40 protein-coding genes and 3 tRNA genes are annotated in these 43070 nt (G+C 40.8%); 21 read left to right on the forward strand and 22 right to left on the reverse strand.

Going from position 1 to position 43070, the window contains the following annotated elements; all coding sequences use genetic code 11:
* Positions 1-173 precede the first annotated feature (173 nt).
* The 5 genes from KK060_RS18260 to KK060_RS18280 all read left to right on the forward strand — a co-directional run bounded on the left by KK060_RS18260 (position 174) and on the right by KK060_RS18280 (position 4590).
* On the forward strand, positions 174-488 hold the full coding sequence (locus KK060_RS18260; RefSeq protein WP_254155219.1) for a 2Fe-2S iron-sulfur cluster-binding protein: 315 nt from the start codon (positions 174-176) through the stop codon (positions 486-488).
* A gap of 253 nt (positions 489-741) precedes the next feature.
* On the forward strand, positions 742-1482 hold the full coding sequence (locus KK060_RS18265; RefSeq protein ID WP_254155220.1) for a helix-turn-helix domain-containing protein: 741 nt from the start codon (positions 742-744) through the stop codon (positions 1480-1482).
* Between the two features lie 55 nt (positions 1483-1537).
* Positions 1538-2482, forward strand: coding sequence for an NAD(P)-dependent alcohol dehydrogenase (locus tag KK060_RS18270; protein WP_254155221.1), 945 nt, complete (start codon positions 1538-1540; stop codon positions 2480-2482).
* A gap of 137 nt (positions 2483-2619) precedes the next feature.
* Positions 2620-3504 (forward strand): SDR family oxidoreductase, encoded by an 885-nt coding sequence (locus tag KK060_RS18275; RefSeq protein ID WP_254155222.1) that lies wholly within the window; start codon positions 2620-2622, stop codon positions 3502-3504.
* A gap of 6 nt (positions 3505-3510) precedes the next feature.
* Positions 3511-4590, forward strand: coding sequence for an alkene reductase (locus KK060_RS18280; protein ID WP_254155223.1), 1080 nt, complete (start codon positions 3511-3513; stop codon positions 4588-4590).
* A gap of 346 nt (positions 4591-4936) precedes the next feature.
* Here the strand turns inward: KK060_RS18280 and KK060_RS18285 are convergent, their stop codons facing one another.
* Both KK060_RS18285 and KK060_RS18290 read right to left on the reverse strand, forming a co-directional pair.
* Positions 4937-6130: a PAS domain-containing sensor histidine kinase gene (locus tag KK060_RS18285; RefSeq protein WP_254155224.1), complete on the reverse strand. Its 1194-nt coding sequence runs from the start codon at positions 6128-6130 to the stop codon at positions 4937-4939.
* Between the two features lie 799 nt (positions 6131-6929).
* Entirely contained in the window at positions 6930-7790 is an 861-nt protein-coding gene (locus tag KK060_RS18290) for an SDR family oxidoreductase (RefSeq protein WP_254155225.1), read from the reverse strand.
* A 154-nt stretch (positions 7791-7944) separates the two neighbouring features.
* On the opposite strand from KK060_RS18290, the gene KK060_RS18295 reads away from it, so the two are divergent.
* The gene (locus KK060_RS18295) at positions 7945-8298 is read left to right on the forward strand and encodes a winged helix-turn-helix transcriptional regulator (protein WP_254155226.1); all 354 of its coding nucleotides are present in this window, start codon (positions 7945-7947) and stop codon (positions 8296-8298) included.
* An 898-nt stretch (positions 8299-9196) separates the two neighbouring features.
* Here KK060_RS18295 and KK060_RS18300 read toward each other — a convergent pair.
* The 13 genes from KK060_RS18300 to KK060_RS18360 all read right to left on the reverse strand — a co-directional run bounded on the left by KK060_RS18300 (position 9197) and on the right by KK060_RS18360 (position 21297).
* A complete protein-coding gene (locus KK060_RS18300) occupies positions 9197-10099 on the reverse strand; it encodes a hypothetical protein (RefSeq protein WP_254155227.1) in 903 nt (300 codons plus the stop codon).
* A gap of 2 nt (positions 10100-10101) precedes the next feature.
* Entirely contained in the window at positions 10102-10698 is a 597-nt protein-coding gene (locus tag KK060_RS18305) for a TauD/TfdA family dioxygenase (RefSeq protein WP_254155228.1), read from the reverse strand.
* 12 nt (positions 10699-10710) lie between these two features.
* Positions 10711-11427 carry a hypothetical protein gene (locus KK060_RS18310; RefSeq protein WP_254155229.1) on the reverse strand — a complete coding sequence of 239 codons (717 nt, stop codon included), beginning with the start codon at positions 11425-11427 and terminating at the stop codon, positions 10711-10713.
* Positions 11428-11442: 15 nt separating this feature from the next.
* On the reverse strand, positions 11443-12285 hold the full coding sequence (locus KK060_RS18315; RefSeq protein WP_302180117.1) for a GIY-YIG nuclease family protein: 843 nt from the start codon (positions 12283-12285) through the stop codon (positions 11443-11445).
* A gap of 10 nt (positions 12286-12295) precedes the next feature.
* Positions 12296-13051, reverse strand: a complete 756-nt coding sequence (locus KK060_RS18320; protein WP_254155231.1) for a metallophosphoesterase — start codon at positions 13049-13051, stop codon at positions 12296-12298.
* Positions 13048-14025 carry a nucleotidyl transferase AbiEii/AbiGii toxin family protein gene (locus KK060_RS18325; protein WP_254155232.1) on the reverse strand — a complete coding sequence of 326 codons (978 nt, stop codon included), beginning with the start codon at positions 14023-14025 and terminating at the stop codon, positions 13048-13050. Before KK060_RS18325 ends, KK060_RS18320 begins: the two co-directional genes overlap by 4 nt.
* Entirely contained in the window at positions 14022-14828 is an 807-nt protein-coding gene (locus KK060_RS18330; RefSeq protein ID WP_254155233.1) for a DUF6088 family protein, read from the reverse strand. The genes KK060_RS18325 and KK060_RS18330 overlap by 4 nt, the downstream gene beginning before the upstream one ends.
* 209 nt (positions 14829-15037) lie before the next feature.
* Positions 15038-18178, reverse strand: coding sequence for a DEAD/DEAH box helicase (locus tag KK060_RS18335; protein WP_254155234.1), 3141 nt, complete (start codon positions 18176-18178; stop codon positions 15038-15040).
* Positions 18156-18560, reverse strand: a complete 405-nt coding sequence (locus KK060_RS18340) for a (deoxy)nucleoside triphosphate pyrophosphohydrolase (protein WP_254155235.1) — start codon at positions 18558-18560, stop codon at positions 18156-18158. The genes KK060_RS18335 and KK060_RS18340 overlap by 23 nt, the downstream gene beginning before the upstream one ends.
* A 167-nt stretch (positions 18561-18727) precedes the next feature.
* Positions 18728-19888 carry a relaxase/mobilization nuclease domain-containing protein gene (locus tag KK060_RS18345; protein WP_254155236.1) on the reverse strand — a complete coding sequence of 387 codons (1161 nt, stop codon included), beginning with the start codon at positions 19886-19888 and terminating at the stop codon, positions 18728-18730.
* The gene (locus KK060_RS18350; RefSeq protein ID WP_367397505.1) at positions 19869-20294 is read right to left on the reverse strand and encodes a plasmid mobilization protein; all 426 of its coding nucleotides are present in this window, start codon (positions 20292-20294) and stop codon (positions 19869-19871) included. Before KK060_RS18350 ends, KK060_RS18345 begins: the two co-directional genes overlap by 20 nt.
* 405 nt (positions 20295-20699) lie before the next feature.
* Positions 20700-21017 (reverse strand): hypothetical protein, encoded by a 318-nt coding sequence (locus KK060_RS18355; protein WP_254155238.1) that lies wholly within the window; start codon positions 21015-21017, stop codon positions 20700-20702.
* Positions 21001-21297 carry a helix-turn-helix domain-containing protein gene (locus tag KK060_RS18360; RefSeq protein WP_254155239.1) on the reverse strand — a complete coding sequence of 99 codons (297 nt, stop codon included), beginning with the start codon at positions 21295-21297 and terminating at the stop codon, positions 21001-21003. The genes KK060_RS18355 and KK060_RS18360 overlap by 17 nt, the downstream gene beginning before the upstream one ends.
* Before the next feature lie 471 nt (positions 21298-21768).
* Here KK060_RS18360 and KK060_RS18365 point away from each other — a divergent pair, with 471 nt between their 5' ends.
* The 3 genes from KK060_RS18365 (at position 21769) to KK060_RS18375 (ending at position 23565) form a co-directional block, all read left to right on the forward strand.
* Positions 21769-22515 (forward strand): metallophosphoesterase, encoded by a 747-nt coding sequence (locus KK060_RS18365; protein WP_254155240.1) that lies wholly within the window; start codon positions 21769-21771, stop codon positions 22513-22515.
* A 25-nt stretch (positions 22516-22540) separates the two neighbouring features.
* Positions 22541-23038 (forward strand): hypothetical protein, encoded by a 498-nt coding sequence (locus KK060_RS18370; protein WP_254155241.1) that lies wholly within the window; start codon positions 22541-22543, stop codon positions 23036-23038.
* An 80-nt stretch (positions 23039-23118) separates the two neighbouring features.
* Entirely contained in the window at positions 23119-23565 is a 447-nt protein-coding gene (locus KK060_RS18375) for a hypothetical protein (RefSeq protein ID WP_254155242.1), read from the forward strand.
* 3 nt (positions 23566-23568) lie between these two features.
* Here the strand turns inward: KK060_RS18375 and KK060_RS18380 are convergent, their stop codons facing one another.
* Positions 23569-24279, reverse strand: coding sequence for a protein NO VEIN domain-containing protein (locus KK060_RS18380; protein ID WP_254155243.1), 711 nt, complete (start codon positions 24277-24279; stop codon positions 23569-23571).
* 330 nt (positions 24280-24609) lie between these two features.
* Between KK060_RS18380 and KK060_RS18385 the strand changes: the two genes are divergently transcribed.
* From KK060_RS18385 to KK060_RS18395, 3 genes are read left to right on the forward strand one after another with little or no spacing between them, the layout of a single operon-like run.
* Positions 24610-25557 carry a hypothetical protein gene (locus tag KK060_RS18385; RefSeq protein WP_254155244.1) on the forward strand — a complete coding sequence of 316 codons (948 nt, stop codon included), beginning with the start codon at positions 24610-24612 and terminating at the stop codon, positions 25555-25557.
* A 22-nt stretch (positions 25558-25579) separates the two neighbouring features.
* The gene (locus KK060_RS18390) at positions 25580-26338 is read left to right on the forward strand and encodes a Hachiman antiphage defense system protein HamA (protein WP_254155245.1); all 759 of its coding nucleotides are present in this window, start codon (positions 25580-25582) and stop codon (positions 26336-26338) included.
* Positions 26339-26341: 3 nt separating this feature from the next.
* Entirely contained in the window at positions 26342-28783 is a 2442-nt protein-coding gene (locus tag KK060_RS18395) for a DEAD/DEAH box helicase (protein WP_254155246.1), read from the forward strand.
* Between the two features lie 60 nt (positions 28784-28843).
* Here KK060_RS18395 and KK060_RS18400 read toward each other — a convergent pair whose 3' ends face one another.
* Together KK060_RS18400 and KK060_RS18405 are read right to left on the reverse strand one after the other, a co-directional pair.
* The gene (locus tag KK060_RS18400) at positions 28844-30079 is read right to left on the reverse strand and encodes a site-specific integrase (protein ID WP_254155247.1); all 1236 of its coding nucleotides are present in this window, start codon (positions 30077-30079) and stop codon (positions 28844-28846) included.
* Between the two features lie 250 nt (positions 30080-30329).
* Positions 30330-30402 (reverse strand) — tRNA-Lys (locus tag KK060_RS18405).
* A gap of 118 nt (positions 30403-30520) precedes the next feature.
* Between KK060_RS18405 and KK060_RS18410 the strand changes: the two genes are divergently transcribed.
* Positions 30521-31267, forward strand: coding sequence for an SH3 domain-containing protein (locus tag KK060_RS18410; RefSeq protein ID WP_254155248.1), 747 nt, complete (start codon positions 30521-30523; stop codon positions 31265-31267).
* 44 nt (positions 31268-31311) lie between these two features.
* Here KK060_RS18410 and KK060_RS18415 read toward each other — a convergent pair whose 3' ends face one another.
* The gene (locus tag KK060_RS18415; protein WP_254155249.1) at positions 31312-34014 is read right to left on the reverse strand and encodes a T9SS type B sorting domain-containing protein; all 2703 of its coding nucleotides are present in this window, start codon (positions 34012-34014) and stop codon (positions 31312-31314) included.
* Positions 34015-34192: 178 nt separating this feature from the next.
* On the opposite strand from KK060_RS18415, the gene rlmD reads away from it, so the two are divergent.
* Both rlmD and KK060_RS18425 read left to right on the forward strand, forming a co-directional pair.
* Positions 34193-35620, forward strand: a complete 1428-nt coding sequence (gene rlmD / locus KK060_RS18420; RefSeq protein WP_254155250.1) for a 23S rRNA (uracil(1939)-C(5))-methyltransferase RlmD — start codon at positions 34193-34195, stop codon at positions 35618-35620.
* A 41-nt stretch (positions 35621-35661) separates the two neighbouring features.
* Entirely contained in the window at positions 35662-36093 is a 432-nt protein-coding gene (locus KK060_RS18425; protein WP_254155251.1) for a GNAT family N-acetyltransferase, read from the forward strand.
* A 90-nt stretch (positions 36094-36183) separates the two neighbouring features.
* Here KK060_RS18425 and KK060_RS18430 read toward each other — a convergent pair whose 3' ends face one another.
* Complete coding sequence (locus KK060_RS18430; RefSeq protein WP_254155252.1) at positions 36184-37872, reverse strand: S8 family peptidase; 1689 nt, start codon at positions 37870-37872, stop codon at positions 36184-36186.
* Positions 37873-38546: 674 nt separating this feature from the next.
* Here KK060_RS18430 and KK060_RS18435 point away from each other — a divergent pair.
* The 3 genes from KK060_RS18435 to KK060_RS18445 all read left to right on the forward strand — a co-directional run bounded on the left by KK060_RS18435 (position 38547) and on the right by KK060_RS18445 (position 40010).
* Positions 38547-38630, forward strand: a tRNA-Leu gene (locus KK060_RS18435).
* A gap of 71 nt (positions 38631-38701) precedes the next feature.
* A tRNA-Leu gene (locus tag KK060_RS18440) sits at positions 38702-38783 on the forward strand.
* Positions 38784-38903: 120 nt separating this feature from the next.
* Positions 38904-40010: a DNA topoisomerase IB gene (locus tag KK060_RS18445; RefSeq protein ID WP_254155253.1), complete on the forward strand. Its 1107-nt coding sequence runs from the start codon at positions 38904-38906 to the stop codon at positions 40008-40010.
* A 3-nt stretch (positions 40011-40013) separates the two neighbouring features.
* Here KK060_RS18445 and KK060_RS18450 read toward each other — a convergent pair whose 3' ends face one another.
* Positions 40014-40925 (reverse strand): aspartyl protease family protein, encoded by a 912-nt coding sequence (locus KK060_RS18450; RefSeq protein WP_254155254.1) that lies wholly within the window; start codon positions 40923-40925, stop codon positions 40014-40016.
* Between the two features lie 336 nt (positions 40926-41261).
* Here KK060_RS18450 and KK060_RS18455 point away from each other — a divergent pair, with 336 nt between their 5' ends.
* The 3 genes from KK060_RS18455 to KK060_RS18465 are packed head-to-tail and all read left to right on the forward strand — an operon-like array spanning position 41262 to position 42856.
* Positions 41262-41990: an SDR family oxidoreductase gene (locus tag KK060_RS18455; protein WP_254155255.1), complete on the forward strand. Its 729-nt coding sequence runs from the start codon at positions 41262-41264 to the stop codon at positions 41988-41990.
* A 27-nt stretch (positions 41991-42017) separates the two neighbouring features.
* A complete protein-coding gene (locus KK060_RS18460) occupies positions 42018-42419 on the forward strand; it encodes a DUF1801 domain-containing protein (protein ID WP_254155256.1) in 402 nt (133 codons plus the stop codon).
* A gap of 14 nt (positions 42420-42433) precedes the next feature.
* A complete protein-coding gene (locus KK060_RS18465) occupies positions 42434-42856 on the forward strand; it encodes a GNAT family N-acetyltransferase (protein ID WP_254155257.1) in 423 nt (140 codons plus the stop codon).
* 2 nt (positions 42857-42858) lie between these two features.
* On the opposite strand, the gene KK060_RS18470 is transcribed toward KK060_RS18465, so the two are convergent.
* A partial coding sequence (locus tag KK060_RS18470; protein WP_367397506.1) for an alpha/beta fold hydrolase occupies positions 42859-43070 on the reverse strand: 212 nt, incomplete at its 5' end.

A 43070-nucleotide genomic window follows, 5' to 3' on the forward strand; every position in this document is an offset into this window, starting at 1 on the left:
CGGCATCGTCATATGTGTATATTAGACAGAAATATCCTGGAAAATTAAAGCTGATACTTTCAGGGTTTCATGAAGCTGCCCTGATGGCACAAAGTGCTTTCAAATTTGTTTATCCTAACCAGAAACTCAGCTTCAAATACACGACAGTAAACGGAGTTAATGCATTTTAAGCTATGGTGAAATTTCACGTTAAGGAAGAAGACGGAACGCTACGGGAAATCGAAGTGCCTACAGACATGAATTTGAATTTGATGGAAGTGCTGAAGGCATCTGATTACGACATTGAAGCAGCATGCGGAGGCATGGCTTTATGCGCAACGTGTCATATTGAAGTGCTGGAGGGTGCGGAAAAACTTAATGGCAAGACAGATGCAGAACTTGACATGTTAGATACCCTGCCTGTAGTATTAGAGAATAGCAGATTGGCCTGCCAGATTAAAATTTCGGAGTCGTTGCAGGATGTAGTGCTGCGTTTGAACAACCGGTGAATATTTCCAACGATTACTGAAGGCTTAGTACATTTGTGTTAAAGCACGACTCCAATACTTATAATTAAAAGCCTTATTACGATTATTAATTGCTTAGCAAAGGCTTTACCACTGTAATGGCATAAAAGGAAAGTTTATTCAGGATATCAATTCATTTTGTTAAACTTTCTTTTTTGTTTGTGTAAATGCATCAGGCGTTGTTGTGAATTCCTGTAATTGTCAATATTTTGACACAGCTTTGCAGCACTCACACATGAAAAAAACATCAATAAGCAATCCATTTATTCTTGCGCTCACGGCTCACAACCTTACCGTTGAGATTCACCAACATTCGGCGTATCAAATTGTCGTGTCAAACGATGCTCCATTCAATTCCACCATCAATGGGCAAGAATGCAAAGGCATCTATGGCTTTTTAATTAAACCGCAGGTTAGTCACATGTGCTTTGCTGAAAAAGGGACATTAAGTGTGCTAAATATTGAACCGTACTCCATGGTTGGTTTAGAACTTGCCGAACGTTTCGATACTGATCAGGATTTTGTTGTTTTTAATGGCAGAGACGAGATACATCAATTCTTTAACATCCCACCAAATGAGTTTGATATCCAAACAATCATAAACGCATTGCTTTCAAAGCTATCACCTGTGCAGTACGATGAGAGAGTAACTAAAATGGTTGACTACATCAGAACCAATTTCTTCGAAAGAGATATTAACCCACAAACTTTTGCAGACTTGGTTTTTCTTTCTCCCTCGCGCTTGGCTTCATTGTTTAAAGAACAGACCGGTAGCAGTTTGTCTAAATATTTGTTATGGACCAGGCTGCGCCAGGCTATTTATGTTACACTTTCTGAAAAGGAAAAAGCCCTTACCGATATCGCGTACGACACCGGATTTTATGACCTGCCCCAATTAAATAAATACATGCACGAAATGTTTGGTATGCCGCCCATTGCATTAAAACAGAATAGTGATCTGATACAAGTCCATTAGCTTCGAGCCGCCCATCTTTGTAGCGTAATTCATCGGAAAACTAAAAATTAAAAAAATGAAAACAATCGCTTACAAAGAATTTGGCAGCACTACTGTATTGCAAACAATAGAAGAACCGAAGCCTACCATTCAGGACAACCAGGTTTTGGTTAAAGTAAAAGCAGTTTCAATTAATCCTTTGGATTGGAAAATCAGAAAAGGTGAAATGAAACTCATGTCTGGTTCCAAATTTCCTAAACACACGGGAACTGATTTTTCAGGTATCATTGAAGAAACCGGTTCATCAGTAACTACCCTTAAAAAAGGAGATGAGGTTTTTGGAGTAGTAAAGAACAACATGAAGGAGGGGGCATTAGGCGAATACGTAGCTGTATCAGCCTCCTTGGTTTGGAAAAAGCCAGCGGATATCAATTTCCATCAAGCAGCATCCATTCCTACCGTTGGCGTTGCCGCTGTTATGGCAATACAAAAGATGGGCACAATCACGCCCAATACCAGGATATTGATTAATGGCGCAGCAGGTGGACTTGGTATGTTTCTCTTGCAGCTTTTAAAACTTAAGGGCGGAAATATCACGGCAGTTACCGGTACAAACGCAATCAATTCTGCCAAATCATGGGGAGCAAATTCGGTAGTTGATTACAAAACAGAAGATGTACTTACTAAGGGAACCACCTATGATGTTGTAATTGATCTGTCCGGAACAATGGGTTATAAGAACGCCAGAAAGATCATGAAGTCCAATTCTGTGTTTATAAATCCTATTCCCGGCCCAATTGACATCCTGACAAATCCTATTAAAAACCTATTCAGAAGTAAAAAGCATATTGTTCTTCTTAGTGCTCCTTCAGAACGGTACATTAATGAACTACTACATGCGATTGACAACGGGTTGCAGATTGAAGTAAGCAAGGTATTTCCATTCACTCAAAGTAAGGAAGCTTATGAATATGCTGAAAAAGGAGGCATCGTTGGCAAAGTAGTTATAGCGGTTAACTAAGTATATGCACACCCATTGTTGGCTATTCAGACAATAATCGAGAGGAAAGTAAGAATAGTGATCTGATACAACTTTTGCCATTTCCTGTGAGCCAACTTTACATCGTAAAGAAAATAATAACATAAATTTTTAAACATATGATTTTAGTAACAGGAGCAAACGGGCACCTCGGGAGCGCTATTATCAATTCGCTCTTAAAGAAAGGTGTAAGCGCAAACAATATTATTGGTTTAGTGAGAGAGGAGGCAAAGGCACAGGATTTAAAAGCCAAAGGAATTGAACTAAGAGTAGGGGATTACGATTGGTACACCACATTGGTTAAAGCGTTTCAAGGAGTAGAGAAATTAATCCTGGTATCGGGAAGGGATCTTACTACGCGAGTTGAACAACACAATAATGTTATCACAGCGGCAAAAGAAGTGGGAGTGAAACATTTGTTGTACACCAGTTTCTTTGAAGGAAATGACTCCAGGAATTCTCCCTTCGATTTTGTCTCTTCATCTCTGAAGGCCACTGATGCCGCCATAAAGGAAAGTGGTATTGCCTACACGCTTTTCAAGAACAACTTGTATACAGAACTGCTCCCCATCATGTTTGGTCAGAACGTGTTGAAAGGTGGCATCTATCTGCCAGCAGGTGAAGGTAAGGCGGCGTATATCACACGTCCTGACATTGCCGAAGCAATCGCTCAGGTAGCAACCCAGGAAGGACATTTGAATAAGCAATACAATATCAGCAATACAGAAAATGTATCACTTGCTGAGGTTGCAGCCATCTTAAGTGAAATGGAAGGAACAGAGATTAAGTATGCCTCTCCTTCCAAAGCAGACTATATAACCACAATGGAGAAGAATGGCCTGTCCCTTCAGCCCGTGAAAATATTCGCGGGTCTTTCAGAGGCGATCAAGTCAGGAGAATTTCAATCTATTACTACAGACCTGGAAATGCTTTTGGGGAGGAAGCCTACAACCATGAAGCAATTTTTAAAACAAACGTATTTCAAAACAGCAACTATAATCTAAGACATTATGAAACTATTAGAACAAGCCCAATTAGGAAAGCTAAAATTGAAAAACAGCATGGCTATGTCTGCAATGACAAGAAGTCGTGCGGATATTAACGGTGTTGTAGGTGATATGCACGTAAAGTATTACACTCAGCGAATCAGCGCCGGACTCATCTTCACCGAAGCCATCAATATTAGTGAAGGTGCAATAGGTAGTCCGTTAACTCCCGGCATTTTTACGGATGAACAAATTGAAGCGTGGAAGAAAGTTACCCAAGCTGTTCACGATAAGGGGGGAATTATTATCGCCCAGCTTTGGCATACTGGTCGTGTCGGCCACTCTATTGATCGCAAAGGTGTACTGCCGGTCGCGCCATCCGCTGTAGCCATTAGTGGTTCACAGCACTATACATCGCAAGGCATGAAAGATTATGAAACACCACGCGTCCTAACGCTTGAAGAGATTAAACAAATTATAAAAGATTATGGCCAGGCGGCAAAGAATGCAATGAAAGCCGGGTTCGACGGTGTTGAGTTACATTCAGCAAACGGTTATCTGCCTAACCAGTTTTTAGCAGACAACGCAAACAAAAGAACAGACGAATATGGCGGAAGTATCCAAAATAAAGCGCGGTTTGTGCTGGAAGTAATGCAAGCGTTGATCAGTGAGGTAGGAGGAGATAAAGTAGGAATTAAGCTCTCGCCGTTTCATCCATATGGGGATATTTTGTTTGATAATCCGGTGGATACCTACACGTATTTAATCAGAGAGCTTAACAAAATGGATTTTGCCTACGTGGAGTTGATGAAGCGTAGTCCTATGTTCCCCGTACAACACTATCCTCAGGATGATGAAATAGAATTATTCGGCAAGCAAATCAGGCATTCGGTTATAGCCAATTCGGGTTACGACAAAGTATCAGGAGAAGCTGAACTTAAAAAAGGTATTGCTAAGGTTATCTCTTTCGGAACACTGTTTTTGGCCAACCCGGATCTTCCGCAACGATTCGAGAAAGATGCAGCACTGAACACACCAGATAGGGCAACCATGTTTGGAGGAGGAGCGCAAGGATACATCGACTATCCGTTCTTAGGTGCTTAACTCTTCATATTCGAAGCGCAGACTGTTAAAATATTGTGGTTGGTATATGAACAGACATGAATATCAAACGGTATTCATGTCTTACTACTTAGTTGAATCTCAACTTCATATCTGCAATTGAGATGTTCTTTGATTTCCGCGGAATTAAGAGTTATAGATTTTTGTGAGTAACAAATTAGATCCAGAGGGTTTTAAAAATACATGGTTGTACTTACTTGACGTGATTTATTTTGGGGTGGCTGGTAATCAGATATTCTTTTAGCACACCACCATGCTGATCTGAAAGGACTTGTCAGTATCAAGTAATGATTGCAGAATAGGGCACATTAGCTTCAAAGCTTAATACTTACAATGAAGCGGTGCTTTGTTTAATAGGAAGGGTTACGATAAACTTAGCACCCTTATCAACTTCACCAGTTGCTGAAATCTTCCCGTTATGTCTTTCAACAACTTTTTTGCAAAGCGATAGACCTAGGCCAGTGCCGTCAAACATACTTCGATTATTTAGCCGTGTAAACGGCTCAAAAATGGTATTTACATATTTATCGTCGAAACCAATTCCATTGTCGGTGATGGTGATCTCTGCTTCATTATCTTTAAGTTGAGCATCGATCGTTATTTCTGGAGCAACTCCCGGCTTAGTAAATTTAATTGAGTTGTTGATAAGATTATAAAAAAGCTGATGTATTAAGAATTGCGCTCCTTCTATCTTCGGTAACTGGTCATAATGTATTCTTGCCTTGGTCTGTTCTATGTTTACTTCAAGATCCTCCTCAATGTCCTGCATTACCCTATTTAAATCTACTGTTTGCTTTTGTTCTCTTGTGCTGTTTAATGCAGAGTAAGTCAAAACACCTTCAATCATCATACGGAGACGATCGGCCGCATTTTGAATTCTGGTAAGATATGTCCTTTCACTCTCATTTACCCTGTCGGAAAGCGAGTTTGCAAGTCGGGCTACGAATAGCTGAATCTTTCTTACTGGTTCCTTCAAGTCATGACTCGCAACATGGGCAAATTGCTGCAGATCTTCGTTAGAGGTTTGTAACTCCCTCGTCCGCTCATTCACAAGGATCTCGAGATTCGTTGCCATTTCGCGAAACTTGCGTTCACTCTCCCGCAGCGCTTCCTCCGCGTGTTTTTCCTGGCTGATATTACGAACTTCCAGTAACACACCCGTCAATTCATTATTGTTGATTATGGGTTTGGCCGAACATTTGACCGGTATAAACTTATTTTGCTTGGTTATAAAAACATCCTCATGCTCCTTTAGGTTCTGAAGGGAAAAGACTGAATTCCCAATGGGACAATCCTCTATCGGAAAGGGTGATCCATCGGCATGCTTGCAGTGGATATAGTCATGCAAAGGCTTCTCACTCAATTCTTGAAGCTTAAAACCAAAAATCTTTTCTGCTGCCGGATTAACGAAAGTACAAACTCCATTGGCGTCCATTAAAAACAATGCGTTACTGGCATTATCAGTGATCACCCTTGTGATGGTGTTGAAAGAGGCTTCGTTGATTTTAATTACATTATCCATACTGAGAGAGGCTACCAATTGCGCCCATAAGATCGGCAAATTTTAGACAAGGTGAGGGTAAATGGGGACGTTTCTATTAAAATTGTGCTGAATCCACTATCTAACAGGTTGGAACTCTAATCCTGATTATATATGAGTCGTTTTATGGTGAAGAGCAAATTATTCGTTGCCTTTGTCTCCATAAGCGTGCAGTATATTCGGTAAAAATCATTCATTTCCTGCTTCGGATTTATAACATGCTAAGCCATCAGGATTGATGATGCTGATGTAGGCGAAAAGTTGTTATTCCTACTTTGATTTCCGGTTATCAGCTGAGATCTCTTATGAGTATTGAATTAATATATGAACCGGTAATCGATTTGTTGTTTCCTCCAATTGAGTATGAGTCAAAGAGCAAAGCACTTGGAGCTTCGTATCAAGTGCAGTATTAAAATGCCCCAGCCCTTGAAAATTTGGACTCCGAATTAAAAGACGAATGGAACAGTGTCCAATATGTTTTAGCGAGCTTGAAGTACTGGACTGTGTGCCGTGTGACGACTGCGGATGGGATGTACCACAGAGATACAACATCTAAATGCACACTTATCAACTTAGGACATTACAAAGGATTGAGGTTGACGTTGTGCAATTTCTGCGCTGCGGAATCTGGATCATATAAATCAGAATATTTTGGATTTAAAATTTCATCAAGACCTGAAAACAAAAAAGCCTGATGAACTTCATCTGGCTTTGGGTCTTAAGGTTCCAATTGAAACAACTCCTTCACATGCTCTTAAAAAAATCCGTTCCGCAAAATTGCTCAATGATAAATTAACTTCAACGCCTGCTCCAACGTCGAAGGTCTCCTACCTAACAATTGCTCCAGGTCGTTTGACTGAATTTCGTACTGCTTGTTCCTTATATCGCCAGTAAAGCCCGAAATGATCGCTATCATTCTTTCAGGCACACCAAGATTCTTCAATTTGTCTGGGAACGTATTAGGGTCTGCATCCACGAAAGGAATCGTCTTACCAGAAATTTCAGATAGCACCCTTGCGATATCGCTAAAGGAATACAATTCGCGCCCGGTGAGGTGGCATATCCTGTTCTCATTCCCTTTCTGCATCAGGGCGTTGGCAATGCCTTCACCCATTTCGCTACGAAGAGCAAACGCAACCCTACCACTTCCTGCGGGTAGATAGATACCCTGTTCGAAAACATGTTGCCCTACATATATTGGAATAACATCGGTATAAAGGCTGTTCCGGAAAATGTTATACGAAAGGCCACTTCCTTTTATATAGTCCTCTGTTTGGATATGACTTTCAAGGTGGCTATTAACAAGTGAAGCCTGTACGTCCTTGATGGCTACGCTGGTATAGGAGATGTGGTTAGCACCGGCACGCTTCGCAGCATCAATCACATTTCTGTGCTGCTGATACCGGTGATGGTCGACCGTCGAGATTAACAGCACTTTTTCGATGCCTTCCATAGCCCGATCAACCGACGCTACATCATCGAAGTCGCCGTATTTCATTTCAATTTTGTCGGCGAGGTCTTTGTTTCTGTTTTCTTGCCTTCCGAATCCGACAATATAATTAGGGGACAACATTTGCAACAATCGTTCAATAGTCGCCTTACCAAGATTTCCTGTTGCTCCAGTGATAAGAATTTTGCTCATAGTAATTTATTTTCTTTGGCCTTGTGTGAAGCAAAATTATATGTACTTATGACCATGTCTGCTATTCGTTACCATGGGGTAATCGATTACCATTTGGTAACCTACAGAGTAAGAGGTAGGGGTTGTTATCTTTGTAACTGTTAACTATGATGCGATGAAAAAGAAGGCCAGTTTGTCCGAGGATTGTTTAAGAAATATCAGGGCAATGAAAGACGCCCAGGATTTATTAAGTGGCAAATGGAAAATTGCCATCATCGGTTCGCTTCACTATAATGAAAGGCTCCGCTTTACGGATCTGGGAAGGCATCTGGAGGGTATCGCTCCGAAAGTTTTGTCGAAAGAGCTGAAAGATCTTGAAATGAATCACCTTTTAAAGCGGACCGTCAAGAATACGACGCCTATAACGGTGGAGTATGAGTTAACTCAGCAAGGGAAAAGTTTGAAAAAGGTGGTAGAGGCCATGAGTAATTGGGGTGTTCAGTACCGGAAATCTATAGCAAGTAAATGAGCTTCGTTAAAAAGCGGTTTACACTTAAGGTGATCATCACATCATAGCCTATATCTCCTTGTTGTATCTAAATTAAGATTTTTGCCTATCCTATCCTATCCTATGGATAGTTAGCTTGATCAAAACCTTGAACAGAGTCGAGTAGACAAACAATTTATTGAAACAAAAATTTGTCCGTAAACCGGCTTATATCAAAGCGGGATTCCAAAACGAAGGCTATAGGTTCACTACGGTGTATCCGTGGAGTGCATGGGGAGTAGCCGTAGATTTTGTTCCATAGAAACCCCTTTTTATGGAAAAGTTCTCATGCCAGATAGGGGTCATCTAGAGAAGCATGGGAGAACAATGGGGGAATATGAAACCTTGATAAGACACCATCTGGACAGCATGGGAGAATAATGGGATCATCGATACAACATCGGTAACCCATCTGGACAGCATCGATGCCACTCTACAAGCACACTGAAGCCAGATCGGAGCACCTAATGTCTATTTTTAGGTTCACTACTCCCATCAGCGTCATCGGTCTGTGGTAGTACGTCAATGCGTCTGTCCCGGGCGTTATACCGGGGTGAACGGAAGGGTAGGGCTGTGTGATGGCGTGACGCAATCCCTCCCTATGGAAAACTACCTGCAAGAGAAGCAGAGAACAGCTTCTCATTTTATCGTAGAGCTTTGTTAGTGATCCAACAAGCAACAAAGCTCAGCATTTCTGCTGAGCTTCTCGTGATCCCGCTGGGATACCGTGGGATCACAATCATTGACTTAAACCTATTATGCAGAGTCCTTTCGCATTTCAGACTACTGCCGCTCCCGAATTAGTCACTAAGGAACACAGTGCAAAAATCATCAAACTGTATCAAAGGTAATGATTCCGGTGGAGTCATTCAAGATGGACTTACATGTTACCATAGTCATCAGGATATTCTGGCTGGAAATAATCATGTAAATCAAGATCTTCTCTCTCTGTAAACGATATATTAACTCCTGCAGCAATTAATTCTGGTGTCGGTGATAGCTCCAATGCACATGCCTTGCACACAAGCTTGGTAGCTTTGAATGTAACACTGCAGAAAAGCCCCCCGTCATATTGTGGTTCGCTTGTCTTGCTTCTTATTCCGTACAAGGCAGCATCCGATGAGCAAGCTGGGCAAGTTACCTTTGAGTATCCCCATCTACCATGTGTCGGATCTGTTGCTGCCAATAAGGTTTTCGCCTCTTGTTGCTGCTTAGAAAGTTTTCCGAAAGCTGCTTTTGCAATGCCAATCTTTTCTTTCGCTTTAGAATTGTCGGACTCCTCCTGATCCTTAATCAGCTCGAGTGCATGCTCAGCGTCATCACCAACGATTTCATCAATATCTTTTTTCATGAACTCGCACAGTACTGCAACGGTCTGATAGAATTTGGGTAGCCATTCCGAATTTTTTAAGTTCTCAAATGGCGCTCCACCAGTGTGCAGCTCCTCGTTCCGAAGTCCTGCAAAATATTCAGAGAATTCTCGACAGGCCTTCTTTTGATAATTGTCTACAATTTGTTCCAATCTTATTGTGACTGAGTGGAACGGTATAGATCGCGGAAACCCTTTCTTCAACGGAAACCCTAAAGCAAACAAAATATTTTGACCTTCATTTTGTGGGTCTGCATTTAAGACTGGAGAAACGTAGGAGAGTGCACTTCGGGAAAGTAATTCAAGGCTTAAGGCCGAGTTTAGGGCAAAGTCAGGTGAATCAACGCCCGCATCCTGCGCCTTCGAATAAAAGAGCTTTGCCTTTGCAAAGAGGCTTTCAGATGTCCAAATCATTGTTAGTTAATAAAAATTCTTTTTAAAATTCTGTCCGAGTCAATGACATCAGAATTCCCTCGCGCATGTAACATTCGCCTGTTATCGATAATCACCAACATGTCAGGCTTCCAATGGATGTTAAACGCTTCTTGCTGGCTGATATATTCATTAATTCTGCTCGAAATTTTCGGTTCAATTACAGGTGACATTATTTCTTGGTCCCACCGAATCCATCTATCATGCTTGCTGCCATTAATCAACTTCGTATAAAATGGCTTTGCCCGTTTTTTTATAACGAAAAGATCACTCTTTTGCCCAATGACTTTGGCGAACTCGTCTAGCTTGCTCTCCAAATTTATGATGCGCGTAACCCTCCCTCCTTGGCCTGGATTTAAGCAGTAGAAAGCTAAATATTTTGCTGGCATCGGCCAATAGGCTACATCAGTATGGAACGGGAATTCCCCCATTCCATATTTTGATGTTAATGACATTTTTGCCTTTGAAGGCTTGCCTGGGTATATTATCTCGGCCTCGCCATAGTTATTTTTATCTCTGTGGCCGTATTTAAGTAATAATTGCTCGGCATCGATTTCATCAATATTTTCGTAAATCCACATAGGTGGCCTGGGTTAATTGAATTGCATTTTATCAACTATGTTCATTGGTAGTACAGTGCTGGCTTTTGTTTCAGTATTGAACAAGAAGGTATAGCCATCGGTCTTTCCAACAAAGATGATGCGTGAACCGTCACCGCAATGAAAGGTCTCTTTCTCTGTTACCAATTCGACTTTCTGATCATCACTTATAGTACGCTCAATATCATGCTGTGCAAGCAGAAAGATACCAATGAGTATAGTAATCAATCCGCTCAAGATTGCTAACTCATCTGGCGTTTCAATTTTACCTTCCTCATCCTTGGTCATAAAGGCAGTAGTAAAAAACTGCAAAATGAAAAAGAGTATCGCATATATAATTGCGTAATGATATACAACGATACCTCCAGCTAGAAGACCCGAAAGAATCAACACTGCCAAACAGAAAAATATCAAGTATCCTTTTTTATGAGCATACACAAATCCAATTGTCGCTTCTAGAAAGTGATCCCACGCCATTTTGTTTTTCCATCGAACAAACCCAAAGACGGTAACCGATTGAAAAATCATAAGAGCAACTAGTAAAAGCAGTACATTTATGTCATCGAGAAAAGATGTTATGATTTCTGAAAATGTTAAGTAATCAATGATTCTTATGTTGAAGGCGTTGTAGAAAAGCATCAGTTTCAACACTCCGCAGAAGATCAAAAATGCACCGATTAGAGTTGATGTCTTTATTAATTTGTCTAGCATAGTTGTGTTGTGGTATTACCTGTTAAGAAATTTTATAGTGAAGAAAGCTTTAATCCTCCTATAGAGCGCAGGATGTTTTGCTTGTAGTTTTTCAAAAAGAATCTGATGCAAAATCAAGTTTCCCCATCCAAAATAGTAAAACAGTATCGTCACTTGCTTTGCTTTGTATGCAAGTGAAAACAGATCATTTGGTCCGAAGTATCTGGAGGCTAGATCGATTCCAAACAGAGTAAGCATCGATAGCATTAGCCAACAATTAAAATTCATTTGCTCAGGCCTTCCATTGTAATGAATTACAATCGGAACTAGTACACCCATTGAGAAATAAACCACAGTGACAATATATTTCATTACACCTGTGTAATTCGGATCTGAGTATCCAAAGCCGGCCATATACATGCCAATGAGGAAAATGATAAAAAGATAAAATTTTGAAACTAACCACCGTTCAACCATGTGTCGAAATTCGATACTGTCACCATGTGCTAAGCGTACTTTTGATCTAAATAGCTCATTGTAGGTATTACCAGTCCATATGTTAAGAAGACGCAGGCTTTTATCGGTATGACAGCTTGCTAGAAAGCGGTATACCGTATGGGTTATATAAAACCACTCCCCATCACTTCTAAATGCGCCTAGCATTTTATGCAAATGCTTTTCGAGCCATACATCATCTTCTGATTGAAGTACCATCATTAGATGTCCGTCATCCATGAATCCTGTTCTCAGGTTCACGTAACGTTTCATCACGGACTTACTCCTTCCAATTTTGATCTTTTCTTGGTTAGGAGCTAGAATGAAATATACTCCCGAACTATGCTTGTCGGACTCACTTTTGCAATTGTTTTGTTTGCCCATATCAAAGCTATTAAGTGATTACTTCGGGATTTTTAAAATTCAAATGCTCCCCATACTCCACATACCCCAGCTGATTCGTAGTCAACGTTGTCTTCCCAATCTTAAAATCCGGCACCACTTCATGACTATGTCCAAAGATCCAGTAATCGGCATTTGAAGCCTCGATCAAGTCAAACAACTCTGTTGCAAAGGCTAAGTTGAGTTCGCTGTCTCGGTACTTCTCCGGATAATTGAGGAGAGTCGGCAGATGGTGAGTAACGACAATCGTTTTAAGATTCCTCACCGTGCTCCACTCCTTCACCAGGAACGCCCGGCAATCTTCATGAAGCTGATCATAGTCATCGCCTGATATTTTCTTTCCCTTGTTTTTGATCAAATGAAAGTCGGCCATCGACTTCTTGATCAAATATTCAAAAGTCGGATTGATCTTAGACCATAACGTTGAAAATAAAAGTCGAACTCCGTTGTGTTCAATCACACTGTTATTCAATAGTGACACATTGCTTCTGATCTTCTCATGGAACGTTCCGGTTCTTTCCGTTATGTCTGACCGATAGTATTCATGATTGCCAGGAATCCAATACGTATGCTCAAAGCTGTCAGAAAGAAAATTGAAGAATTCGTTTTCCTTTTCGAGCTCAATAAATGGAATGATATCACCAGCAAGCAAAAGGGTTTCGGCCCCCGGCTTTATTGGATTTGCCTTGAGGTATTTTTTGTTGACTGGGAATTCAAGATGCAGGTCCGAGCAATATTGAAACTTCATTGTTTCGTTTTCTTTGCTGTCTTATCAAATACTTCAAGAAAGCTTTTAATCTCTTTAAACGAACTGACCACAAGCGCAGGCTTCGGAAGCTCACTCCACACCAATTCACCAAGCTCTGATGTATAAGTCGATTCCAGTTCTTTCCAGAACGAATCGAAATCTTTGAAAAGAGGTGAATCCGTCAACGGTTTCTCTAACCAATCTCCCGCGAAAATCCCGTTCGCTGCATCATCCTCCATCACCCATTTAAGAATCTTAAAATTATCCTCGATGAGAATCTTGCCTTTTAGATCGGTTTGATTTAATAGTTGGTGAATGTCATAGATGTGCCTGATCTTACCTTTGACTTTTTCTGTTCCTTCATATGAGAGTCTGACAAGTGATAATAATTTCTCAAAAACCGTTCTTTCTCGTGTAAGTACATTTACCTCGAATGACTCCAATCCAAATTGTTTAACGATCTCATCAAAAGCTTTCGCTGCCAGGAATTGACCAACATACGATTGGATGACTTTGTTTTCATACGGAACCGGCTGAGTAAAGGCGTTAATTTCTAACTGTATGTGATCTTTGATCTGGCCAAAGTTTTGGTCAGTTATGGCTTTGGTATAGTGATAGAATGTCCTCCTGTTTCTGCCTTTCTTCTCTTCGAGTGGATGCTGAAAGTAATCCAACCCTGCACTGACAATTTTTTCGGTCTCCTTTATTTTATTCGTGATTTGGTTTCCTGACATGCCTTCAGTCTTGAGAATTGCCAGGTCAATATCTTCCGAGAAACGGTTTATACAGTCGTGTGCTTTTGAAAGCGATGTTCCTCCTTTGAAAATTACCTCGTCTACAAGTTTTGAAGCGGAAAGGTTTTTCAAGACATGAGTAACCCAATAGTCTTTCTCAATGAAAATGGTCCGCATCTTGAAATGAGCAGCTGCGGATTCAATCGCATCAACGAAATCATTGGATTTGTGGAAAGTCATATCAAGTTCCAGGAAGGTTTATTGGGAAGCAATTCAGTTGAAACTCCCGCTTCAAAAATGGAGAGCCTATTGATAGACTGTTTTAATTTAAGTGCACTTACTTCGGGGAAATATTTCTCTATCAACGCTCCCAACAAAGCACGGGTTCCGGGATTGAATGACAACGCGAGTGCAATCAGTCTTTTCTTTTTCGCTTTTGATAGGTCAGCAATACGTGCCTTCAAAATTTTAAGAGAGTCATCCGGGTTTGAATCGGGAATTGATTTAATATCCCGTAACGCATCCAAAAGCTGAAGCAGCGGAATATCGTCATCTAAAAAGCTGACATTCCTTCTTACATACTTTACATTATAACCTTCGAGCTTTTTCGGCTGCAATGGGTTGGCTGTAGCAATCACCAAGGTATTGGAAACTTGTGATGTGAGACCGAGTTGATTGTAAACCGACAGCCCTGTCAAATATCCGATTCTTTTATTTTGTCTAACGGTTAATGCATCTACGAATGCTGACTCCTTGGGTCTGCTATTGCCAAATTTTGACTGCTGTGGTTTATAGTACTTACCCTTCGAAAGACGGGAAATTATCCCCTTCCTAGTTAATCGGCTTAACGATTGAGCAGCTGTAACAAACTGATCGGAAGCAATCCCAAGCCGAGCGTAGTCAAAAACTGACCCAGCGGGCATATTTTCGACTTTCTTGGAAATCATTTCAGCAATAGATGACATAGTATAGTTCCAACGGTAGTTTCTGCTTATGCTCTTGTCAGTAATAGTAAAGATAGAATATAACAGGAGGTTTATCAAGTTTTATATACGTTAAACTTGACAATAAAGTTCATGAAAATGGTAGTTTTGTAATGCCTACCAGAGCAATAGGTGGTATTCCTAATAGTCGGCATACTGGGAGTTTCTGTTTAATTATTTGATAATCAATAAAACAGCATTTTCATTCCGGCAGGCGGGCGGTTCCCAACTATCGCGCCCGCTTGTGGCAAAATTTCCGACTAACTCACTTATCCCACCGCCATCTTAGCAGACTCCTTCCAGATGTAATGTGGCATTGGTTCATTCAATTCCCATTTGATGCTCATGGGTTTCTCTCCGTAATAATCTATTAAATTCACTTCCCCCAAAAAGACGAAGCCCATTGTATTCTGGAATTCGTCTTCGCTCCGTTCCCTTACGAAAAGGAGAATTTTCTTACCGTTGATTTTGTGGTTGATGTACTCATACCCTTTCCCCTTGTCGGGTCTGGCAGAGTTTTGAGTTTGCCATTCGAAGATCGTTTCGCTGATGGCAAAATCTTTATACAAGTTGGTTGGAGAAAAGTCTACCTCGGATTTGTTAAGAGTCACGAAAAGAATTTCTGCATTCCTTTCTTTAGAGTACGCAACACCCTCACGATAGCTTGGTTTACTCTCTAAAGTATAGAAGCCGAAAGCGGAAAGGATTTGATCCCTCGTATACCGCGCATGAAGTTTTAATGGCTGTGAGAACGGCAATGGAATTGACTTCTCAATGAAGTCGACTTTATCAATAACCAATTCAAGGAATTCAATAATTTCAGCGGTGAGAACTTTATTTCGACCAATTGCCCGAATACTATCTTCTATTGAAGGGAAACCGCTCGCTTCTTGCCAGACATCGTAGTGTAACATTAAACACATCACCTTTTCATCATCATTCAATTCGTTGATGTTAACCTTGAAGTCATTCTTAGCAAGACCATGCACGAATTCGAAATAGGATATTGAATTACAGGAAAGCCATTTCTTTAGAATTGTCCTTGAGATTTCAGTTTCATTTTCCTGTGAGAAATCCTTGACCTGACCTGCAATGGCACACAAACGGCTCCAAGAACCTCTCTTGTAGATCGACTGCAATGATATGTTGTAGAAGGTTGCGAAATTCTTTAGAGTTAAGGGAAGTGAAGTTTGATGCTGATAGTTCCTGATTTTATTAAGGAGTTGATTTTTATTTAATGCTGTAGCACGTCTTATATTATCTATAATGAATTCCTTTGCTTTTCGCTCAAGCACGATGGTGCATCCTAGTGGTAAGTGAGGGAAGTCGTCTTCAATTTCTTTTTGAATATGCGTAGATGTCTTTCCAACAAGTGCTCGAAACTTGCCTTCAAAATCGTACTCAGGTCTCGAGTTTCCTACAAAGTCAAGAACGGTAAGACATTCCTTGCCCTCCGCCAATCTTAATCCTCGTCCAAGTTGTTGTAAAAATACCGTTAAACTTTCCGTAGGTCGAAGGAATAGTATGGTGTCGATTTCTGGTATGTCAACACCTTCATTAAAAATATCGACCACGAATAAGTAATTGATCTCCTTGCTCTGGAATTTCTTTTTTAGCTCCTCACGGAATTCATTTCGTGAACTAGTTAGATAATCGGCATTCAGTCCTGCGATGCGAAACTTCTCGGCCATGTATTGCGCGTGCTCCTGTGTGACGCAAAAACCGAGAGCGCGGACGTCATTGATATCACGAAGATATTTTTGAAGGTTACTTAGAATTTCTCCGACTCGTTTATCATTCTGTGTGTATACACGGGAAAGTTCAGCAGGCACATACCTTCCATTCTTCCATTGCATGTCTGACAGATCAACGCTATCCGTAATTCCGAAGTATTGGAAAGGGCAAAGTAGCTTCCTGTTTAATGCCTCAGGTAATCTTATTTCGGCTGCGATCGTTCCAGAAAAATCTTTTAAAATATCCGCACCATCCATTCGCTCAGGTGTAGCAGTTAGCCCGAGTAGTATTTGAGGAGAAAAACGATTGATGATCGGCCTGTAGCTTTCGGCCGCAATGTGATGTACCTCATCAATGATGATAAAATCAAAAAAGCCCTCACTAAGATTGATTTCATCCAAGCGATTATTTAACGTCTGAACGGATGCGAACAAACAATCATACTTTTCTGGTTCAATGCCATCAACCCATAGTTCACCAAAATTATTATCCCTGAGAATTCCTTGGAAAGTTGCTAGAGCTTGCTGTAGAATCTCTTTTCTGTGAGCTACAAACAACAGGCTAGAGTTGGGGTGCTGAGTTCGAAACCTCTTGAAATCAAATGCTGAAATCACTGTCTTTCCAGTGCCTGTTGCCGCGACTATGAGATTCCGCATACGTTTGTGGAGTAAACGTTCTGATTCAAGTCTCTCCAGAATTTCCTCTTGATAGGGAAATGGTTTAATATCAAAGTAACTACTAGGTTGTGTTCTATCCTTTAATGTTGCTCCTCGAAGTGCTGTTCTGAGTTTTTCAGTATGAGTCCCTTTTACGAATAACTCAAATTCTTTATCGTTCCAGTATGTTTCGAAAGTCTTTTGAAACTTATCTATGATATGACTGATCTCCCTTGTAGTTATTTTCAAGTTCCACTCCAGACCACTAGTCAGAGCTGATCGAGAAATGTTAGAAGAACCAATGTATCCGGTATGAAAACCGGTGTTCCGGTAAAATAAGTATGCCTTTGCGTGGAGTCGTTCGTTTTCAGTATTGTAGGATATTTTGACTTGCGTGTTGGACAGGCTCGATAAATATTCAACTGCCTTTAAGTCCGTTGCACCCATGTAAGAGGTCGTGATTACTTGAAGTTGACCGCCATTACTGGTAAACTCAGAAAGTTCCTTTTCAAAAATTCGTATACCGGTCCATTTAATAAATGAGACAAGAAAGCAAATTTTGTTTGATGAAAGGATTTCCTTTTTAAGTTCACTTTCGAGCGAAATGCCCGCGTTGTTCCCTGTGAAAAGTTCGCTTTGCGATAGCCTGGTATATGGTGTGATTGATTTTAGATGTTGTTCTAAATCCGAAAACCTCGAATCTAGTTTTGAAAATATACCAGAAAGTAATTTCGCTTCCGTTTCAATGAGGTCCTCATTGAAATCCTCTTCTTGTAACTCTGATTGTAGTAGATGAATGATTTTGTTTGAAAGTTCGATTTGTTTATCGATACTATCTTCACCGGTGATCAGTCCAAGTGCGAGATTAACGACACGTATAAGGTATTGCGATAGAAGGGTTGTGGCTTCCTCTTTATCAATGGGCCGTTCTTTAATAAAAAACTTATCCTTTTCCAGTTGTTTTAACCTGGAGGATAAGAGTTTATTGATTAGCTGCTCATAAAGTCCTTCCGACAGCATACTTTGAGTTCATGAATTGTTCAAGCACAGGAATGTCAGCGGGAGCCCAATCTAATGCAAACAGTTCCTTTGGGTGTAACCACTGAAAGGCCCTGTGCTCACGAAGGGTGAGCTGACCAGCTTTCACCCGCGCTACAAACGGGATGAGATTAATAGTGAATGTTGGATATTCAAATCGGCTATCGGAAAGCCTTTCAAGCAGCTCAACTTCAATATTTAGCTCCTCGATAAGTTCTCTTTTGATACAGCTCTCAGCTGACTCATTGAGATCAACTTTGCCACCAGGGAATTCCCATTTCAGCGGAAGTTTCATAGCCTCACTGCGCTGAGTTACAAGTACTTTCGATCCATCAATGACAATCGCGCAGGTAACGTGAACCATTAAGCTTGAAAGTTGATAGGTTGTTTTTTATGAAAATAGGCAAAACCGTTGGTTAGATATCGTCTAAGGTTATAAAATTTCAAGTCAGATTGCCAAGATTAGTGGTAGATACATAAATTGTGACAAGGTAGTCCGAATTTTTACCGACTATCCTTTTGCAGTCTTGCCTACATCCTCAACCCCCGTCTCTTTTTCTTCTTCCGTTTTTTCTTCATGCAATCATCATCACCAGAAGATTGGTTAGCAGGGCTGAGATCACGCCCACGATTATGGCTGTCGAGTAGCGATGCCAGAGAGATACTTTTTTGGATTTCTGGAACAGCTTTGACGACTCTTCCAGGTTGCGATTCAGATGACTGATTTGCATGTTTATTGATTCCAGCTGCGAACGATGGGCTGAAAATGTAGAGTCTATTAATCTGTGTCGAATCCGGTAGCTGTCCATATTTGATATCACTTCCTTGTGCGTTTGCTGGATCTCGGTGAGCATGTTTGTTACCAGCTCGAAGTTTATTGAGTTCGTGTTCGGATCTAATATTTGTCTCGTGAATTCTTTGGCGATCTCTTTCTTGTTCATAATTGATAGTGTTTTTGATGGTTGACCACTTGAACACATTTCCAAGTTTGGAGCCTTGCATGACCATGCCTTGGTAGCTATATGAGATGCCACTCACATAACCGGTCGATGCCTGGTTGAAGAGCACTTTTACACCGCGCTCGTCAAGCTTAGAAATGAACTCATTTGTGCTAAGTTGACTTTTTGATTTCAGAACTTCTTTGATGATGTGTTGCATCGCCATTTTTGCCGATGGTGAATTCGTTCGCTTCATCATTAAGAGTTCGTCCTTGCTCACTGCCCGTTCTTGAGCTTGTTTGCTTGAGACAACCTCAGTGAGACCATACTTCTTTTCAAGTTCCCTTAATACTTTTTCGCAGCGAGCATAATCGTTGCTATCACTGACGACACTGCCATCATAACCGATCCTGTTTACCAGGATATGAAGATGAGGGTGATCAGCATCGTAGTGGCGGAACATCAGATATTGATGCTGATCAAATCCGCTCTTCTCAAGGAAGTCCTGGCCGATTTGCTTCATGAGCTGGTTTGAAAGCTTTTCATGGTAGGGAAAGTTTATCGAAGTGTGATAAAAGTATTTCTGAAGACTAGGCCGCTGGACTTTTACGGCAAGCACCTCCTTCAGGATTGCCTTCTCCTTCAGACTACCGAAAGAATGGTCTAACACTTCGGCTTCTTCCTTAGCGACCTTCTCCATATTATATCGCAACGCTCCCCTGAAGCCTTTGCCCTTAATCAGATTCGCTGTCATTGATCCGGTTTTTGATGGCGACAGTTATTTGAAGCAGATCAACCAGCAGCGGAAGAAATTCCCTCGGCATTACGCCTTGATTAATCTTCTTGACAACCTGATTCAGGTTTGATCCGATGTGACTAAGCTCCCGAAGTGCATCTGATTCAATTGGCAGAATTTTGGCAGCCGGAAATTTCCCGGTGAACACTTTCTTTCGAATCCAGTTCGCTGGTGTCAGGTCGCTGCAAGTTGCGTATCCAGCCACTCTTTGATATTCATCATCTGTAAGTCTGATGTTAACCTGCACTTTTCGTTTGTCTTTCTCATTCACTTGCTTTCTTCCCATATGACATTTTTTAAACGAAGTGTTTGTCTTTTCAAGCAGTTTGAGCGTAGCGAAAACATTGCTTGCTCCTCTCAACAACTCTTATCAAATAGCTGTCTTATTCTGCATCTGAAAATCTATTCTCATTGTCTTTTAAGTTCCTCCTTCACCGTAGATCTTTTAATTATCTCATGGTTGAAGGGGTTAACTAGTCCTCATGCGTGGCGCGTTGATCCCTCTTCTAGAATAGCAAACTCACCGCGGCACTCTATTAATCTTGATGACCTGTTTAACACCCAGCCGACTATGCTGTAACCTTAAAAGGTAGTTGCAAGGTCACCGAGTTTGGTGGTTAAGGTCATTGGCATTTCATCTAAGGTGCTTCCAAGGTCCGAAACTTTGTATTCCAAGAATGTCCGACCTTAATCAAGGACATTGATAACCTCAGTCAAGGTGCGGTCTGACCTCGCTAAGGTTTTGGCTGACCTGGACTTAGCATACGCTTTACCTCCATTTGGTTGAATTTGTATCCCCTCGATCCATCAAGCTTACCGCGCTTCCTTTCATTGGATGATAAGAAGGCAAGTAATGCAAGTAGCCGAATGCCTGAAGCTCGCTGATCACCTTGTGATAGGTAACAATGGACTGTATATGTGCTGCTCTCATCAGTTTCCGCCTTGAGACCTGAAACGTCTCAGAGAACCGACTACCGATCCATGAATCACAAAGTGCGAGGTATACGGAAGTATGAGTGGGCTTCAGACGAACATCTGAAGCCACCCGGTTGATGAAGCAAGAAAGTTGCTCAAGCTGCTTTTCCATAACTCATGCTTTTCTCTTCACCGCCTTCCAACAACTTTAGAATATCCTGGTACTTGTAATACATCAGACCGCCAATCTTTCGGTGCGGCAGAATATTCTTGATCCGTAAATTCTGTAGCGTGCCGTGAGAGATACCGAGCATCTTTCTCACCTCCGAACTTCTCAGCCACTCTTTATTAAATTGTGGCTGCACCGCGCCTGACATCAGCCTTGTCAGATCCTCCAACAACTGCAGTCTGAATTTCTGCAGATCCTCATGTGTGATTATCTCATACGTCATAATTGTATGGTTTTAGTTTTATACAATACTCTTTCAATTCATTTGATGCTGTTCACAACTGGTTACCACGTTACGTTCAATTTCTTTTGCGCTTCTTTCGAATCAATATTCTGACAACGCCAAAAGAAAATCTACACAGTTGGGCCCCACCTGGGGAAGATTTTTTTTATCCAATGATCTGACAAATGCACCTAAATAACTCCAAGCTTGGTCCAAGCTGGGAGCGAAATACTTTAGCAACAATGCCATTGCTGGTGAAGATGAAATCTGTGTGCATAAACAATGAATCGTTATGGCTCAAAACTGCATCATTGATTTGCGGGCATTTCACTACAGCGTCCCAGCTGGGATAGATTTTTCTGAAAGTCATGCTCGAAAGTATGAGCTTGAATCGCGGGCCTCTCACACTATAGCCCGAAGGTGGGATGGATTTATTCAGCGGCTGAAAATTATTACCTTTCAGGTTCGATCATGAAAATACTAGTCATCAGTGATTTACATCAGGAGTTCGGCTTCATGGATCTTTCCTTTGATGGAGTCGATCTGGTTATTCTCGCTGGTGATATAAATCTTGGTACCAAAGGAATTGAGTGGATCAAGGCAACGATCACTGACATTCCGGTAATCTACGTTCTTGGGAATCATGAATATTATAAAGGAAGTTACCCGAAGACGTTAAACGCTATTAGGAACTCAGGCTCTGAGACAAATGTCCACGTTTTGGAAAATAAAGCCGTTACTATTAATGACGTCACTTTCCATGGCGCAACCCTATGGACCGATTTTGCTTTGATGGGTGACTCGAGGATTAACGGGAGTATTTGCCAGGGCAAGATGAATGATTACAAGATGATCAGGAGAGATCCCTCGTATTCCAAATTGCGTTCGATCGATACTTATGTGATTCATCAGCAATCGTTGAAGTGGCTTCAATCGAGTTTGGAATCGTCAACGACTACGAAGAACATCGTTGTAACTCATCACGCTCCTAGTCCGAAATCAATACCGGAGCAATTTAAAGATGATATCCTTTCGTCTGCTTATGCATCGAACCTTGAGCAGATGATTCTGTTACATCAACCTCAATACTGGGTTCATGGTCACATCCATACTCCCATAAAGTATGAGGTTGGTGACACGAAAGTCATTTGTAATCCACATGGTTATATGAATGAGCCTTATAACGGGTTCGAAAAGAATTTGATTCTAAATATTTAAGGATTTTGCTTCCAGTAGGTCTCTCATGAATTCACTCTTCAATTTTACGAATAAGTATCGTAGCGATCTTGGGCGAGAAGAAGTCATCGCTCGTATTAACGATTTGCTCAAGAGTAATTCCAAGTTCTTGTTCTTCAGCACCCATCAATATTTCGGATCAGTTTCTGGAAATGAATTTACACTCACTCGTCAAAAGTTTGATTGGTGGGGAATGATGAGTAGTAGACTCAAGGGCACGGTATTCAACCAAGACGGCACGATTCTTCATACGCAAATTACCATTCCTTGGGTCATCGTTACAATCTTCCTATTTGTAACGGTCACCGCGCTTTTTGCCATTCTGGAAGCAGATGAGATGACCGTTAATGGCGAAATAAGACAAGCTGATTTCTCGTTGAAGGCAATGATGGTCTTACTTGTATTTGTATTTCCAGCCTGTATGATCTTTGCCATCGCTATTCTGCCGGCCAAGTTGACTGAGCGTAAGATCGTCAAACTGCTGAACCTGCGAAGAACTACGTAACTTTCATCTTGCATCGTTGACCCGTGATTCAGTATGACTGCTAGTCTATAAGTAAATTCAAAAAATCACTAGTTTAGAAGATGCGTTACTTTATCATCCTATTTTTCCATTTGATAATACTTAAAACAACCGCTCAGGATGTTGATACTGTATCGTTTGAGGACGAAGTTGAGCCCGGTGTCTATTTTAGCACACAAGCTGAGCCTGTCGGTGGTTACAAGCAATTACTAGAATTTTTTGAGCGGAAGATAAGTGATGGGGATACCATCGGGAAGAAAAATTCAATACCACTTGAAGCGATCAGGTTTCATGTTAACGAACATGGCGGTGTTGATACTGCTTACGTTAGTATTCCTCATTTCGCTTGTCCCATCCACCGAATAATTGCTGAGGAACTACGCAAAACACATTGGGTGCCCGCGACAGTGAGGGGCAAACCTGCGCCATTCGTATCTAGTCTATCGGGCGCAATCCGCCTAACGAGAACTGTCCAGAAAAAGTATCGATGCAGGTGGAGCGGTAGTTAGGAGTCAGAAGGAACCTTTGAACTGAGTCGGTTTCATGTTACAAAACTCATCATACGCGCCATTGGCAATAAAAAGTTTCGGCTCTGCTTTTAGATTGAATACGCGATATAAGAAGAAACTAGATCTTTGCCGTTTAGAAAAGTCATACTCAAACGCTGAAAAATAAAAGGGAGCTTCCTTTGTTAGCTTTTTAGACTTCACTTCAATGTATCGATCAGTTCCGTTAGTATTCTTGGAAAGAATATCAAAACCAAGTCCATCGCCCTGAGTTTGTGAAACCCATTCAATTTTATCAGCCAAGCTTTCTTTGCCAGCGTGAACAAGGCGCCAGCGCTCATACTCGAGAGCAATGCTTTCACCAGTCTGACCGACACTTTTGTTCGCTTGCTCCAATTCGATGTAGTTTACTTTAACTGGACTTCTATATACCATTTCGGGTTCTTGCAACAATGCTTCCGCCTTTGGCATCTCTTCTAACATTTTTTCGAAGACCAAACCTTTGGGTGTAGGCGCAGATTCAGCGAACAGTTGGAAAGTTTTTTCTGCTTCAGGCTTTTTCCGAATATAAGAGAACACAACTTCTTCAAGCAATTGCTTCTGATAGTTATATGCTGGCAAGTATCCTCGGACATAGGGTTGGCCGATCTTCGCAAGTACAGCACTAATATCCCTATTCTTGAATTCTATAGAACCTTCTGATCGGTTCTTGAGCAAGGGTAGTATTCGTCTTCAGATTGCGGATTTGTTGAAGGCAACACCAGACTGTTCCTTCGATAACATCTCGAAGTATTCGGAGACAATGAGCTCAACTTCCTCTCGTGTCCAGTCTTCAGGCATGGGTGTTACGCTACTGCAACTTACAAAATCTGCTGCGTGAACCAGGATGGTAGGACGGGATATTGCCGCTTACTTAAATTTTTATTATTTTAGCTAAGATTCCTTGCCCCACCTGATCCACTCGATCGCCAGCCCACTAGGAATCGCAAAATCTTGGAGAACCTATCGGTCCTTCCGCTACGTTTGTGGTTTTAATCTTTAATGTCTATGACTTCAATCAAACTGACTACTGTAGCACTATGTGCTAGTGCAATGATGATGCTTTCATCTTGTCAAAGTGCCTTACTTGACAATGTGCAGGGAGTTTATGTAGCTGATAAGCAATTTTTGAGAAAGTCGCTTGAGTCAACAATGGAAACAAACAACAGGCTTGCGTCTGCACTTTTCAATAGAGTGATTGAAAATGCGATAATCGAATTCAAAATAAAAGCGGACTCAATCGAAGGTTTGATATTCATCGCGGGGCAAAGCACCCTAATAAAATCGAAAATTAAGATTCAAAATGACAGTCTCGTTATAAAGTCAGATAAGTTGGATGCCTATATCATTCATACCGACACAGCTTTGTTCTTCAAAAGTAAGAGTTCCGCTTTTTCCATAAAGATGATTAAGAGCAGTGCTACTAATCTGTCACCTGAAACGAACGAGGCATTATCCGCCTTGCGAATACAGAATAAACAACAGGAGCAATTTGAATCTAACTTGGGCAGATGGCAAATCGGTCGTCTTGTCGATGAGTTTGGAGACGCAACAGGGGAGTCATATGTATATTCGGTGGTTCGAGGGAGCCATGAAAACTCAGCGGTTACGAATTCAGATGTGTATGTTAAAAGCTTCATTCAAGGAGAGAGCCTTTATTTCGAGGTTTTCAACACCTCCATGAGCATGAAAGAAACTTTTCCTGATAGCGAGTTTGGGACGATAAAAATTAAATTCCCGAATGGGGATGTGAAATCCGAGCGAGTTTTTTTCTATCAAAACTCCGTAAGTGAAGCGCCAGACAGTGGACCACCGCTAATATATACGCACCTTAAAAAAGGTGGCGAAGGTTTAAAAATACTCATTGATTTAAGCACAGTAAGTAGATATCAAAAGGATAAATATCAGTTTTCAATTGGTGCAGTTAACCTCGCTGAAGCCTTATCCGGCATTTAAATAAACGCCAACCTTTTGTTTGATGTCATTCAATTTTTTATCTAAAAACTTAGGCAGCGGTAATACTCTTTACATTATTGATATAGAGACCATTGATGAACCACTTAAGATTTGCCTAGATAATTGGTTTGTTAAGGTATGTGAGGGAAATCGTGGCATTGAACTATCGACAGTCAAGACTAGAGTAGCCAATTTCCTTGGGACAAAAGCGGGAAGCACGACCGAAATGGGTGCGGTAGCCGAATTCTTATTACATGTTTTTCTCAATGAACAAGGGTATCAGCCGCAATTTCTATATACCAACCTTGAAGAAAACTCAATTAAAAAAGGCTTTGATGGCTATTATCTTTTTGCCTCACAAGAATGGATACTAGAAAGTAAATCCGGAAGTATTGGCACAGCTGGGATATCCCACGCAAAAAAAGTGAAGGAATCTTACGATGACTTAAAGAGTAAATTGGCAGGGGAAGGGCCAAACAATCCATGGGAGAACGCTTACAAGCATGCTTCGCAGCTTGATGTCAATGCTAATCCGAACGTAAGGAAAAACATAGACGCACTATCGCAGCGATATACAAAAGGAGTGTTTCAACAAATTAAGGAAACTAACATTATTCCTGGAGCTACTATCTTCTTGAACGGGACCTGGAAACCGACAGATTCTGCGGAGCTTGAAAAGGAGGTATTACAGATCATCGAAAAACTGGAGTTCAAAAAAATGGTTGTGGTGTGTGTAACAAAATCAACTCTAAAACTTTTCTTGGATTACCTAAAGGCGTAACACATGGACCTATCTGAAAAAAGGACGCTAACATCTATTAACAAAATTCCGTTTTTTAGGGACGCTATTCAAGGCCTTACAACTGGGCGCCAGCTTTCGGAAAATGAAAAGAGTTATCTGCTCGCATGCGCAATACTCTTTTTGCGGCATTACGGGCAAGACAAGCGTAGACGAACGTATTGCGACTTTGCTTATTATATCATTTTGAAATATTCTGTGACATATAGTGACTACAGACCACTTTATGACTTTGCAACGGTTTTCGGCTTTTACCCGATAGTCAGCTTTATACTAGATAGGAAGATGCTCCCTGACGAAAGTATCTCTCACCAACTTGTTTCTCTCGAAATTGAGAGGTATCGCAGCGAAGGATATATCGAAACAATACATCAATTCAATGAAAAGAAAAGCTTACTTTCAGATTCTTCCAATAGTTTGAGCTATGTTGCTCCCACCTCATTTGGAAAAAGTTCCGTCATAGTAGATTGCATAAAAGCCGCAACATCTAAGGATCAAAAAATAGCCATTATTGTTCCGACTAAATCTCTTCTAATGCAGACGTATCGCATGATTAGGGATAAAGGATTTGGTAAAAAACTTATAATACATGACGAGATGTATCAAGGTGAGCCAGCCTTTATTGCGATATTCACCCAAGAGCGCGCCCTGCGTTTGTTGGAGAAGAATGAGATTCATTTTGACCTTATTTTCATTGATGAAGCGCATAATATACTTAAAGACGATTCGCGCAGTATTTTACTATCTCGCCTCCTTAATAGGAATTATCGTCTTAATAAGGGTCATCGTGTAGTATATCTTTCACCACTGATCGAGGACATTGAAAATCTTAAGATGTATTCCGATCATTTGATTTCACAGCATAAAATCCATTTCAACATAAAAGAGCCGGAGATTTTTGAGGTCAAACTTAATAATAGCGTTCATAAGTATAATCGCTTCGTAAATGAACACTACCACATTGGCCAGGCTGATGGGCTATTTTCTTATATCCTTAAGACAGCAGGAGAAAAGAATTTCATTTACAACTATCGGCCGATTTACATAGAAAGGCTTGCAAAAGACTTGGCCCAAGCCATTCCTGACAAAATAGTTTCCGAACGGTTACAAGATTTGATTAATAATCTGCGCCAAGAAGTTCACGAAAGATTTTATGCCGTGCAGTATGTCGCAAAAGGCATTATCTACCTACATGGGAAACTTCCCGATTTGATTAAAGAGTACCTCGAAAGCAAGTTCCGTGATATCCCTGAAATAAAGTATGTTGTTGCTAACTCGGTAATTCTTGAAGGCATGAACTTGCCAATTGACACTCTATACGTTTTGAATACCTATTCACTGCAAGGAAAAGAATTAACCAACCTTATAGGTCGAGTAAATCGTCTAAATAATATCTTCAGCAATGAAAACAAAACTTTGGAGAAACTCCTCCCTAAAGTCCACTTTTTGAACAATGAAGACTATAACAGAAAAGGGAGTAGTATGACGAGCAAAATTGAAATGCTGCGAAGCCGGACTTTCCCTGATACAATCGAAAATCCAATTTTAGAATCATTTGACTTCACGAAGCTGAAGATAAATGCAGACCAAAAAGATCGAGCCAAAAAGAAATACGAGCAGATCAAGCGCGATGAGGAATTCTTGAGTAAAGACCCGCAGACCCATCTTGAGAAGCTGAAGCAAAATTTGATAGAATCCGGCATTAGCAACTTTTATAGTAACGTGGACAGATTGTCGGATTTAATCGCCTTAAGGTTGGATGGATTGGTGAAAACAGCGACATGGGGCGCGTATGATGTAATTGAAAAGATCTGGGCGCTTTTCGTAAATGATATTGATTACATAATGGACAAGGAGTTCGCTAGGCTACGATATTCCGAGGCCAGAGCATACTATAAAAACCACATTCTAATTAGCCAGCGAAGGGCACTTAAACAAAACATTAACTACACGGTAGGTTATTTTAAATCACGGATTGCTGACAATAACGGGTTAACCTTTTTTGGAACAACTTACGGTGAGCAAAGTATCGACCCTTTGGATGAAGCAGCAACATCACAACTCTACATTGATTTGACCTCCAAAACCGAAACAGAGCTTGTAAATCTCGCAATCGTCAAATTAAAAATCGAAGATGACTTTGTCAGCTTTAAGGTCAATAAATTCATTGTGATGTTATACGATTATGATCTGATCTCCACAAATGACTATAACGAATACGTCTATGGAACAACCGATCAGCATAAGATTGAACTTACAAAAATCGGGTTGAACATTGGACTTATCAATAAGCTGGAGGCGGACGGTCAGTTAAAAAATATTTTTCTTGATGAATACAACAACCTAGCTGCCAATGCTGAATTCATGGACTATAAAAGTTCTGCGAACGACTTCTATCGTTTTGAGTTGGAAAGATTTTTGGGCTAATTTATTTCGAAATTGAAGCGTATGGAAAAGAACGAGAGTATGTTTTCTCGTTCTTAGTTCTCACCTTGAAAGTTTAACTTTCAAGGCCCTCATATCCTCACTCACCTTCTGATCTAAAATCTTCGCATACTGCTGTGTTGTCCTGAGTGTCTTATGTCCAAGCATCTTACTCACAGTTTCTATTGGTACACCGTTAGTTAAGGTCACGGTAGTAGCGAAGGTATGCCGCGCAGTATGAAATGTCATCTTCTTGTTGATCTCGCATCGGTCGGCAATCTCTTTTAAGTATTCATTCATCTTCTGATTGCTCATCACCGGTAATAGCTTGCCTTGATTCACACACTGCGGATGATCTTTGTACGAGTCCATGATCTTCAATGCCTGTGGCAAAAGCGGAACACGAGTCGAAGTTTCTGTCTTCACACGTTCGGTATGTATCCACTTCTCGCCATCGTGACCGATCACAATGTCAACTCTTTTCAGTTTCTGAACATCCGCGTAAGCGAGACCTGTATAACAACAGAAAACGAAAATATCACGCACGTTGGCGAGGCGATCGGATATGAACTTTAACGCAATAATCCGATCAAGCTCATCTTGCAGCAAGTATGGTCTGTTTGTGTCGCGGATCTTTACTTTGTAGTTCATGAACGGATCTTTGTCCAGCCAGTCATGAGCAACGCAGATGCGAACAATTTTCTTGAGCTTCTTGATCGTTCCCATCGCAGTATTATGCTCGACATTTCGAACGGTCTTCAAAAAGAATTCGTACTCACTAATGAATTGATAGTTGAGCTCGCGAAGCTTGATGTCATCTTTCTTTTTGTGCTTCATAAATTCTTCCAAAGAGTTGAAAGCTGACTTGAATCTTTTCAGTGTTCCTTTTGCATACTCTTTTCCTACCAGGTCGGTGATCTGTTTGATGTGTTCGCGGTAGACCAGCATCAGACTTTTGTCTTTCAAGGGATCGATCTCTTCTTCCTCGATGCCGTGCATAATATTTCGCACCGCTTTGATCGTGACTTCTTTTCCTTTGTTCAATAGTTCACGCTGCGCTTCGTAGATCTGCGCCTGCATGGTTTCAAGAAAGCTGTTGAGTTGTCGCGTCTCTTCTCTCTTCGTCACGATCGCGCGACCTCTTTTCGAATCCCACTTTGTTGGATCGATCTCACGCTGTGTTGAGAATTCTGTTCGATCACCATCAATTGTCAATCGTAAATAGATTGGCATTTTTTCTCCGACTACATAGCCGCTGCGCTTCTTCAATCGGAAATGGACACTGATTGTCTTGTTCATCAAAGTAATTTTTTAATGGTTATTAAATTTCCTTTGATGTCTTTGCAGAATCAAGATGTTCATTGAGTGAACCCCTTGATATTGAATCCCTTATCTCGTTTAGCGAGACCTCATTTTCTCAGCGGCACGCAGGTCCCGAATTAGTCCCGCGACATATGAGAAAAGATGACTTTTTTGGTAAGCGTTAAAAACAAAAAAGCCCACAAAAACGTGTTTTGTGAGCTTTCGAGTGTTTTGGTTTGTCAACCTGTGATCCCGCTGGGATTCGAACCCAGGACCCTTACATTAAAAGTGTAATGCTCTACCAGCTGAGCTACGAGATCGTTTTTACTTTTCTTAGTTCACTTAGCTGTTTTTCTGGTAAGCTAAGTGATCTTCTCAACTACTTTCTTGCTCCTTTATTGTGCTTTTGCGTAATTGAGGGCACAAAGGTAACAGGATATGAAAAAAATGCAAAGCCGATCGATAAAAAATATTACTTTTTACATCACGCTGATACTCACCACTTTTCAATACACTTATGCTCAAACTTCTTCTTTTCAACTAAAAACTGCTGATTCTCTCTTCCTGGCAAAGCGTTATACCCAGTCTTTTGAGCACTATAAAGAGATCTTAGATCAGAAACAGTATACACCTGCCATGGTTCTCAAGATGGCATTTATACAGGAAGGTTTGGATAATGTGGGACAGGCCATGTATTATCTTAATTTGTATTACTCGCTTACAAACGATAAGGCAGTACTCGACAAGATGACTGAACTTGCTGATAAGCACAATCTTGAAGGTTATGAAACTTCAGACACTGACCACTTCCTTGACTTTTATTACGACAACTACCTCTACATCACAGCAGGAATAGCGGCAATTGTCATCTTTTTTCTCTCACTGACCTTTTATACAAAACTGAAATTGCATAAGCGTCCGATATTCGCCGGCGCCTTCGTGATGCTGTTACTGATTGGTTTCTTCCTCCATGTTAACTTTGGAGATCGCGCCACAACAGCAATAATCACCAACACCCGTACCTATATAATGAATGGCCCCTCACCAGGAGCACCCTTGGTAACAATAACAGGAGATGGCCACCGCGTGAAGATTCTTGGAAAAACCGATGTATGGACTAAAATACAATGGGGAGGACAAACAGCCTACGTAAGAGATAACAGCCTGCTGCCCATACGTCTCTAACATCAAATAAACTATTGGCTATCACTTTAAGCTTTCTGCTTTCATCAATAGCGTAAGGTCAGTGATCCCTTGTATTCCCGGTTTGTATAGTTTACGGTGTAGAAGTAGATACCGGAGGCTTCAGCATCAGGATACCAACGGAAATTTCTTTGCGAACTTTGAAAGACTTGCTTACCCCATCTGTTGTAGATTCTGATGGAGCTGAATTGCCCCGCGCAATTATCCAATGGTAAGTTGGCAAGATGTATTTCACCGCATTCACGTTCTTCAATTCCTTCCAGCGCAAAGAAGTCATTGCACTTATCGCCATTTGGGGTAATAAAGTTAGGTGGGATAAAGTCTTTGTCACTGCCCTCAATGTCCTTCACCTTTAATCCAATGTTAAAAGTATCGGACAACACAGAAAAACATCTGTTATCTATGGCCCTGAACCTGAAGACATAATCATTCTCATACACGTTGTTCTTGTAGATAGAACAATCCGGTTTCCAGTTGAATGTTCCGTTTAAAGGACTCAAGCCCTCAACAGGCGTAAATGAATATCCTTCTGGTTTTACATTTCCGGAGGCTTCAATTAATTCTATTTTTATTCTGTCCGGCGGATTAACATCCATATCTGTTGCTGTAAGCTGGAGGGAAACCTCCTGGTCAATGATCATAGATAGTTGATCTCCGCCGATTAAAGGTACTGCAGGATTAAGACTCGTAACTGTTAACGAAGGTGAGCGGTTGTCTGGCGGAAGAAGTTTTACATTCACCTGTAAAGTATCACTCCGCGAAACAAAACAATAATCGGGTTCTTCTTTTACAATGAAGGTAAACAAATACTGATCACTTGCCCTCAGGTCTACTGTTTTGCAATCAGGCGTCCAGTTGAATCTGGAATTAACAACGCCATCAGCGGTAGCAGTAGGAAATGAAATGTTGTATGCTGACATGTTAAAACCTTCTCCATATCCGGAAAGGGTTAACTCATTATTATCACTATCCGTACCAAACACTCCAAACGTTATGGGTGAATATACCTTTTGCTCTATACCGTTTTGTAGCGCCGCAGAGGAAAGTGTTGAGCCAATTTCCGGTTTAGCGTTATTGGGTAGCTTAACAGTAAGATCAAAAAGAGTTATATCAGGTTGTTCGAGTTTACAACCATCAACATCATCAAGGTATAATCTTATCTTAAAATTGGTCCGCTCCGTAAAATCAAAAACACGGCAGCGTGTATCCCACACGAGTGTATCGCGATATAAGCCATTGTTTAAAGTACCACCTGTAAAACTGAATCCTGCTTCGGTAAAGTTAAAACCATTTGTTACTACCTTCACTGTTAAAGCATCATTGTCCACATCAATTCCTTCAATCGGCCACTTTACTAACTGGTCGTAATTGTTTGTCTGCTGAATGTTCCCTGTTGGAATAGTAAAGATAGCGGGGTTATTATCAGGAGGCTCAATATTAACAGTAATCTTTAGCGTATCAAGGAGGGGAAGACTGCAGGCGTCGTCTGCAGCGATAATGCCAATCTGGTAAGGGCCAAACTTATGAGGACATTTATCAAAACAGAGCTTGAATATCTTTTCTGATTCACTTTTCGTAAGTGTTGCAGTAGAAATATCCGGAAGTAAATTAGATACATCACCATTAAAGCCAAGGGGAATTGCCCGTATTGAAATATTCTCTGAACCATCTCGCATTACATCAGGATCCGTAATACGCACTTCAATACAACGCTGGTTGTCAGGCGTATTTTTAGAAAAGTTTACAGACATGGTGTTGGTGTAAGTAAAATTAGTGTCACCTAACTTTCTTCCCGATATCTGTGGTGGATCAGCAGGATGGCAGTCAAGAACATACATCTGAAAATCTCTTCGCAGCTCACCAATTTTTACACCATTTCTGAACTCTTCACATTTTACTGCAAACACAAACAGGCCTTCGATATTACCTGGAGTAACGGTAAGCAAACCATCTTTACTGATTTTAAGATCAGGGTTACCACCCATAATGTTGTTGAGGCTGTATGGAGCTATCCATTTTACAGTAGGGAAGGGGGCAGGCCCTGGTCCTCCCGTTGGAATGGCCTCCGCGGTATGGGTGTTCAGGGGCGTAACTAAAGAATAGGCAAGTGAATCACCATCTACATCAGTGCCGGCGAAGTTTGCGTAGTATGGTTTGTTGATGCAACCATAGTCACTTAGCGGAGGAAATAACTGAGGAGAAGAGTTTCTGAATGGCTTTCCATTTCTAACTACCGGAGGAAATTCAAGGTAGAAAGTTTGCCCAGCAGCATCAGGGTGGCTTGTATTGGTCGAAGGATCAACACTTACAATATTTAAGAGCTTATTTACATTGTAGTTTCTGCAGCATCTTTCCCATACAATATAATATCCCTTACTGTCAGAGAACTCTTCCGGTGTCATTTCCAATGTGATAGTATAAACCAGTTTTGAAGTCCTTACACCACCCACTGAACAATTTGGCTGTGTATAGTTTACATTCACCTCGTCTTTGAAATTAAGGATAACTTCATTCCTTATAATGGCATTGTCTCTTTTTCTATAAATACGTGCTCGCACATCAGGGTCACGCGCACCTGCTGAGCCATTATTAAGGTCAAAGTACAGGATCAGATTGATTCTGTATGTGTTACCGGATACATATAGAATTTCAAATTCACCACCTACTATGTGTGATGCTACTACCGGAAATGCTAATAAACACAGAATGACGAGTAAAAACCTTTTCATACCTGAGCGAGAATCTAAATATAAGAAATCAAACAGAGGCATAAAACTCCGTAATTCAGTAGTTTTGCGCTCTCTGTAAAATTATGAATTGGAGTGTCAAAACGACTTTTTTTGACATGAATATCGATCAGAGCAACTTTGATATAGACGAGATTAATTAATGGATAGGATTAACAGAATGAAAAAAGGTGACGTCATTGAGAATATTCATGTTGACACAATGGCCGCTGAAGGCAAATGTGTGGCTAAAATCAATGGTCAGATTATTTTTTTAGAAGGATGTGCACCAGGCGACACGGTTACAGCTGAGCTAACTAAAGTTAAAAGCTCTTTTCTTGAAGGAAGAGTAACAGCCATTACAAGCTTCTCGTCATCCCGCGTTCAGCCCTTTTGCATTCACTTCGGCCTGTGTGGTGGCTGCTCGTGGCAGCATATTGGGTACGAAACACAATTGTCGTATAAGCATCAACAGGTAATCGATAACCTCGAGCGTATAGGTGGGCTTACTTTGCCTGCAGTGTTTCCTATTCTTGGTTCTGAAAAGACAAGGTATTACAGAAACAAGCTCGACTATACTTTTTCCTCACAGCGATGGCTCACAAAGAATGAACTTGCAACATCACTCACAGACCCTCAGCATAATGTAGAGCCAGGGCTGGGCTATCATATTCCGCGCAAGTATGATAAAGTGTTTGATGTATTGCAATGCCATCTGCAACCTGATCCTTCTAATGCCATAAGATTGGCAGCGAAGGATGAAGCAATAAAAAACAACATTCCCTTCTTCGACTTACGCAAACAGATTGGGTTTTTAAGAACACTTACCATTCGCACGGCAAATACAGGGGGGGTGATGGTGATTTTACAGGTAACGTATGATAAGATGGAATGGATCGAGAAGATCCTTAATCGTCTGGTCAGCGATTTTCCGCAGATCACTTCCTGCAATTATGTGATCAATGGAAAGAAGAACGATACATTCAGCGATTTGAATATCACTTGCTGGAAGGGTAATCCATACATTACCGAAGAGATGCCTAAACCAGATGGTACTGGTATACTTCAATACCGTGTGGGGCCAAAGTCTTTTTATCAGACAAACTCAGATCAGGCTTATCAATTGTATAAACTCACCTGGCAGATGGCAAACATCCAAAATCATGAACTTGTGTATGACCTCTATACAGGTACGGGTACCATTGCCAACTTTGTAGCTGGGCAGGCAAAAAAAGTTGTAGGACTTGAGTACGTTAAGGAAGCCATAGAAGATGCAAAAGTCAATTCACAGATCAATGGCATTACCAATACAGATTTTTATGCTGGCGATATCAAAGATCTGCTTAATGAAAACTTCTTATCTGTTCACGGTAAACCGGATGTTGTAATTACAGATCCCCCAAGGGCCGGAATGCATGAAGATGTTACTAAAATGTTATTGCAGGCAGAACCCAAGCGAATAGTTTATGTTAGCTGCAACGCAGCCACGCAGGCGCGTGATCTTAAGTTGCTTGCCGAAAAGTATAACATTGTAGCAGTACAACCCGTTGATATGTTTCCGCATACCATGCACGTTGAAAACATTGTTTCTCTCACCATTAAGGTTTAAGAGTTTTATACGCAAGACATTTGGTATTAAAATTCGCAAGAATGATTACGACAGTTAAAGCTGATGAGTTTAACGAACTTATCGAGGTATGGGAAGCTTCTGTGAGAGCTACTCACGATTTTCTCTCTGAAGAAAATATCATGTACTTTAAACCGCTTATACTCAACCAGTATTTTTACTTGGTGCAGCTCTCAGCATTCAGAAATCAGGAAGGGAGGATCATTGGTTTTGCAGGTGTTGGTGAAGACAAACTTGAAATGCTTTTTATTCATCCTGATTGCAGAGGGAAGGGAGTGGGAAAGCATTTGCTGCAACATGCTATTCAAAATATGAACGTGAGAAAGGTGGATGTGAATGAACAGAATGTCCAGGCCACCGCATTTTATACTCACATGGGTTTCAAAATAATTGGGCGCTCAGAAACAGATGGATTAGGCAAACCATTTCCTCTTCTTCACCTGGAACTCCAATAAATGTTTAAGGTTCAAGGTTTAAAGTTCCAGGTGCAACAACCTTAAAACATTTAACCTTAAACCTTAAACTCAGAACCCGGGGCCTCGAAACTACTTTGCCGCCTGCTTGTTACTCTTTTCCATAGCAAGCTTTACAGCTTCATAAGCATTAACAAGGCCACCTGTGCTGCTCAGTTGACTAAACTCTACCTGTTCATCTTTAGTCCCAGGGCGCGTTACCTTTAGCTGGTCGAATTTGCGTGTAGACTGGCGTAGTATCTCTTTTACTTCTTGCGCTTTTAAATCAGGGAAATAAGACATAATAATCGCTGCAACTCCTGATGTTGCAGGGCATGCCATACTTGTTCCCTGTAAATTTTCGTAAGCATTATTTGGTGTAGTAGAATAGATTTGTACACCAGGCGCAAAAAGGTCTACCGACTTCTTTCCATAGTTTGAGAACGATCCTACAAATTCATCATCCGCTCCGTAAGAAGAAGCGCCGATCTCCAGCCAGTTTTTAGCTTGCCCTCCGCTCTTAAAATTTCTGTTAGGATAATTGGTCTTGTTGGGATCATCCAAATCATCACCATCGTTGCCCGCAGCGTGGATCAATAGTACGCCTTTTGATTCAGCATATTTTACAGCTTTGTCTACTGCTTCTTTTTGAGGAGAAAATGCTTTTCCAAAACTCATGTTGATGATGTTGGCTCCATTGTCAGCAGCGTAAATGATTGCGTTGGCTACGTCTTTATCGCGTTCATCGCCGTTGGGTACTGCCCTTACTGACATGATCTTTACATGGTCTGCAATACCTTTTGTACCAATGGTGTTGGTGCGGTTTGCTGCAATAATACCAGCTACGTGTGTGCCATGCGTTGCATCAGGTCCTTCAACGTCATTATTGCCATAACCTTTTTCATTCAGGTTATTAACATCATCTCCTATAACCGTGCGTGAATTGAACTCGGTATTGTAACCATACTCAACGGCTACCTTAAAATGATTAACTCCTTCCTCAAGCTGATGCAAATACCCATCGAGTTCTGTAAGAAAGTCTTTTACGGCAAGGTCACCGTCTATGCTTTCCATTATCTTCATCAATGTTTGTTTAGCAAAATTTACAGTGTCATTCTTTGCTTCAACTCCCGCAAGGCTTGATTTTAATACCGGCTTGCCAGTTGCTTTTTCAAGTACACTATCACAGAACTCAATGGTTTGGTAAGCATTGCTATACATTTCATACTGTTGTTTGTATTGCGAATACTGATCACCATTGAATTTAGAATCGTTGTCGTATTTCGCTTTTACCTTTTTCCAGTATTCATATTCTGCTTTCTGTTTTTTACCGATCTTCTTTTCGTCAATATTTTCGTATTTAGGTTTTAACCTTGCATACTCACGCGTTACTTCATAAGTATCTTCATTTACATTGCCGTTCTTCCCACCGATAAAATTCCAACCATGGATATCGTCTACGTAACCATTCTTGTCATCATCTATTCCATTGCCAGGTATTTCATCCTCGTTCGTCCAGATGACATCTTTAAGATCTTCGTGCTCAATATCAATTCCTGAATCGATTACGGCAACTAAAACAGTACGTGCCGGTTTATCCTTTAAAAGGGTTGAATATGTCTTCTCAGCACTAACTCCCTGTACTGAATCAGTACCAGGATCGCGGATAAACCAGTCCTTTGGAGGAGCCCCGGTAGTATCAGGTTGTTGAAAAGCATGTGAAAATTGAAATTGTAAGAGTGTAATTAAGAGTACTATTAAACCCGCTAACCGGTTCTTCATAAATGTAATTATTAATTGTTGCGAATATAGGGGTAAGCCAAAACTATTCCTGTTAATTTTATTTGAAGGGTATACCCCTAAATTGTTACAAAAGCCGCTTGAATCTTACTTCTGTGCCAAGCGGCCATTGTCTGCCGAATACTTTCGGGTTTCAACAGCCATCTTTGACTTAGTCATAAATCCAAACCACTACGTTTATGATAGCTGTTTTTACGTCCATACTTATTTTCTATAGCTTATTGTTTTGGTATGTTGAAAAGTGCCATCGGATGCGGTATGGAAAACCGTCTTTGTCGGGGCAGAAAGGATAAACCTCTTTTTCTCGGCATCGAACCGATTTAGAAGGCCATCCTGGGATATACTGACGAGCCAGCTAGGGCGAAGCTACGACGGAGCTAGAGTCAGGTTCCTGTTCTCATACTGAAATTTTGGCAGTATCGAGATGAACGAAGCATACGCTTTCTTCCCTTAATAAACAGATCCTTTAGGGAACGAAGTTATTTACTTGCTTTTTTGCGGAAAATAAAATCACTTTTGAATCATTCTGGTCGCTGTATTGGGAAAATTCCTAATCCTTTATACATTTGTCGCCCATTCTGACAGGTTTAGGTTTATAGAGGTCAAGATTTGTACTGATTACAACACTTGGCAACATTAAATGGAAAACCGTTAAAGCCCAGGTGGCGAAATTGGTAGACGCACTACTTTGAGGTGGTAGCGCCTTTGCGGGTGTGCTGGTTCGAGTCCAGTCCTGGGCACTAAATTTAGTTCAAGGTTCATCTCTATGGTTTTACACCCACGAGTTTTAGCCTTGAACTTTGATTTTAAGGCCGAAGTGGTGGAATTGGTAGACACGCACGTTTCAGGGGCGTGTGTCGCAAGACATGCGGGTTCGAGTCCCGCCTTCGGTACTTCTAAACTCTCTTCTTTCTGCAACCCAACCCAGAACCGCCCACCCAGAACCCAGAACTCAGAACCTCGAACCTTAAACAAGATTGGAGTTGGCACGCCTTTAGGCTCTACGCATTTATATGCGTGCAGTACCACATTTATTAACACATAGAGATTTTATCAAGATCGATAAAAACTATGAGGCAGCAGCTTCGGTTGTTAATCTTACTTACGTTTCAGATAAAGAAGCTGGTATTACCCGGGTGAAAAAGGGTAATGGTTTCTCTTATACATACAAGGGTAATACTGTTAGAGACCCTAAAACGCTGGAGCGGATCAAGAAGCTCGTTATACCGCCTGCATGGACCAAAGTTTGGATTTGCCCAACATCCGAAGGTCACATTCAGGCTACTGGATATGATGCTCGAAACAGAAAACAATACCGGTACCATAACCGTTGGTCTGCATTACAGCAGGAGACCAAGTTTCACCGTCTCATAGAATTTGGTAAGGTTCTTCCTGAACTTCGGAAACGACTACAGAAAGACCTCGATCAGCCAGGGTTTCCTGTAAGCAAGATCATGGCTATTGTTCTGAGTTTAATGGAGCGAACATTTATCCGTATTGGCAACGAGGGTTACGAGAAACAGTATGGGTCTTATGGGCTTACTACACTTAAGGATAACCATGTTGACATAAAAGGAAGCGAAGTCACCTTTTCCTTTAAGGGGAAGAAAGGAGTTTATCATAAAGTAAAGCTTAAGAGTAAGAAATTTGCCAAGCTTGTAAGGCAATGTAAAGCCATTCCTGGTAAAGAGTTATTTCAGTATTACGATGAGAATGGCGAGCATCGCAAGATCGACTCTGGTCAGGTAAACCAATACCTCAAAGAATGCTTGCAGATGGATTTCACAACCAAAGACTTCAGAACATGGGCAGGTACGCTATCGATGCTTCAGGCATTGAGGGCTGCTGCGAAATGTGAGAAGAAATCTGATTACAAGAAAAACATAGTGGCTGCCATGCAGGAAGTGAGTCAGAAGCTGGGCAATACCGTTGCCGTATGCAAGAAGTACTATGTGCATCCGGAGATTGTAAACCTGTATAATTCAGATACACTTCACCAGTATTTCGAAACAGGACATATTGATTCAAAGGAGAAGCAATATGGCCTGTCGAGCGATGAGGAAATACTGATGAAGATTCTTAGCGTGGTGCAAAAATCAAAAGTAGAAATTACTTGCTAGTGTTTACGTGTCGAGTTTTTTAAGGCAGGCATAAGCCCGGCAATAGTTTAGTATTACGATGTAATCTTTAAGTATTTCCATACCGATAGACGCCTCGTTACGCGATGGCGATTCAACAATGCTGGCCAGTACTCTCTTCAGCTTGAAGTTCTCTAAAGTTAAGATGTGAACTACTTTGCTGAATCCCATAAAATCACCATTGAGTCCTCGTCCTATAACTGATTTCTCCATAAACCCTCCAAACTGCTCAACGTCTGTAGTTTTAAGAAGAAGCCCAATGGAAGAGCCGGTATCAATCATTAGATCATAGCTTACGGTTTTCCCTCCCAAAGAAATTGTCGATGTGATAACGGGTTTCGAATCATCAACGCGCAAGGGTATTTTTAAATGATCTTCCGGCGCATTTGCGCTTGCCGCAGGACGAAACGTTATTTCCTGTGTTCGTGAATTTATCTCTATCTCAAATTTCTGGAAGATATCATATCCTATAACACCATGGATATCTTTGTATTTGCCGAACAGGTTCTTCTGCGGTACAACCACTATGGGTACACTCCGCCCAAGCACTGCGTCAATAGTCACACGGTTATTTAACGAAAGGTGGCCGAGCACGGCGTTACCATCTCCTAACCCGGAAAAGATAACTTCCTTGGTCTTATCTACTGATAAAAGCTTTTCAAACTTTTTCCCAAATAGAACAAGGTTTCTGCAACCCGTGTCGAGCAGCAGGTTTACTTTCACTGAGTCGTTAATGGTAACTGGCAGAATAATAAGGTTTGAAAGCGTTCTAAACTTCAAAGTTACTTTCATCATCGAATCAGGAAGTGCGAAACCAACTATGGGGCCACCGTAGGAGCAATGGTAGAACAAGAACAGTATACAAAATTGTATAATTGGGAGTCTGGGTAGTTTCATAAAGGGGAGGAGTTAATTGTAATGAAGCTACCCTCCTCCTATACAATTAGAAACACGTAAAACGCCTGATTTTAATGGAAAATCGTTTGTGTTAAAATAACGTTGCTACCCTTGGGTTACACGAAAAATAGGTATATGTATCGGTAAATTATGGATAATCATACCCCTCAAATGGGGTTAGCACTGGAAATACATTAAACGATAGTTATGAGAAACTTTAAGTGTTGTGATGGCTTTCATGAGGATTGCGAAGTAATATCTTAATTCGAATAGGTATGATTAATTTGATTTGTATTTTGTAAGCACTAATTATAACGATCACTTAAATAAAAGCGAATGAATTTATCAGGTAATAAGATACTAATTACAGGCGGTGCCAGTGGAATTGGGTTTGGACTTGCTGAAAGATTTATACAAGAGGGTAACGTAGTTATTATCTGCGGGCGAAGAGAAAACGTACTAAAGGAAGCGTCAACTAAATTGCCGGGTGTTATCACAAAAGTATGTGACCTTGCTAACGAAAGGCAGCGCGTTGAGCTCTTTAACTGGATATCACAAGAACATCCTGACCTTAATGTTCTTGTTAATAACGCAGGAGTCCAAAACTGGATAAATGTTACTGATGCAGATTTTTATGAGAAGGCTAAAGCAGAAATAATAACCAACGTAGAAGCACCGCTTCATCTAGTTACACTATTTATCAAGCTCAGCTCACTCAAAACAATCATTAATGTAACCTCTGGACTGTCATTTGTGCCACTTACAAAAGTACCAGTATACTCTGCTACCAAAGCATTCTTTCATTCCTTCACGTTATCTTTGCAATACTTACTGAAGTCAAAGAACATTGAAGTTATTGAGATGATACCTCCTGCATTAAATACAGACCTTGGCGGGAAGGGATTGCACGATGCCGCGCGCCCTGTAAGCGGTTTTGTTGAATCTATATTCAAGCAGTTAAAAGAAGGCAAAACAGAATTAACTTACGGCTTTAGTGAAGCAATGGCAAAGGCAAATCCTGAGGAATTAAAAAACAGCTTTAACAGGATGAATCCTCCGCTTTAATACTTACTTCGTCTTAAATATTATAATATGCCCTCAAATAAATTGAAGGAAACTAATGAGGTGAATGACTTTCTGGATAATCTTGAGCATCCTTTAATGCCTATTATTCTGAAATTAAGGAGTGTTATTTTAACCTCCGATAAGAAGCTTACAGAACATATTAAATGGAATGCCCCAAGCTTTTGTATTAATGGAGATGACAGGATTACCATGAAGTTATTCCCTCCTAAAAATGTTCAAATCATCTTTCATCGAGGAGCAAAAGTTAAAGCACAGCCAAAAGAGAAGTTAATAGACGATATTACTGGTCTGTTAAAGTGGGTGACAAATGACCGTGCGGTAGCAACTTTCACCTCATTAGAAGAAGTTGAATCCAAAGCGAGTGATCTAAAAGTCATCGTAAAGAAATGGATTGAATTTGCTTTGTAGAAGATTAATTGGCCATGGTAGTTGAACAAATAAGACCGGAGGTAACGTGGTATATAAGACAACAGGTAATGTGGCCTGATAAACCGATTGACTTTGTAAAACTGGAAGATGATTTTGAGGGGTTTCATTACGGTCTTTATAAAGATCATGTGCTCACTTCTGTAATCTCCTGCTTCGAAAAGGGTGATGAATTGCAATTCAGAAAGTTTGCAACTTTAAAAGAATATCAGGGCCAAGGCCTGGGTACGTACTTGTTAAACTACATTCTTGATGATGCCATAAAGCGTGGATTTAAACGGATCTGGTGCAATGCAAGGGCGGATAAGAAAGGTTTTTATGAAAAGTTCGGACTAGCTGATACAAGTAAAGCCTTCTCAAAAGAAGGCGTTACATTTACCATCATGGAATTAATTGTATCGCGAAAAAGCTCTGGGTAATCTTACTTGGACAGAAAGTCTAGCAATGGTTTTATAAAACGATCAAAGGCTTCAATGTGGGGGAGGTGTCCGACATTGTCAAGTTCAACCAATTTCGAGTTTAATATTTTCTTCTGCGTGTCTCTTCCCAACTGAGGATAATTGCCTAATGTTTTACGAACATCTTCCGGTATAGTGTTTTTCCCGATAGCAGTTCTATCACGCTGTCCAATGA

The sequence above is a fragment of the Chryseosolibacter indicum genome (genome assembly GCF_018598585.1).
GTDB lineage: Bacteria > Bacteroidota > Bacteroidia > Cytophagales > Cyclobacteriaceae > Chryseosolibacter > Chryseosolibacter indicus.

Coding starts and splice junctions, on each gene's coding strand:
- KK060_RS18385 (WP_254155244.1), top strand. CDS start 24,610: ATGACTTCAATCAAACTGACTACTGTAGCACTATGTGCTAGTGCAATG.
- KK060_RS18270 (WP_254155221.1), top strand. CDS start 1,538: ATGAAAACAATCGCTTACAAAGAATTTGGCAGCACTACTGTATTGCAA.
- KK060_RS18335 (WP_254155234.1), bottom strand. CDS start 18,178: ATGCTGTCGGAAGGACTTTATGAGCAGCTAATCAATAAACTCTTATCC.
- KK060_RS18280 (WP_254155223.1), top strand. CDS start 3,511: ATGAAACTATTAGAACAAGCCCAATTAGGAAAGCTAAAATTGAAAAAC.
- KK060_RS18285 (WP_254155224.1), bottom strand. CDS start 6,130: ATGGATAATGTAATTAAAATCAACGAAGCCTCTTTCAACACCATCACA.
- KK060_RS18415 (WP_254155249.1), bottom strand. CDS start 34,014: ATGAAAAGGTTTTTACTCGTCATTCTGTGTTTATTAGCATTTCCGGTA.
- KK060_RS18305 (WP_254155228.1), bottom strand. CDS start 10,698: ATGTGGATTTACGAAAATATTGATGAAATCGATGCCGAGCAATTATTA.
- KK060_RS18340 (WP_254155235.1), bottom strand. CDS start 18,560: ATGGTTCACGTTACCTGCGCGATTGTCATTGATGGATCGAAAGTACTT.
- KK060_RS18275 (WP_254155222.1), top strand. CDS start 2,620: ATGATTTTAGTAACAGGAGCAAACGGGCACCTCGGGAGCGCTATTATC.
- KK060_RS18455 (WP_254155255.1), top strand. CDS start 41,262: ATGAATTTATCAGGTAATAAGATACTAATTACAGGCGGTGCCAGTGGA.
- KK060_RS18400 (WP_254155247.1), bottom strand. CDS start 30,079: ATGAACAAGACAATCAGTGTCCATTTCCGATTGAAGAAGCGCAGCGGC.
- KK060_RS18315 (WP_302180117.1), bottom strand. CDS start 12,285: ATGGGCAAACAAAACAATTGCAAAAGTGAGTCCGACAAGCATAGTTCG.
- KK060_RS18445 (WP_254155253.1), top strand. CDS start 38,904: ATGCGTGCAGTACCACATTTATTAACACATAGAGATTTTATCAAGATC.
- KK060_RS18265 (WP_254155220.1), top strand. CDS start 742: ATGAAAAAAACATCAATAAGCAATCCATTTATTCTTGCGCTCACGGCT.
- KK060_RS18290 (WP_254155225.1), bottom strand. CDS start 7,790: ATGAGCAAAATTCTTATCACTGGAGCAACAGGAAATCTTGGTAAGGCG.
- KK060_RS18345 (WP_254155236.1), bottom strand. CDS start 19,888: ATGACAGCGAATCTGATTAAGGGCAAAGGCTTCAGGGGAGCGTTGCGA.
- rlmD (WP_254155250.1), top strand. CDS start 34,193: ATGAAAAAAGGTGACGTCATTGAGAATATTCATGTTGACACAATGGCC.
- KK060_RS18360 (WP_254155239.1), bottom strand. CDS start 21,297: ATGACGTATGAGATAATCACACATGAGGATCTGCAGAAATTCAGACTG.
- KK060_RS18425 (WP_254155251.1), top strand. CDS start 35,662: ATGATTACGACAGTTAAAGCTGATGAGTTTAACGAACTTATCGAGGTA.
- KK060_RS18365 (WP_254155240.1), top strand. CDS start 21,769: ATGAAAATACTAGTCATCAGTGATTTACATCAGGAGTTCGGCTTCATG.
- KK060_RS18395 (WP_254155246.1), top strand. CDS start 26,342: ATGGACCTATCTGAAAAAAGGACGCTAACATCTATTAACAAAATTCCG.
- KK060_RS18390 (WP_254155245.1), top strand. CDS start 25,580: ATGTCATTCAATTTTTTATCTAAAAACTTAGGCAGCGGTAATACTCTT.
- KK060_RS18430 (WP_254155252.1), bottom strand. CDS start 37,872: ATGAAGAACCGGTTAGCGGGTTTAATAGTACTCTTAATTACACTCTTA.
- KK060_RS18320 (WP_254155231.1), bottom strand. CDS start 13,051: ATGAAGTTTCAATATTGCTCGGACCTGCATCTTGAATTCCCAGTCAAC.
- KK060_RS18310 (WP_254155229.1), bottom strand. CDS start 11,427: ATGCTAGACAAATTAATAAAGACATCAACTCTAATCGGTGCATTTTTG.
- KK060_RS18355 (WP_254155238.1), bottom strand. CDS start 21,017: ATGGAAAAGCAGCTTGAGCAACTTTCTTGCTTCATCAACCGGGTGGCT.
- KK060_RS18325 (WP_254155232.1), bottom strand. CDS start 14,025: ATGACTTTCCACAAATCCAATGATTTCGTTGATGCGATTGAATCCGCA.
- KK060_RS18410 (WP_254155248.1), top strand. CDS start 30,521: ATGAAAAAAATGCAAAGCCGATCGATAAAAAATATTACTTTTTACATC.
- KK060_RS18450 (WP_254155254.1), bottom strand. CDS start 40,925: ATGAAACTACCCAGACTCCCAATTATACAATTTTGTATACTGTTCTTG.
- KK060_RS18375 (WP_254155242.1), top strand. CDS start 23,119: ATGCGTTACTTTATCATCCTATTTTTCCATTTGATAATACTTAAAACA.
- KK060_RS18460 (WP_254155256.1), top strand. CDS start 42,018: ATGCCCTCAAATAAATTGAAGGAAACTAATGAGGTGAATGACTTTCTG.
- KK060_RS18295 (WP_254155226.1), top strand. CDS start 7,945: ATGAAAAAGAAGGCCAGTTTGTCCGAGGATTGTTTAAGAAATATCAGG.
- KK060_RS18260 (WP_254155219.1), top strand. CDS start 174: ATGGTGAAATTTCACGTTAAGGAAGAAGACGGAACGCTACGGGAAATC.
- KK060_RS18370 (WP_254155241.1), top strand. CDS start 22,541: ATGAATTCACTCTTCAATTTTACGAATAAGTATCGTAGCGATCTTGGG.
- KK060_RS18300 (WP_254155227.1), bottom strand. CDS start 10,099: ATGATTTGGACATCTGAAAGCCTCTTTGCAAAGGCAAAGCTCTTTTAT.
- KK060_RS18465 (WP_254155257.1), top strand. CDS start 42,434: ATGGTAGTTGAACAAATAAGACCGGAGGTAACGTGGTATATAAGACAA.